The following is a 55,941-nucleotide window of genomic DNA, read 5'->3' on the forward strand; positions in this document are numbered from 1 at the left end:
CGCAAGGCGAGCGCGACGCAAGGCGAGCGCGACGCAAGGCGAGCGCGACGCAAGGCGAGCGCGACGCAAGGCGAGCGCGACGCAAGGCGAGCGCGACGCAAGGCGAGCGCGGCGCAAGGCCAACACGGTGAACGGCCGGCGTGATCAACGACCGGCGTGGTGCAAGGCCAACGCGGTGAAACGCCGGCGCGGTGAACGGCCGAGGTGAGGTTCCCGCCCGCCCTTCGGTCGCGGTGTCCGCCCGCGTCCCGGCCGCCTCCCCGCTCCCGGCTACTCGCCGCGCGACGCCAGATGCCGCTCGACCGTGTCCACCTTCGACGTCAGACCGTCCGTCACACCGGGCCGGATGTCCGCCTTGAGGACCAGGGACACGCGCGGCGCCCGCCGCTCGACGGCGGCGACGGCGCGCCGGACGACGTCCATGACCTCGTCCCACTCGCCCTCGATGGACGTGAACATGGCGTCGGTGCGGTTCGGCAGCCCGGACTCGCGGACCACGCGGACCGCGTCGGCGACGTACTCCCCCACGTCCTCGCCGACGCCGAGGGGGGTGACCGAGAAGGCGACGATCACGAGGCCTCCACCACGCCCTCACGCCGGGCACGGGAGGCGATGACCGCGTCCTCGGCCTCGCGGCGCAGCTTGCGGTCGGCGAAGAACCCGCCGGTCGGCAGGACCGACAGCACGAAGTAGAAGGCGGCGGTCTTCACGGACCACCTCGTGCGGTTCCAGGCGTCCGCCCAGAAGATCACGTACAGGATGAACAGCACGCCGTGGACCATGCCCATCACGGGCACCGCGTTGAAGTCCGTGGTCCGCTTCAGCACCGAGCAGACGAGCAGCAGCAGGAAGGAGATGGCCTCGGGGCCGGAGACCAGGCGGAGGCGGCGGAGGGCGGAGGCTGTCTTGAGGTCCACTGGTCACCTTCGGATGGGGGATACGTCGAGGATCCGGTCTTTGTGAACGCGCGCACAAGCGCTCGACCATTGTGGCAAACGGCGCGCGGGGACGGGCCAGGGGGTCCGGCGACGGCCGCCACAAGGGTGGGCGGACACCCCCTAGGGGTGTGATCAGGGGCGATCTCCACCCGTGGGCTCTGTTGGCGAGGCCGCCCGGAGGCTACCTTTCGCAGCGTGGCGATGTTCCGACTTCAAGGCAGCAAGGTGCTCGCCGTCGACATGACCGGGGACGCCGTGAAGGCGAAGAACGGCTCGATGGTCGCGTACGACGGTCAGATGGCGTTCAAGAAGCTCAGTGGCGGCGGTGAGGGGCTGCGCGGGATGGTGACGCGTCGGCTCACCGGCGAGCAGATGACCGTGATGGAGGTGAGGGGGCAGGGGACGTGCTGGTTCGCCGATCGCGCCTCGGAGATCAACCTCGTCGATCTTCAGGGGGACAAGCTGTACGTGGAGTCGAGCAACCTGCTCGCGACGGACGCGGGGCTGCGGACGGGGACGAGCTTCACGGGCCTGCGCGGCGCCTCCCAGGGCAACGGGCTGTTCACGACGACCGTCGAGGGCCACGGCCAGGCGGCGATCACCTCGGACGGACCGGCGGTGGTGCTCAGGGTCAGCCCGCAGTACCCGCTGACCGTCGACCCGGGGGCGTACATCGCGCACCGGGGCGACGTCCGGCAGTCCTTCCAGTCCGGTGTGACGTTCCGCACGTTCATGGGTGAGGGCGGCGGCGAGGCCTTCCAGATCCGGTTCGAGGGGGACGGCCTGGTGTACGTGCAGCCGAGCGAGCGGAACACGATCGCGGGGGACGTCTGACATGCCCTTCCGTGAGATCAACACCAAGATGGTCGAGGCGACCGTCCTGCCCGGCCAGCGGCTGTTCAGTCAGCGCGGCGCGATGCTCGCCTACAAGGGCGAGGTGTCCTTCACTCCGAACGCGCAGGGCGGCCAGGGCGGCGTCATGTCGATGATCGGCCGCCGGCTGGCCAACGAGGACACTCCCCTGATGACCGTCGAGGGCAGCGGCACGGTCCTCTTCGGGCACGGCGGCCACCACGTCCAGGTCATCCAGCTCACCGGCGACACGCTGTTCGTCGAGGCGGACCGCCTCCTCGCCTTCGAGGGCACGCTCCAGCAGGGCACGATGTTCATGGGCTCCCAGGGCGGCGTCATGGGCATGGTCCGGGGCCAGATCAGCGGCCAGGGCCTGTTCACCACCACGCTCAAGGGCCACGGCGCGGTGGCCGTGATGGCCCACGGCGGCGTCTTCCAGATCCCCATCACCCCCCAGCGCCCGGTCCACGTCGACCCGCAGGCCTACGTCGCCCACCACGGCGACGTCCGCAACAAGCTGTCGACGGCCCTCGGCTGGCGGGACATGGTGGGCCGCGGCTCCGGCGAGGCGTTCCAGCTGGAGCTCAGCGGCAGCGGAGCGGTGTACGTCCAGGCGTCGGAGGAGAAACTGTGACCACCCACCCGGGCACCGGCCCCACCGTCTTCGACCCCCTGACCCTGCCCGTCGACGACAACGTCGACTCGTACACCTTCTGCGTGGAGCTCAAGGGGAGCCAGTGGTTCCTGCAGAAGGGGAAGATGATCGCCTACTACGGCTCGATCGACTTCAACGGCATCGGGCACGGCCGGCTGGACCGTCTGGTGCGGACGTCGTTCCATTCGCCTCTGCACGCGAGCGACTGGGTCGTGGCCGAGGGCCAGGGCAAGATGCTCCTCGCCGACCGGGCCTTCGATGTGAATTCGTACGACCTGGACGACGGCAATCTGACCATTCGCTCGGGCAATCTGCTCGCTTTTCAGCCAAGTCTGTCGCTGAAGCAGTCGATCGTCCCGGGTTTTCTCACGCTGATCGGAACCGGAAAGTTCGTCGCCGCATCAAACGGTCCGGTGGTGTTCATGGAGCCGCCGATCCGGGTGGACCCGCAGGCGCTCGTCGGCTGGGCCGACTGCCCGTCCCCGTGCCACCACTACGACCACGGGTACATGACAGGCCTCATGGGCGGTCTACGTGCCCTGACAGGCCTGGGCGGGGCCTCCGGAGAGGAGCACCAGTTCGAGTTCGTCGGAGCCGGCACGGTGCTGCTCCAGTCGACCGAGACCCTGATGGCCGAGCAGGCCACGGGGATGGTTCCACACGAGCCGGGAGTGCCCGGTGGCGGCGGGGCGCCGGGCGGGCACGCTGGGCAGAATGGCACACCACGCCTTCCCGGACAGCTGGGAGACCTCCAGCGGCGCTTCGGGCTGTGAGCGGTAGTCTGCGGAGTGTGACGTCGAACGTGTGCGCACCGTCACCACGCCACCCCTCACTAGTTCGCCTTTCAACATTTTAGGTAGACTTCATTCATGGAGACCGAAACGGCCACGCGCTGGCTGACCGATGCGGAGCAGTGCGCCTGGCGCACCCACCTGGAGGTCAACAGGCTGTTGACGTACCAGCTCGAAAAGGACCTGCAGCCGTTCGGCCTGACAATGAACGACTACGAGATCCTGGTGAACCTCTCCGAGTCGGAGGACGTACGAATGCGGATGAGCGATCTCGCGTCCGCCACCCTCCAGTCGAAGAGCCGGCTCTCGCACCAGATCACCCGCATGGAGAACGCCCATCTGGTGCGCCGTGAGAACTGCGAGTCCGACCGTCGCGGCCTGTACGCGGTCCTCACCGAGCACGGCATGGAGACGATGAAGAAAGTCGCGCCCCACCATGTGGCCTCTGTGCGGCGGCACTTCATCGACCTCCTCTCCCCGGAGGCCCTGGCGGAACTCGACAAGGCCCTGAAGCCCATCGCGGAGCACCTCCGCGGACAGCGGGGACGCCCCTAGCCGGCGTCAGGCGGTTCCTGTGCGACCGGCAGGCGGAGCTCGAACAGGGCTCCGCCTGCCGCCGTTTCCCGGACCGTGAGCGTGCCGCCGTGCCGCACGGCCACGTCGCGGGCGATGGCCAGGCCCAGCCCCGCTCCGCCGTCGTCCCGGCTGCGCGCGTCGTCGAGCCGGACGAACCGCTCGAAGACGCGCTCCCGGTCCGCCTCCGGGACGCCGTCCCCGTCGTCGGCGACCTCGACGACGGCCCACCGCCCCTCCCGCCGTACGGCCACGGCGACCGCCGAGCGGGCGTGCCGCCGGGCGTTGTCGAGGAGATTGGCGAGCACCCGCCGCAGTTGCCCCCGCGATCCGGCCACTTCCACGGGCTCCGCGTCCACGGTGACCCCCACCCGGTGGGCCGTCTCCTCCCGGGCCAGCGCCGCCAGGTCCACCCGCGCCTCCGCGGGCCGCTCCCCCGCGTCCAGCCGGGCGAGCAGGAGCAGGTCGGCGGCGAGGTGCTGCAACCGTACGGTGTCCTCGACGGCGCCCGGCACGTCCAGCAGCTCGGGGTGCGCGGCGCCCACCTCCAGCTGGGTGCGCAGGGACGCGATGGGGCTGCGCAGCTCGTGGGAGGCGTCGGCGACGAAGCGGCGCTGCCGCTCCACGGCGGTCTCCAGCGCGGCCAGTGTCTCGTTGGTCGTCCGGGCGAGCCGGGCGACCTCGTCGTGGGCGTCCGGCTCGGGCACCCGCCGGGCCAGGTCCGTGGAGGCGGTGATCGCGGCCATCTCCCGCCGGATCCCCTCCACCGGCCGCAGCGCCCGCCGGGTGACCAGCCAGGTCACGCCGGCGACGACGGCGAGCAGCAGCGGGAACCCGATCAGCATGACGGTCAGGGCGGTGCGGACGGCGCTGCGCTCGCTGGACAGGGGCGCGCCGGCGTACACGGTGAGGGTGCCGCGGTCCTGCGTCTCGACCCGGACGGAGGCGAAGCGGTAGTCGGCGGTGTCGCCGTCGATGGTGGCGGAGCCGTCGCGGTAGGAGGTGTCCTCACCGATCTCGCCAGGCCGGAGGGCGGAGCCGGCCGCGCCATCCCCGTCGGCGCCGTCGTCCGAGTCGCCGTCACCACCGTCACCGTCGTCGCCATCGTCGTCCGAGGGGCCGGCGGGGGCCGTCGTGGCGGTGCTGGGCGCCGCCGTCGGCCGGACCGTCTCCGTCCCCGCGCCGCTGATCCGCCGGAGGTCCTCGGTGGCCGCGACCAGCGTCCCGTCCTCGGTCACGACCTGGACGGGGCGGTCGTCGTCGTCCAGGGACAGCCGGGCGTAGGGCTGCCCGGCGGCCAGTTGGACGGCGACCTCCCGCGCCGTGCGCTCCGCCTCCGCGCTCGCCTGACCGCTCAGGCTGGACCTGAGCGACAGCAGGACGGCCGCACCGGCGGCGACCAGCGCGACCGCGACGACGAGGGTGGCGCCGAGCGTGGCCCTGGCCCGCACGGAACCCAGCCGGTGCCTCATCGCCCCGCCTCCAGCCGGTACCCGGCGCCGCGCACCGTCCGGATGAGTCCGGCGCCCAGCTTGCGGCGCAGCGCGCTCACGTACACCTCGACGATGTTGGGATCGCCCTCATAGGCGAAGTCCCAGACGTGCTCCAGGATCTCGGCCTTGGACACCACCTCGCCGGCCCGTACCACGAGGTGCTCCAGGACGGCGAACTCCTTGGCGGTGAGCGCGGCCTCCTCGTCCCCCAGGAACACCCTGCGGGCGGCCGTGTCGACCCTCAGCCCGCCGAGGACGTGCACGGGTGAGGCGCCGGCCCCCCGCCCGCGCCGCCGCAGCAGCGCCTTCACGCGGGCGACGAGGACGACGTACGAGAACGGCTTGGTCAGGTAGTCGTCCGCGCCCGTGTCCAGGCCCTCGGCTTCGTCGTACTCGCCGTCCTTGGCGGTGAGCATGAGGATCGGGACGTCGTTCCCGGCGGCCCGCAGGGCGGAGCAGACCCGGTAGCCGTTCAGGCCGGGCAGCATGATGTCGAGGACGACCAGGTCGTACGGCGACTCGCTCGCCCGGTGCAGGCCCTCCAGGCCGTCGTGGACCACGTCCACGGCGTACCCCTCGGCGGTCAGGCCCTTGGCCAGGGACAGGGCGAGTCGCTTCTCGTCCTCGACGATCAACAGGCGCATGGACATCAGGGTCGCAAACCGAAGCTGAAGTGATCTTCAGGTGGCTTCAGGTTCCCCTCAGCGCCGGTCGGCGAGGGTGGTTCCCGTCGCAACGGAACGACGTGTCCACGAAGCGACGCCATCGACCGACCGGGAGGAACTCTCATGAAGCGCAAGCTCGTCATCGCCGCCGTCGCCGCGACCGCCGTGATCGGCGCAGGCGCGGCCGTCGCCTTCGCGGACGACGACGTGCGGGGCGCCGCGCGGGCCGAGGTGGGCGACACCCGGGCCCGGGCCGACGCCGCGAAGGCCCCGGCGAACGGCGCGAAGCTCACCGCGGCCCAGGCGATCGCCGCCGCCCTGGAGTCCCGTCCGGGCACGGCCGTCTCCGCCGACCTCGACGACGACGGCTCCGACCGCGGCTGGGAGGTCGACATCCTGGGCAAGGGCACCACCACCTACACCGTCCACGTGGACCGGGCCGACGGCCGGATCCTCGGCACGGAGACCGATCGCGACGACGACGCCGACGAGCGCGGTGCCCTGAAGGGCGCCGACGTCACCGCCGCACAGGCCGCCGGGGCCGCCGCCGCGAAGGGCGTCGTCACCTCGGTCGACCTGGACGAGGACGGCACCGGCGGCTGGGACGTGGAGACCACCGACTCCGCGGGCGGGGAGCACGACTGGACCGTCGGCCTGAACGACACCAAGGTCACCGCGGACCGCCACCACACCGACGACGACCACGGCACGGACGGCGCGGGCGACGACCGCGACGACGACTGACCGTCCACCGCCCGGCGGGGCGTGAGCGACCACGCCGCGAGGACGCGGAGCCGCATCGCCGTGCGGCTCCGCCGCAGGTCCGCGACGGCCGCCGCGCCCGGCCGTACGACGCGCACGAGCGAACCCACGGCCACCGGCCGGACGCCGTCCCGGGGCCGGAGACCCCAACCGCGCCGGCCGCGGGCGAAGCGCCGCCGACACCGACGCCCCTCGGGATTCCCCCCCGGGGGGTCAGCCCTCGGAATTCACCCTCCGGGATTCACCCCTCGGTGAGCCCCGTCACCAGTTCGTCCGCCGCCCGGTACGGGTCCAGCTCACCGGCGACGATCTTCTCGGCCAGGGTGCTGAGCCGCCGGTCGCCGTGCAGGTCGCCGATCCGTTCCCGCAGGGCCGTGACGGCGATCGTCTCGACCTCGCGGGCGGCGCGGGCCCGGCGGCGCTCGGCGAGGACGCCGTGCTCCTCCATCCACGCCCGGTGCTTCTCCAGCGCCTCGACGACCTCGTCGACGCCCTCGGCGCGGGCCGCGACCGTCTTGACGATCGGCGGCCGCCAGTCGCCGGGGCCGCGGGCCTCGCCGAGGCCGAGCATGTGGTTCAGCTCGCGGGCGGTGGCGTCGGCGCCGTCGCGGTCGGCCTTGTTGACGACGTACACGTCGCCGATCTCCAGGATTCCGGCCTTGGCGGCCTGGATGCCGTCACCCATGCCGGGGGCCAGCAGGACCACGCTCGTGTCGGCCTGGGAGGCGATCTCGACCTCCGACTGGCCGACGCCGACCGTCTCGACCAGGATCACGTCGCAGCCGGCCGCGTCCAGCACGCGGATCGCCTGCGGGGCGGCCCAGGCGAGGCCGCCGAGGTGACCGCGCGTCGCCATCGAGCGGATGTAGACGCCCGGGTCGGAGGCGTGCTCCGACATCCGGACCCGGTCGCCGAGCAGGGCGCCGCCGGAGAACGGCGACGACGGGTCGACGGCCAGGACGCCGACCCGCCTGCCCTGCTTGCGGTAGGCCGTCACCAGGGCCGAGGTGGACGTCGACTTGCCCACGCCCGGCGAACCGGTCAGACCCACCACGTAGGCGTTGCCGGTCAGCGGGGCCAGAGCCGCCATGACCTCCCTGAGCTGCGGGGACGCCCCCTCCACCAGGGAGATCAGCCGGGCCACGGCCCGGGGCCGGCCTTCCCTGGCCTGGGCGACCAGCGAGGAGACGTCCTGCATCACAGCTCCGTTCACGAGTTCACGAGAAGAGGTCGAGCGGGGGTCTCAGGCCTTGGGTACCCGCACGATCAGCGCGTCACCCTGGCCGCCGCCGCCGCACAGCGCGGCCGCGCCGACCCCGCCGCCCCGCCGCTTCAGCTCCAGGGCCAGGTGCAGCACCAGCCGGGCGCCGGACATGCCGATCGGGTGGCCCAGGGCGATCGCCCCGCCGTTGACGTTCACCTTTTCCGTGGACACCCCGAGGTCCTTCATTGACTGGACCGCGACGGCGGCGAAGGCCTCGTTGATCTCGATGAGGTCGAGGTCGGAGACCTCCAGGCCCTCCTTCTTCAGGGCGTGCAGGATGGCGTTGGAGGGCTGGGACTGGAGCGAGTTGTCCGGGCCCGCCACATTGCCGTGGGCGCCGATCTCGGCGATCCACTCCAGGCCCAGCTCCTGCGCCTTGGCCTTGCTCATCACGACCACGGCCGCCGCGCCGTCGGAGATCTGCGAGGCCGAGCCCGCGGTGATCGTGCCGTCCTTGGCGAAGGCCGGACGCAGCTTGCCGAGCGACTCGGCGGTGGTCTCCGGACGGATGCCCTCGTCCTTGCTGAAGACGACCGGCTCGCCCTTGCGCTGCGGGATCTCGACCGGGGTGATCTCGGCCTCGAACAGCCCGTTCTTCTGCGCGGCGGCGGCCCGCTGGTGGGACAGGGCGGCGAACTCGTCCTGCTCGGGACGGGCGATGCCGAGGCGCGTGTTGTGCTTCTCCGTCGACTCGCCCATGGCGACGCCCTCGAAGGAGTCGGTCAGACCGTCGTACGCCATGGCGTCGAGCATCTCGACCGCGCCGTACTTGAAGCCCTCACGGGACTTCGGCAGCAGGTGCGGGGCGTTGGTCATGGACTCCTGGCCACCCGCGACGACCACGTCGAACTCACCCGCGCGGATCAACTGGTCGGCCAGCGCGATCGCGTCGAGGCCCGACAGACACACCTTGTTGACGGTGAGCGCCGGGACGTTCATCGGGATGCCGGCCTTGACGGCGGCCTGGCGGGCCGGGATCTGGCCGGCGCCCGCCTGGAGCACCTGCCCCATGATGACGTACTGCACCTGGTCGCCACCGATCCCCGCACGGTCGAGGGCGGCCTTGATGGCGAAGCCGCCGAGGTCGGCTCCGGAGAAGGACTTCAGCGAGCCGAGCAACCGTCCCATGGGCGTCCGAGCGCCCGCGACGATCACCGACGTCGTGCTGTTCGTTCCAGACATGAGCTGCGATCCCCTTACCGGCCTGCACGGGCCGAGGAGTGAACGAGGGTTTACTTCGAATGTACTGAGCGGTACTCCGCCCCGTCACCGGGCGGTCGGTGTGATCGCGCGCACGTTGCGTAACCACCTCCGGAGCGCTGCACTGAATCCATGCTGACGCGAATCGACCACATCGGGATCGCCTGCCACGACCTCGACGCCACCGTCGAGTTCTACCGCTCCACGTACGGCTTCGAGGTGTTCCACACCGAGGTCAACGAGGAACAGGGCGTGCGCGAGGCCATGCTCAAGATCAACGATACGTCCGACGGCGGCGCCTCGTACCTCCAGTTGCTGGAACCGACCCGGGAGGACTCCACCGTCGCGAAGTGGCTCGCGAAGAACGGCGAGGGCGTCCACCACATCGCTTTCGGTACGGCGGACGTGGACGGGGAGGCCGCGGAGATCCGCTCCAAGGGCGTACGCGTGCTGTACGAAGAGCCGCGACGTGGCTCCATGGGGTCACGAATCACCTTCCTGCACCCGAAGGATTGCCATGGCGTACTGACAGAACTGGTCACATCGGCGCCTGTTGAGTCACCTGAGCACTGACCCTCGTACATAGGGGCCGGTAGGGTTGGGGGCGGTCGCCGCTCGTGACGGGCGACCGACGTCCTGCCGTCTCGGCGGCAGGACCAGCCGGGGTCCGGGTTTCGGGGGACGAGCGTCGGGGCAGCAGCCCGTGCTCCGCCGTTGATCTGACACCATTCCCCGGGGGCCCCGTTCGGCGGATGGACGGAGCTCGTTGGAGAAGCTTGCGACCAGGGGACGGATGGGACCGCGCAGTGCGGGGCTACGAGAGCCAGGAGCGGGAGCCGGCGGCTGACGTCGACCACCTCACTCGGTTCGAAGCCGAGATGAAGCGGCTGAAGACCGAGCGGGAAAAGGCGATCCAGCACGCCGAGGACCTCGGCTACCAGGTCGAGGTGCTGCGCGCCAAGTTGCACGAGGCGCGGCGCACCATCATGTCCCGGCCCGCCTTCGACGGCGGTGACATCGGCTACCAGGCGGAGCAGCTGCTGCGCACCGCGCAGGTGCAGGCGGACCAGATCCGCGCCGACGCCGAGCGCGAGCTGAGCCAGGCGCGGGCGCAGACCCAGCGCATCCTCCAGGAGCACGCCGAGCAGGCGGCCCGCCTCCAGGCGGAGCTGCACGCGGAGGCGGTGGCCCGCCGGCAGCAGCTGGACCAGGAGCTGGCGGAGCGCCGGCAGACCGTCGAGTCGCACGTCAACGAGAACGTGGCGTGGGCCGAGCAGCTGCGCGCCCGGACCGAGTCCCAGGCCCGCCGCCTCCTCGAGGAGTCGCGTGCCGAGGCCGAGCAGGCCCTGGCGGCCGCGCGCGCCGAGGCGGAGCGGCTGGCCACGGAGGCCCGGCAGCGGCTGCAGAGCGAGGCCGAGGCGGCCCGCGCGGAGGCCGAGCAGCTCCTGCGCCGTGCCCGCACGGACGCCGAGCGCCTGCTGAACGCCGCCTCCACCCAGGCCCAGGAGGCCACCGACCACGCCGAGCAGCTGCGGACCTCCACGGCGTCCGAGTCGGACGCGGCCCGCCGGCAGGCGCAGGAACTGAGCCGGACCGCCGAGCAGCGCATCGCGGAGGCCGACGCGGCACTGCGCGAGGCCCGCACCGAGGCGGAGAAGCTCGTCGCCGAGGCCAAGGCGGCCGCCGAGAAGGCGCTGCAGAGCGCCGAGTCGGCCAACGAGCAGCGCACCCGTACGGCGAAGGAGCAGGTCGCCCGGCTGGTCAGCGAGGCCACCAAGGAGGCCGAAGCCACCAAGGCGGACGCCGAGCAGCTCGTCGCGGACGCCCGCGCCGAGGCGGAGAAGCTCCTCGCCGAGGCCGCCGAGAAGGCCCGCACGCTCACCGCCGAGGAGAGCGCGACCCAGCTGTCGAAGGCGGCCAAGACCGCCGAGGACGTCCTCAACAAGGCGCAGGAGGACGCGCAGCGCACCACCCGGGCCGCCGCCGAGGAGGCCGAGCGCATCCGCCGGGAGGCCGAGGCCGAGGCGGACCGGCTGCGCGCCGAGGCGCACGACATCGCCGAACAGCTCAAGGGCGCGGCGAAGGACGACACCAAGGAGTACCGCGCCAAGACGGTCGAGCTGCAGGAGGAGGCCCGTCGGCTGCGCGGCGACGCCGAACAGCTGCGTGCCGACGCGGTCGCCGAGGGCGAGAAGATCCGCGCGGAGGCCCGCAGGGAGGCCGTCCAGCAGATCGAGGAGGCGGCCAAGACCGCCGAGGAGCTGCTGTCCAAGGCCAAGGCCGACGCGGACGAGCTGCGCCAGAAGGCCACCGCGGACAGCGAGAAGGTCCGCACGGAGGCCATCGAGCGGGCCACCACGCTGCGCCGGCAGGCCGAGGAGACGCTGGAGCGCACCCGCAAGGAGGCCGAGCGCCACCGGGACGAGGTCGTCGAGCAGGCCGAGACGATCCGGACCGACGCCGAGCGGGCCGCGCTCGCACTGCGCGAGGAGACCGAGCGGGCGGTCGAGGCCCGGCAGGCGGAGGCCGCCGGGGAACTGACCCGGCTGCACACGGAGGCGGAGGGGCGGCTCGCCGCCGCCGAGCAGGCGCTGACCGACGCCCGGGAGGAGGCCGCGCGGATCCGTCGCGAGGCCGCCGAGGAGACCGAGCGGCTGCGCGCGGAGTCCGCGGAGCGGATCCGTTCGCTCCAGCAGCAGGCCGAGGCGGAGGCCGAGCGGCTGCGCACCGAGGCCGCCGCCGACGCGTCCGCCTCGCGGGCCGAGGGCGAGGCCGTCGCCGTACGGCTGCGCTCGGAGGCCGCGGCCGAGGCGGAGCGGCTGAAGTCGGAGGCCCAGGACACCGCGGACCGGGTGCGCGCGGAGGCGCAGGCCGCCGCCGAGCGGCTGGCGACCGAGGCGACCGAGACGCTGGCCGCCGCCCAGGAGGAGGCCGCCCGGCGCCGCCGCGAGGCCGAGGAACTGCTCGGCGCGGCCCGTCAGGAGGCCGACCAGGAGCGGGAGCGGGCCCGCGAGCAGAGCGAGGAGCTGCTGGCGTCGGCGCGCAGGCGCGTGGAGGACGCGCAGGCCGAGGCCGTACGTCTGGTGGAGGAGGCCGACCGGCGCGCCACCGAGATGGTGTCGGCGGCCGAGCTCCACGCCCAGCAGGTGCGGGACTCCGTGGCCGGGCTGCACGAGCAGGCCCAGGAGGAGATCACCGGGCTGCGCAGTGCCGCCGAGCACGCGGCGGACCGTACGCGGCGGGAGGCCGAGGAGGAGGCGGACCGGGTCCGCGCCGACGCCTACGCCGAGCGGGAGCGGGCCGCCGAGGACGCGAGCCGGCTGCGGCGCGAGGCGAGCGAGGAGTCGGAGGCCGCGCGGGCGCTGGCCGAGCGGACCGTCGGCGACGCGATCGCGGAGGCGGAGCAGCTGCGCTCCGAGTCGGCCGCGCACGCCCAGCGGGTGCGGACCGAGGCGTCCGACGCCCTCGCGGAGGCCGACCAGGCGGCGGCACGCACCCGGGCGGACGCCCGTGACGACGCCAACCGCATCCGGTCGGACGCGGCGACGCAGGCGGACACCCTCATCACGGAGGCGCGTGCCGAGGCGGAGCGCCTGCAGACGGAGACCATCGCCGAGGCCGAGCGCCTGCAGTCCGAGACGGTCGCGGAGGCCGAGCGGGTGCGCACCGAGGCGATCGAGGAGGCCGAGCGGCTGCGGACCGAGTCGGTCGCCAAGGCCGAGAAGCTGATCACGGACGCCAGTGGCGACGCGGAGCGGCTGCGGGCCGAGGCCGCCGAGACGGTCGGTTCGGCACGGCAACACGCCGAGCGCATCCGGGTCGAGGCCGAACGGGTCAAGGCGGAGGCGGCGGCGGAGGCCGACCGGATGATGAGCGTCGCCCGCGAGGAGGCCGACCGGACGCTGGACGAGGCCCGCAAGGAGGCCAACAAGCGGCGCTCGGAGGCGGCCGAACAGGTCGACACGCTCATCACGGAGACCACCGCCGAGGCGGACAAGCTGCTCACCGAGGCGCAGCAGCAGGCGCTGAAGGCCACCGCGGAGGCGGAGGCGCAGGCCGACACGATGGTCGGCGCGGCCCGCAAGGAGGCCGAGCGGCTCGTCGCCGAGGCGACCGTCGAGGGCAACACGCGGGTGGAGAAGGCCCGTACGGACGCGGACGAACTGCTCGTCGGCGCCCGCCGGGACGCGACCGCCATCAGGGAGCGGGCGGAGGAGCTGCGCGACCGCATCACCTCCGAGATCGAGGAGTTGCACGAGCGGGCGCGCCGCGAGGCCGCCGAGACGATGAAGTCGACCGGGGACCGCTGCGACGCGCTCATCAAGGCCGCCGAGGAGCAGCTCGCCAAGGCGCAGGCCAAGGCCAAGGAGCTGGTCTCGGAGGCCAACTCGGAGGCGGGCAAGGTCCGGATCGCCGCCGTGAAGAAGGCCGAGGGGCTGCTCAAGGAGGCCGAGCAGAAGAAGTCCGCGCTGATCAAGGAGGCCGAGGAGCTCAAGGCCGAGGCGATCCGCGAGGCCCGGCGCACGGTCGAGGAGGGCAAACGCGAACTGGAGGTGCTGGTCCGCCGCCGCGAGGACATCAACGCGGAGATCTCCCGGGTCCAGGACGTGCTGGAGGCATTGGAGTCCTTCGAGGCGCCGTCGTCCGGGAAGGACGGGGGCGTCAAGGCGGGCGCGACGGTGGGAGCCCCTCGTACGGGTGGCAAGTCCTCGGAGGGCTAGCTCATCGGCCGGTTTCCGTTGTTGTCTGGGGCCTTTGACCAAGTTTTTGGCAAGTCGCCCACGGGTTAGCCACCCAAAAGGGGTGTCAATCTCCAGATCAAACACGTATCCGCTCGATGACACACCGCTTCGGCCCCTAGGATTCCCCTATCACCTCACCGGTCTCATTCGACAGGAACCCCATGAGCGACACTTCCCCCTACGGCTTCGAGCTTGTGCGGCGTGGATACGACCGCGCTCAGGTGGACGAACGAATCTCCAAGCTCGTCTCCGACCGTGACAGCGCTCTCGCCCGCATCACCGCTCTGGAAAAGCGCATCGAGGAGCTCCACCTCGAGACGCAGAACGCCCAGGCCGCCGTCAGCGACGCCGAGCCGTCGTACGCCGGTCTCGGCGCGCGTGTCGAGAAGATCCTCCGCCTCGCCGAGGAAGAGGCCAAGGATCTGCGCGAGGAGGCCCGTCGCGCGGCCGAGCAGCACCGTGAGCTCGCCGAGTCGGCGGCGCAGCAGGTGCGCAACGACGCGGAATCGTTCGCCGCGGAGCGCAAGGCCAAGGCGGAGGACGAGGGCGTCCGGATCGTCGAGAAGGCCAAGAGTGACGCCTCGCAGCTGCGCGCCGAGGCCCAGAAGGACGCGCAGTCCAAGCGCGAGGAGGCCGACGCCCTCTTCGAGGAGACCCGCGCCAAGGCCGCGCAGGCCGCCGCCGACTTCGAGACGAACCTCGCCAAGCGCCGCGAGCAGTCCGAGCGCGACCTGGCGTCCCGTCAGGCCAAGGCGGAGAAGCGGCTCGCGGAGATCGAGCACCGCGCGGAGCAGCTGCGCCTGGAGGCGGAGAAGCTGCGCACGGACGCCGAGCGCCGCGCCCGCCAGACCGTCGAGACGGCGCAGCGCCAGGCCGAGGACATCGTGGCCGACGCCAACGCCAAGGCCGACCGCATCCGTTCGGAATCCGAGCGCGAGCTCGCGGCCCTCACCAACCGCCGCGACTCGATCAACGCCCAGCTGACGAACGTCCGCGAGATGCTCGCCACGCTCACGGGTGCCGCGGTGGCCGCCGCCGGCTCCCCGGCCGACGACGAGCCGATCTCCCGGGGCGTCCCGGCCCAGCAGGCCCGGTAACACCGGGTCGTACAGCGGCTGAAAACCTGCGGAGCCCTCTGCCACTGAGGTGGCAGAGGGCTTTCCCACGTCCTAGCGTGGGCCGCATGATCGAGCTCGAGGGGCTGACCAAGCGGTACGGCGAGAAGGTGGCGGTGAACAACCTGACCTTCACCGTCAGACCGGGCATCGTCACGGGCTTCCTCGGTCCCAACGGCGCCGGCAAGTCCACCACCATGCGGATGATCCTCGGTCTGGACCGGCCTTCCGCCGGGGACGTACGGATCGACGGCAAGCACTACGACCAGCTCAAGGACCCGCTGACGTACATCGGCGCCCTGCTGGAGGCCAAGGGCGTGCACCCGGGCCGCAGCGCCTACCACCACCTGCTGTGCCTGGCGCAGAGCAACGGCATCCCGCGGCAGCGGGTGCACGAGGTGCTGGACACGGTGGGACTGACGGCCGTGGCGAAGAAGAAGGCCAAGGGCTTCTCGCTCGGCATGGGGCAGCGGCTCGGCATCGCCGCCGCGCTCCTCGGCGACCCGCGGATCCTGATGTTCGACGAGCCGGTCAACGGCCTCGACCCCGAGGGCATCCACTGGATCCGCACCCTGATGAAGTCGCTGGCGGCGCAGGGGCGGACCGTGTTCGTCTCCTCGCACCTCATGAGCGAGATGGCGCTGACCGCCGACCATCTCGTCGTCATCGGCCAGGGGCGGCTCCTCGCCGACACCTCCATGGCCGACTTCATCGCCCGCAACTCGCGCGCGTACGTCCGGATCCGCACGCCGCAGCGCGAGCGGCTGCTCGATGTGCTGCGCGGCGCCGGCATCACCGTCGTGGAGAGCGGCAACGGCACCCTCGAGGTCGACGGGGACAAGTCGGAGGCCATCGGGGAGCTGGCCGCCCGGCACCAGCTCGTGCTGCACGAGCTGAGCCCCCAGCAGGCCTCGCTGGAGGAGGCGTTCATGCAGCTGACCGCGGAGTCGGTCGAGTACCACGCGCACACCGGGCCGGCCCCCGCGCAGCAGTGGGGCGACGGCCGGGGGAAGGGCTGAGCATGGCGGCGACCCAGGTCATCCGTTCCGAGTGGACGAAGATCCGCTCCGTCGCGTCCACCGTGTGGACGCTCTCCCTCGCCGTGGTGGTCACCATCGCCCTCGGCATGCTGATCTCGGCGCTGTCGAGGAACGAGTTCGACACGATGAGCCGTGACGACCGGCTCTCCTTCGACCCGACGTTCATCAGCTTCGCCGGGATGAGCCTCGGCCAGCTGGCGATGATCGTGTTCGGGGTGCTGGTCGTCTCGAACGAGTACAGCACCGGCATGATCCGCACCTCGCTGGCGGCCGTACCGCAGCGCGGCACGTTCCTGTTCAGCAAGATCGCGGTGGCCACCGGGCTCGCCCTGGTCGTCTCGATGGCCACCGGCTTCGTCGCCTTTTTCCTGGGCCAGGCGATGCTCGGCTCCCACAGGGCGTCGATCGGCGACCCGGGCGTGCTGCGGGCGGTGATCGGCGGCGGCCTCTACATGACGCTCATCGCGGTGTTCTCCATGGGCGTGGCCGCGATGCTGCGCTCGCCGATGCTGTCGCTGGGCATCCTGATGCCGTTCTTCTTCCTGATCTCCAACATCCTGGGCAACGTCGACGCGACGAAGAAGGTGGGCCGGTACCTGCCCGACCAGGCCGGCAGCAAGATCATGCAGGTGGTCACCCCGATCGACGACGACACACCGTACGGGCCCTGGGGCGGGCTGGCGATCATGGTGGTGTGGGTGGTGGTGGCTCTGGCCGGCGGATACCTGCTGCTGAAGAAACGCGACGCGTGAAGCTTTGGTCTTTACTTTGTCTTGAGCGGAACCGTCAGCGGATCGATATCCTCCTAACCCTTACGGGGGGCATGTGCCCCGCTGTCCTGAACCTGTCGATGGGTGCGGAGCATGATCGAAGCAGTCGGCCTGACCAAGCGCTACGGCGACAAGACCGCTGTGTACAACCTTTCCTTCCAGGTACGACCCGGTGCCGTCACGGGCTTCCTCGGGCCGAACGGCTCGGGCAAGTCGACGACCATGCGGATGATCCTCGGCCTGGACAACCCGACCTCGGGGACGGTGACGATCGGCGGCTACCCGTACCGCAGGCTGCCGAACGCGCCCCGCCAGGTCGGCGCCCTGCTGGACGCCAAGGCCGTGCACGGCGGCCGGCACGCCCGCAACCACCTGCTGTGCCTGGCCCAGCTCTCGGGCATCCCGGCCCGGCGGGTGGACGAGGTCCTCGGCGTGGTCGGCCTCCAGGACGTGGCGAGGAAGCGGTCCAAGGGCTTCTCGCTCGGCATGGGGCAGCGGCTCGGCATCGCCGCCGCGCTCCTCGGCGACCCCCAGGTGCTGCTGTTCGACGAGCCGGTCAACGGCCTCGACCCCGAGGGAATCCTCTGGGTGCGCAACCTGATGAAGTCTCTCGCGGCGGAGGGGCGAACCGTTTTCGTCTCCTCGCACCTCATGAGCGAGATGGCGCTGACCGCCGACCACCTGATCGTCATCGGGCGCGGACAGCTCCTCGCCGACATGAGCGTGACCGACTTCATCTCGGCCAACTCCGCGGACTTCGCGCGCGTGCGCACCCCGAGCACCGAGCCGCAGCTGCGCGAGAAGCTGGCCGCCGCGCTCACCGAGGCGGGCGGTCATGTGCTGCCCGAGCAGGACGGCGCCCTGCGCGTCACCGGCCTGCCCCTCCCCCGCATCAGCGACATCGCCCACGACACCGACGTACGCCTGTGGGAGCTGTCGCCGCACCAGGCCTCACTGGAGGAGGCGTACATGCGGATGACGCAGGGGGCCGTCGACTACCGGTCGACCATCGACCAGAAGGCCGGGCTCCAGCAGCCGCTGCCGCCCGGCGCGCTGCCGCCCATGCCGGTACCGGGCCAGGGCCAGCCGGGCTGGTACGCCCCGCCGCCCCCGCAGCAGCAGGGCTACGCGCCGCCGCAGCCCGCCCAGGGCGCCGCTCCGGGGCCGTACGGCGCTCCCGCCGGGCCCGGCGGCCTGGGCGCGGCCAACCCGTACGCACAGGCGCCGGCACAGGCGCCCGCACCGGTGCAGCCGGCCGCCCCGGCGCCGCAGGCCCCGGCCGCCGCCGCGCCGCAGGAGCAGGCGCAGTCCGCCGCCCCCGCCCCGACCAAGACCGAGGACGCCCGATGAGCACGCCGCAGCCCCCGTCTCCGCAGGCCGCGCCCGCCTGGCAGGCGGCGCCCGGGTCCGCGTACCCCACCTACACCTCGCCGATCCCCGTCGTGCGCACGCACCTCGGTCACGCCCTCGCCTCGGAGTGGACCAAGATCCGGTCGGTGCGCTCCACGATGTGGACGCTGGGCGTGTTCGTCCTGCTCGTCGTCGGCATCGGCCTGCTGACCGCCGCGATCGTCGCCGCCAACACCACCGAGGGCGACCTGTCCGGCGAGAACCCGCTGTCCTTCGGCTTCTTCGGACTGCTCCTGGGCAGCATGTGCGTCATCACGCTCGGCGTGCTGACCACCGCCTCGGAGTACGGCACCGGCATGATCCGGACCACGATGGTGGCCTGCCCGTCGCGCGGCCGGGTGCTCGCGGCGAAGGCGGTCGTCTTCTTCCTGGTCGCGTTCGTGGTGACGCTGGTGTCGGCGGTCCTCGTCGCGATGGTGGACGTGGCCCTGCTGCCGGACGCCCGCGAACCCTCCGGCGGTGAGTGGGTCAAGGGCACGCTCGGCGTCTCCCTCTACATCGCGCTGCTCGGGCTGCTGTCGCTGGCCGTCGGCTCGGTCATCCGGCACTCGGCGGGCGCCATCACCCTCATGATCGGCCTCGTGCTGGCCCCGCTGGTGATCGCGCTGTTCATGTTCTCGTCGTCCCTGGAGGACCTGCGCCAGGCGCTGTTCGAGTACTCGATCCCCAACCAGCTCAGCGTCTTCTACTCCACCTCGCTGACCGACAGCGGTCCGTCCGGCTGGGACCCGCTGTGGATCGCGCTGGGCGTGACCGCTGCCGCCTTCGCCGCCGCCTTCGCGCTGCTGCAGAAGCGGGACGTGTGACCCCCTAGAACCTCGGCACGTCACGGGACCGCCGTACCCCAGGGGTGCGGCGGTCCCGTGCGTTCCAGCACGCCTTGTGCCAGTGGCGGCGGTCGTCCACGCCCGCGTGCTCGGGCCAGGCGACGACGTGCGGCACACCGTCGGGGATCATCTGTTCGCAACCGGGGCAGCGGTACGCCTTGCCCTGCGCGCTCGCGCCGGCCACATGCCGTACGCTCCAGTCCTCCCCCTGCCAGCTCGCGCTGGACTGCCAGCCGCCGTACCGGCTCGCGCGGTCGTCCTCGGCGCTCCGGCCGGACGAGCCACCATCCTTGGGTCGGTTGCGACGCGGGGACACGGGACACCTCACGGGGCTATACAGGGAGCAGGATGCGTATCCAGCCTACGCGGCGCCCGTGGGGGTACCCGTAGGGAACCAATCCCCACAAGTCTCCCTCCGGGGCGCCCGATTCTGCAGACAATCCGCAAATCTCCCCACCGGACCGTGTCCTCGGCACGTGTCAGACGGTTATGCCGGGTGGGGGAGCTCCGTGTCGGAGCCAAGGAAGCAGGAAAGTCCCATGCGTGTTGGAAGTTTCGTGTTGGCGGCCCAGTTCCCGGGGCAGGGCCAAGGGGAGGCGCTGCATCGAGCGGTCCGCTCCGCCGAGGTCGCCGAGGAGGCGGGGCTGGACTCGGTCTGGCTGGCCGAGCACCATTTCGTGCCGTACGGCACCTGCCCGTCCGCGGTCACCCTGGCCGCCCTGCTGCTGGGCCGCACCCGGCGCATCCGGGTCGGTACGGCGGTCAGCGTGCTGCCCACCGTCCACCCCGTCGCCCTCGGCGAACAGACCGCGCTGCTGCACCTGACGAGCGGCGGCCGGTTCACCCTGGGCGTGGGCCGCGGTGGTCCGTGGGTCGACCTCGAGGTGTTCGGGTCGGGTCTGGACGCGTACGAGAAGGGGTTCCCGGAATCACTCGATCTGCTGGTGCGCTGGCTGCGCGAACCGTCCGTCGGCGCCGACGGCGAGCGCTTCCGCTTCCGCGAAGTCCCCGTCGTACCGCGGCCGTCGGAGGCCGTGACGGAGATGGAGGGCCCGGAAGTGGTCGTCGCCTGCACCTCCCCGGCGAGCGTACGGCTGGCCGCGGAGCGCGGGCTGCCCATGCTGCTCGGGATGCACGTGGGGGACGAGGAGAAGGCCGAGATGGTCGCCCTGTGGCGACAGCACGCGCGGGCGGCCGGGCGGGGCGCGGACGAGATCCGGGCCGCGGGTCATGTCTCGGCGGGCGTCTGCCAGATCGCGGACCGGCGCACGGACGCGGTGGAGACGCTGGTGAAGGCGATGCCCGGCTGGTTGAAGCAGGGCCTCGACGCGCATGTGACGGTGGACGGCCGCACCCGCGGTATGCGGGACCCGGTGGCGTACACCGAACTGCTCTGCGGGCTGCACCCGGTGGGCCCTCCTCGACTGTGCGTCGACCGCCTCGCGGCGACCAGCGAGCGGACCGGCATCTCGCGCTTCGCCCTGCTCGTCGAGGGTTCCGGCGATCTGGCGGCCACCGAGGAGAACGTACGGCGGCTGGGCGCGGAGGTCCTCCCCCACCTCCGGTGAACGGCCCCGTCGGCCGAGAAGCTTGCCGCTCCGGTACTTGATGGCACCTCCCGCGTCAGGGAGCGGCAAGCAGGGCTCGCACTGCCTCAGCAGTCCCGGAACTCCGGAGACTGGTTGAGCACCTGACTGCGGACCGAGGTGAAACGGGCCATCGTCTCGTCGACCGATGTGTCCAACGGGAACACCGCCACCCGATGGCAGTTCTGGAAGGCCAGCCGCACACCGAAGTGCCGTTGCAGGGCGCCGCGAATCGCGTCACTCGCTAGGGCTCGCAGCAACTGCCCGCGTGCCTGCTCGTCCGGCGGGGGCGTCTGGTTGTCGGCGAACTGGCCGCCGTCCACCTTCAGCTGGGCCACCAGGGAGCTGATCATCTCCCATGCGTAGGGCAGGGAGGTCCGGACGCAGTCGACGAATTCCGCTTCGTCGACCTCGCCTCGCTCGGCCTGTTCGAGTAGGGCCGGTGAGACGTCGAGCGACATGGGTTCTCCTCTCGCACCCCCGAAACGCAGGGGTTGCCGGACAGAAAGAGGGAGTCCGCCATGCGGCAAACACCGAGCACGCTGGGTACACGCACCGCGACCTCCCGTTCTCTACGGTAGGCAACCGACCGTGACCGCACCAGGAGAATGGGCACATAGGGCAGGGGGGTTGGGCGCACTATCGGCCACCCTGGAAGGCGTGTTTTCCCGAGCAAAAGGTGCGGCCCCCGGGGCCCCGGTCGACGGTGGCGGCGGGAGACAGGCGGGCGAATCGCGTGGCCCCCGTGATGTCGAGTAGCGTTGCCGACCATGCGTCTCGTCATTGCCCGGTGCTCCGTGGACTACGCGGGCCGGCTCACCGCCCACCTCCCCTCCGCCCCCCGTCTCATCCTGGTGAAGGCGGACGGCAGCGTCTCCATCCACGCGGACGACCGGGCCTACAAGCCCCTGAACTGGATGTCGCCGCCCTGCACGCTGAAGGAGGGCACCGGCGAGGAGGAAGGCGTCTGGACCGTCGTCAACAAGGCGGGCGAGAAACTGATCATCACCATGGAGGAAGTCCTCCACGACTCCTCGCACGAACTCGGCGTCGACCCGGGCCTGATCAAGGACGGCGTGGAAGCGCACCTCCAGGAACTGCTCGCCGACCGCATCGAGACGCTCGGCGAGGGCTACACGTTGATCCGCCGTGAGTACATGACGGCCATCGGACCGGTCGACATCCTCTGCCGGGACGCCGAGGGCCGGACCGTCGCGGTCGAGATCAAGCGGCGCGGCGAGATCGACGGCGTGGAGCAGCTCACCCGCTATCTGGAGCTGCTGAACCGCGATCCCCATCTGGCGCCGGTGCGCGGCATCTTCGCCGCCCAGGAGATCAAGCCGCAGGCCCGCGTCCTGGCCACGGACCGCGGCATCGGCTGCCAGGTCCTCGACTACGACGCCCTGCGCGGCATCGAGGACGACAAGCTGCGGTTGTTCTGAGCAGACGGCGGGCTGCGGTTGCTCCGAGGACAGGACGGACTGCGGTCGATCCGTGAGGACGGCAGGCCGCGGCTGATCCGGGCGGTCGGAAGTCCTCGGTCACGACGGTGAGGGCCGGGGTCCGTGACGGACCCCGGCCCTCGTGCGCGTCGAGGCTCAGATCACCGGCTCGGAGGCGGCCGAGGACTCCGAGCTGCTCGGGGAGACCGCGCTGCTGCTCTGCGACGCGTCGGCCGAGCCCACGGGGGCGGAGGACACCGAGTTGCCGTCGGTGGAGGTCTCGCTCTCGCTCGGGGTGCCGGACGGGTCCGAGGAGGACTCGCTCGGCGACGGCGAGCTCGACGGACTCGACGACTGCGAGGAACTCGGCGACGGTGATGCGGGTGGCCGGGGAGTGTGGCTCGCGGACGGGGATCTGGTCGGCGAAGGAGACGTTCCGCCGTTCCCCGATCCCTGGGAACTGCTCGGGTCGTCCGAGGGCCGGGCCTCGTCCGTCGGCGTCGGGTCGTCCGACGTCCCCATCGTCCCGTCCGGCCCCGGGTCCGCGGGCCTGCTGGTCGCCTCCCCGGTGTCCCCCGAGCCGGTGTCGCCGCCGGGGGTGTCCGTGCCGGGGTCGCCGTCGTCCACGCCCGTGCCGGCGGAGGGGTTGACGCCGCCCCGGTCGGAGGGGTCGGTGGCGTCGTTGTTGGAGGTCGCGCCCAGGGTGACCACCGTGCCGAGCACGGCCACGAGCAGGGCGCCCGCGCCGGCCGCCACGAGGTTGCGCTTGGCCAGGCCCCGGATGCCGGCCCGGCCACGGTGCGCCGGGTGCGGGACGGGCGGCCGGCTGGTGACGACGGTGGGACCGGTGGGCGGCGCCGACGGGAGAGCCGCGGGAATGCCGCGCGGGGGCGAGGCCGGCTCCTCTCGGCGGGTGTCCGGCACCTCCTCGCCGGCCGTCACCGCCTCCAGGCCCGGCACGTCACCGGAGCGGTCGGCGACCAGGGCGAGGGCGCGGCGGCCGGCGACGGTGCCCCGCTTGTCGGTGAGGGCGCCGCGCAGGCCGAGGGAGGCCTCCAGTTCGGAGCGGGCCCGGTCGAGTTGTCCGGCGCAGAGCGCGAGGACGCCCAGTTCGTGGTGGAAGTAGGCCCGGTCGGCGGACTGCCCGGCGAGGCGCGCGGCCTCGGCGCCCTCGTGCAGGGCCTGCTCCCAGGCGCTCCAGTGCAGTCCGGCGGCGAACGCGGGCGCCGCGGTGCGGGCCAGCTCGACCGCGGTGGCCTGTTCGCCCTCGGCGGGCCGCTCGGTGGCCGAGGCGGTCACGGCGAGGGCGGCGAGGATCGCGTCGGCCTCCGCGCAGACCCGCTCGGGCGTGACCGAGGGGTGTCCGGCCCACCAGGCGTAGTGCTGGGCGGCGGTGTCGGCGCGGGCGGCGACGTCGTCGGCGTATCCGGCGGCCTCCAGCTGGGTCCGGACGCCGGCGGCGAGCCGGTAGCGGGCGCCGGCCGGGGAGACGAGCCCGCAGGCGACGAGTTCACCGAGGGCGGCGTCGGCGTGGGTGTCGCCGACCAGGGCGGGCAGGTGCGCCTGGTGCGGGACCTCGCCGCCGAGGGCGACGGCGAAGCGCAGGGTGGCGCGGGCCGAGGCGCTGAGGCGGGCGGCGAGCAGCGGGGCGGGCCCGGCGGCCTCGCCCAGCGAGGGCAGGGGTATCTCCTCGGGCTCGCGGGTGCCGGCGCCGGTGTCGGGGGACGCGTCGAACGGGCGGGCGTCCTCGAAGACGCCGAACTCGTCGACGGCGCCCGCGGTGGCGCGCAGCCGGTCGCGCTGGAGCAGCAGGGCGCCGGCCTGGACGAACCGCAGCGGCAGGCCCTCGGACTCGAACCAGAGGTCGCCGGCCCAGTTGGCCTCCTCCTCGGTGAGGACGCGGCCGACGGCCCGCTCGATCACCTCGACGCCGCCCGAGCGGTCGAGGCCGCTCAGGGCGACCTCCTCGACGGCGGAGTCGACGGAGGGTGCCGGGACGTCGGGGGTGGCGCCGAGCAGGAAGGCGCACTCGGGGGTGGCGTCCAGCAGGTCGTCGAGGGCGGCGCCGCCGAACTCCAGGTCGTCGACCACCACGACGGCGCCGATGTCGCCGACGAGGGCGCGCAGTTCGTCGTCCTCGGGGCGGTACAGGGGGGCGTCGTAGACGGTGTGGAACAGGTCGTGCAGCAGGTCGGCCGCGGTGCGGCGGTAGCCGCTGAGGCGGACGACGCCGTCGGGGGCGAGGTCCGCGCAGTCGTCGGCGACGAGGTCCAGCAGGCTGGTGCGGCCGGAGCCGGCGGGGCCGGTGAGGCGGACGGAGCGGCCGCGGGCGAGCAGCCGCACCAGGTGTTCGCGCTCGTCCTGGCGGCCCAGGAGCGGCTGCGCGGGCTGGGCGGGCCCGGCCGGAACGGGAGGCCTGACCGCGCGTTCGGCCTCGGCGCGTGCCTCGGGTGTGCGCTTGGCGGGCCGCTCGGGGCGCTCCGTGGGCGGGCACAGCTCGATCTCGCTGCCGTCGACGGGGTTGACCGTGAGGAGGTGGTCCCCGGAGACGAGACGCACGGTGCGGGCGAGGGCGGGCGCGTGCTGGCTGAAGTCGGGCGTCAAGGGGTCCCGGGAGGGACGGGGGCGCGGTGCGTGGCCGTCGCCGTCATGGCCGTACTCCTCGGGTCCCCGGTTCATCGGGTCCATGGGTTCAAGCCCCCAAAAGCGTCGTGTGGCGGTAGCCCCTCCCGGCCTTGCTGCACACTGCGCTGTCGCTTCTGGTCCGGTGCCCGCTCGAGGGCTGCGGGCGGCGGGCAGACGAACCGTAAACCTTCGCACAGTATCTACGACAGTCCGGGGTGCCGTGCCGCCCGAGACGTCACGGTCTCGTGAGGATTGCGTGCGGCTTCCCGTCGCTCGGCGGGTCCGTCGCGTGGGGCTGCGCCTCGCGTCGCGGGTCCGGGTCTCACACCCGGGGCAGTGACTCCACTCCGATACCGCCCTCGATGGCGAGGATCCGGTGCAGGCGGGTGGCCACCAGCAGGCGCTGCATCTGGGGTGGTACGCCGCGCAGGACCAGGCGGCGTCCGCAGCGGCCGGCCCGGCGGTGGACGCCCATGATGACGCCGAGTCCGGTGGCGTCCCAGGAGTCCAGCTCGGACAGGTCGAGCACCAGGTCGCCGGCGCCGTCGTCCACCGCCGTGTGCAGGACCGTACGGGCGTCCGCCGCGCTGCGGACGTCGAGGCGGCCCCCGACGACCAGCTCGGCGTGGTCGCCCCTGATGTACATAGCGCTCCCCTAAGCGTGCGTCTCGTGCTCCGCGGTGTGATGTCCGGTGTTGCCTCCTCTGACTGCGTAAAGCGGTCGGAGGTTGCCGTCTGTGAGCGAACCGATACCGAATTCACCCGCAGGGGTGAGGCCTCTGGGGCCCGTGCGGTTGTGGTGCTTACAGAAGCCCTGCCCGCTCGCACGTCCGATCTCACCGGTGTCAGCCATCCGGCGCATCGGTCGCCCTGCCCTTCGCTCTCGGCCGGACACTAGCGGGCGTGAGGGGCTGTGTGATCGGTTAGTAACGCGTTTCACGTCTCAGGGCGTGAGACGCCGGTCACGTCGTCAATTCCTGTCGGATTCGCACCGATTGACCCCGTAGCGGCCGGCCGTGACGAAGGGAACGGAACGGATCCGGAGGGACGGTCTAGATTGGCCGCATGGTCAATCTGACGCGCATCTACACCAGGACCGGCGACCAGGGCACCACGGCCCTCGGCGACATGAGCCGGGTGGCCAAGACCGACCTGCGGATCGCCGCGTACGCGGACGCGAACGAGGCGAACGCGGTGATCGGTACGGCGATCGCACTGGGCGGTCTCGACGAGGAGATCGTCAAGGTCCTCACCCGTGTGCAGAACGACCTGTTCGACGTGGGCGCGGACCTGTCGACGCCGGTGGTGGAGAACCCGGAGTTCCCGCCGCTGCGAGTGGAGCAGTTCTACATCGACAAGCTGGAGGCCGACTGCGACCGCTTCAACGCCGAGCTGGAGAAGCTGCGGTCCTTCATCCTGCCCGGCGGTACACCCGGCGCGGCCCTGCTGCACCAGGCGTGCACGGTCGTCCGCCGCGCCGAGCGCTCGACGTGGGCCGCGCTGGAGGTGCACGGCGAGGTGATGAACCCACTGACGGCGACCTACCTCAACCGGCTGTCGGACCTGCTGTTCATCCTGGCGCGGACGGCGAACAAGGCCGTGGGCGACGTCCTGTGGGTCCCGGGCGGGGAGCGCTAGCGTCCGCGGGCGCCGGGCAGGGTGCGCGCCGCCCGGTACAGGCCCATGGCGGCGAGCACGCCTCCGACGCACATCATCACCACGCCGGCCTTCGTGAGGGTGACGACCGGCACCTCGACGTCCCCGGCGAACAGCCACAGCACCAGGCCGACGGCGAAGGTGGCGGCGCCCTCCAGCAGGTCCCTCGTCGCCCGGCTCATCGCCGGGCCCCTTCCTTCTCCTTCGGGGCCACGGCCCCCTCCGCCTCGGCGGCCGCCGGCGCCCTGCGGGGCCAGACCGTGTACGACAGGGCGATCAGGCCGTAGAGGCCGACCGTGCGCACGGCCACCCACTGGAAGGCGCGCAGCGAGCTGACGTCGCCGGAGTCGCCGACGTACCAGACGGCGAGCTGGAGCAGGGCCAGGGCGACGGCTGCGCCGCACACGGCCCGCAGCCACAACTTCGCCTCGTGGCGGGCGCGGGCGCGGCCGTGGCGCGGGGGCTTGGGCGGGGGCGGGGCACCGCCCAGACGGTGGGCGGCGTGGCCGTCGAGCCAGCGGATCGTGTAGTGGCCGAAGGCCACGGTGTAGCCGATGTACAGCGCGGCCAGGCCGTGTTCCCAGCCGGGCTCGGCGCCGTTCTTGAGATCGACGGCCGTCGCCACGAACAGGACCAGCTCCAGCATCGGCTCGCACAGCAGCAGCACGACACTCGTACGGCGCCACTTCAGCAGGTAGCGGACGGCCAGGCCCAACGCCAGCAGCACCCAGAAGCCGACCTCACAGGCGGCGATCAACCAGACGACCACGGTTCGCTCCTCTCGCTCACCCTTCCAGGCTCGCGGCGGGAGGGCGGGCCCGCGTCGTCGGCGGTGAGGAGCCCGCGGTACATCGAAAGATGCAGTGGGGAACCGTTCCCCGGCATCAGGCGGTGGGCGCGCCCGCCCTGTTGGATGGAGACATGGTCGTACGACTGCCCCGACCGCACCGCTTCGACGTGTGCGTCGCACTGGCCGGGCTGCTGGGCGGACTGCTCCTGTGGGGCGCCGGTCTGGGCACCCGCCCGGCCGACGAGCCGATCGTGCTCCTCGACGGCCGCTGGCCGATCCTGCTGCCGCTCGCGGTGACGGCCGGCTGCGAGGCGCTGCGCCGCACCCGGCCGCGTACGGCCCTGCTCGTGGGGACCGGTGCGCTGACCGCGGACACCCTCACCCAGGGCAACCTGGTCACCGTCGTGATGTTCACCGACCTGGTGTACGCGGCCGTGGTGTACGGGCCGCCCGCCACCGCCCGCCGCGTCCCCTGGATCACCGGGCTGCTCACGGTGGCCGGCACGGTGGTGCCCGTCGTGGTCTGGCGGGTGCCGGAGGCCCTGCTGATCGGTGTGGTCGTCGGCCTGATCGCGCTCATGCCGGCGGCCACCGGCTGGATCGTCCGCAACCACCGCGAGGTGGCCGAGGCCGCCCGGCTGCGCGCCGAACAGACCGCGCTGCTCGCCGAGATGGACCGCACGCAGGCGGTCGTCGCCGAACGCGCGCGCATGGCCAGGGAGTTGCACGACATGGTCGCCAACCACCTGTCGGCGATCGCGATCCACTCCACGGCGGCGCTCTCCCTCGACGACCCGGACACCTCGCGGCAGGCCCTGTCGGTCATCCGGGAGAACAGCGTGGAGGGGCTGGCCGAGATGCGGCGGCTGATCGGGATCCTGCGGGACGGCAGTGGAGACCGCGAACCGGCCGCCGCCCCCACCCTCGACGGCCTGGCAGCCCTGGTCGAGGGTGCCCGCGCCAACGGCCTCGACGTCACCCTGCGCACCGACCACGGCGAGGTGCCCGCCCCGGTCGAGCTGGCCGCGTACCGGATCGTCCAGGAATCGCTGACCAACGCCCTCAAGCACGCCTCACCCGGCCGGGTCACCGTCACCCTCGCCCAGCGCGACGAGATGCTGGACGTCCGGGTGACCAGCCCCTGCGGGCACCGCGACGGCCCGCGCGCTCCCGGCTCCGGCGCCGGACTCGCCGGGATGCGGGAGCGGACCACGCTGCTGGGCGGTGTGTTCGCCGCCGGGCCGCGGGGCGCCCGGTGGACCGTGCACGCCTGCCTGCCGACCACCGAGACCGCCCGAGGAGACTCCGCATGATCCGCGTCCTGGTCGCCGAGGACCAGTCCGCCGTCCGCGCCGGGCTGGTCCTCATCCTGCGCAGCGCGCCCGACGTCGAGGTGGTGGGCGAGGCGGCGGACGGGGAGCAGGCGGTGGCGCTGGCCCGGGAGCTGAGGCCGGACCTGGTGCTGATGGACGTTCAGATGCCGCTTCTGGACGGGGTGTCGGCGACCCGGAAGGTCGTCGGGGAGGGCCTCGCGGACGTCCTCGTCCTGACCACCTTCGACCTCGACGAGTACGTGTTCGGGGCGCTGCGGGCGGGGGCGGCCGGGTTCCTGCTGAAGAGCGCCGAGGCCAGGGACCTCCTCACGGCGGTGCGGACCGTGGCGCGGGGGGAGGGCGTCGTCGCGCCGGCCGTCACCCGCCGTCTCATCGCCGAGTTCGCGGCACTGCCGGTACGGGGGGCGAAGGCCGACCCGGCGGTGCTGGAGTCGCTGACCCGGCGCGAGCGCGAGGTCCTGTCGTGTCTGGGCGAGGGCCTGTCCAACGCGGGGATCGCCGAGCGTCTGGACATGGCCGAGGCGACGGTGAAGACGCACGTCAGCCGTCTGCTGGGCAAGCTGGAGCTGCGCAGCCGGGTCCAAGCGGCCGTCCTGGCGCAGGAGTTGGGGATCTAGCACCGACGTACCAGAGTGGTCCAGACCTATTGACCGGTGGTCCAGACCTTTCTATTCTCGCGGCACCGTGGGCGTGAAGGCTCAGTCACGCCCCCCACCCCCGCTCCCTGACAGAGGAGGCGCAGCATGCGCTTCAGACACAGAGCCGCGGCAGGGCTCGCGACCCTGTTGCTCCCCTTCGCCGGCCTGGTCGGCCTCGCGAGCCCGGCCCAGGCCGCGACCTCCGCCACGGCCACCTACGCCAAGCCCCAGGACTGGGGCACCGGCTTCGAGGGCAGGTGGACGGTGAAGAACACCGGCACCACCACCCTCACCTCCTGGACCGTCGAGTGGGACTTCCCCTCCGGTACGTCCGTCTCCTCCGCCTGGGACGCCGACGTCACCTCCTCCGGCACCCACTGGACCGCGAAGAACAAGTCCTGGAACGGCACCCTCGCCCCCGGCGCCTCCGTCTCCTTCGGCTTCAACGGCACCGGCTCCGGCTCCCCGTCCAACTGCAAGCTCAACGGCGGCAGCTGCGACGGCACCTCCGTCCCCGGCGACGCGGCCCCCTCCGCCCCGGGCACCCCCACCGCCTCCGGCATCACCGACACCTCGGTGAAGCTGGCCTGGAGCGCCGCCACCGACGACAAGGGCGTCAAGAACTACGACGTCCTGCGCGACGGCGCCAGGGTCGCCACCGTGACCACCACCTCGTACACGGACACCGGCCTGACCGCCGGGACCGACTACTCGTACACCGTCCAGGCCCGTGACACCGCCGACCAGACCGGCCCGGTCAGCGGGGCGCGCGCCGTGCGCACCACCGGCGGGACCACCGAGCCCCCGCCCACCGGCTCCAAGGTCAAGCTCGGCTACTTCACCGAGTGGGGCGTCTACGGCCGCAACTACCACGTCAAGAACCTGGTGACCTCCGGCTCGGCCGCGAAGATCACGCACATCAACTACGCGTTCGGCAACGTCAAGAACGGCCAGTGCACCGTCGACGACACCTACGCCGCCTACGACAAGGCCTACACCGCCGACCAGTCCGTCAGCGGCACCGCCGACACCTGGGACCAGCCGCTGCGCGGCAACTTCAACCAGCTGCGCCAGCTGAAGGCCAAGTACCCGCACATCAAGGTGCTGTACTCCTTCGGCGGCTGGACCTACTCGGGCGGCTTCGGCCAGGCCGCGGCCAACGCCGCCGCCTTCGCCAAGTCCTGCAAGGCCGTCGTCGAGGACCCGCGCTGGGCCGACGTCTTCGACGGCATCGACATCGACTGGGAGTACCCGAACGCCTGCGGCCTGACCTGCGACACCTCCGGCCCGGCGGCGTTCAGGAACCTCATGCAGGCCCTGCGCGCCGAGTTCGGCTCGAACTACCTGGTCACCGCGGCCATCACCGCCGACGGCTCCTCCGGCGGCAAGATCGACGCGGCCGACTACGGCGGCGCCGCCCAGTACCTCGACTGGTACAACGTGATGACGTACGACTACTTCGGCGCCTTCGACAAGGACGGCCCGACCGCCCCGCACTCCCCGCTCACCTCGTACCCCGGGATCCCGGCCGCCGGCTTCAACTCCGCCGACGCCATCGCCAAGCTGAAGGCGAAGGGCGTGCCCGCCGCCAAGCTGCTGCTCGGCATCGGCTTCTACGGCCGCGGCTGGACCGGCGTCACCCAGTCCGCCCCCGGCGGCACGGCGACCGGCGCCGCGCCCGGCACGTACGAGGCGGGCATCGAGGACTACAAGGTCCTGAAGAACTCCTGCCCCGTCACCGGCACCATCGCCGGCACCGCGTACGCCCACTGCGGCACCAACTGGTGGTCCTACGACACCCCGTCGACGATCGCCGGGAAGATGACCTGGGCCAGGAACCAGGGCCTGGGCGGCGCCTTCTTCTGGGAGTTCAGCGGGGACACCGCGAACGGCGAGCTGGTGAGCGCCATCAACAGCGGACTGTCGTAACCCTTTTCGAACGCTCGGGCGACGTCCACGCTCCCCCGGACTTCGACCGGGGGGACCCCACGCAGCGAGTGAATGCGGCTACGCCACGTTCACTCGCTGTCCGGGCGGGGCTGCCTCCAGCCACGCGAGGAAACCGGTCAGCGCGTCTTCGCTCATGGCGAGTTCCAGGCGCGTGCCCCGGTGCAGACAGACGAGGATCACCGCGTCGGAGAGCAGCGCCAGCTCCTCCTCGCCCTCGGGGAGGCGGCGGCCGGCCACCTCGATCGAGGCGCGCTCCAGGATGCGGCGCGGGCGGTAGGCGTAGGAGAAGACGCGGTACCACTCGATGCGGTCGCCGTTGTAACGGGCGACACCGTAACTCCAGCCCTTGCCGCTGGTGTCCGGCTTCTCGGAGACGTCCCAGCGCAGGGAGCAGTCGAAGGTGCCGCCGGAGCGCTGGATGAGTCTGCGGCGCAGGCCGAAGACGAACAGCCCCAGCACCACCAGGGCCACGACGATTCCGCACACAGTCAGAGCGAGGACCATCGACACCGACCTCCTCGTCTCCTAGGTACCTTCAATTCAGGTAACGGAACGGAAAAAACATCCAGATCTGCCTCAGCCGCGGCCGGCTCCGGATCGCTCCGGTGCCGGCCGCGGCTGAGTGACGTCATCGCACCAAGCGTGCGTCAGCGGGCGGCCGCCGCACGCAGTCGTACGTCGGCGCGGCGCTCGGCGAAGGCGTCGCCCTCCGCCTTCGCACGCTCCAGCTCGCGCTCCGCGCGCTGGACGTCGATCTCGTCCGACAGCTCGGCGATCTCGGCCAGCAGCGACAGCTTGTTGTCCGCGAACGAGATGAAACCGCCGTGCACCGCGGCGACGACCGTCCCACCATCACTCGTACGGATGGTCACCGGGCCCGACTCCAGCACACCGAGCAGCGGCTGGTGACCGGGCATGACGCCGATGTCGCCGGACGTGGTGCGCGCGACGACCAGGGTGGCCTCGCCGGACCAGACCTCTCGGTCGGCCGCGACCAGCGCGACGTGCAGCTCAGCAGCCAAGGTGGCTCCTCGGGTCACCACCCGGCGGGTCTGCCGGGTGTTGGTTACAAGTCTAGTAGGCGTGAGAGAGGGGGCGGGACGAGCCCGCCCCCTCACGACTCAGGCAGCTGCCCGGGTCAGGAGACGCCCAGCTCCTTCGCGTTCTTCTTCAGGTCCTCGAGACCACCGCACATGAAGAACGCCTGCTCCGGGAAGTGGTCGTACTCGCCGTCGCAGATCGCGTTGAAGGCCGCGATCGACTCGTCCAGCGGGACGTCCGACCCGTCGACGCCGGTGAACTGCTTGGCGACGTGGGTGTTCTGGGACAGGAAGCGCTCCACGCGACGGGCACGGTGGACGACGAGCTTGTCCTCCTCGCCGAGCTCGTCGATACCGAGGATCGCGATGATGTCCTGGAGGTCCTTGTACTTCTGCAGGATCGTCTTGACGCGCATGGCGGCGTCGTAGTGCTCCTGCGCGATGTAGCGCGGGTCCAGGATGCGGGACGTGGAGTCCAGCGGGTCCACGGCCGGGTAGATGCCCTTCTCGGAGATCGGACGGGAGAGAACCGTCGTCGCGTCGAGGTGGGCGAACGTGGTGGCCGGGGCCGGGTCGGTCAGGTCGTCCGCGGGGACGTAGATCGCCTGCATCGAGGTGATCGAGTGACCGCGGGTCGAGGTGATGCGCTCCTGGAGGAGACCCATCTCGTCGGCCAGGTTCGGCTGGTAGCCCACCGCGGAGGGCATACGGCCGAGCAGGGTCGACACCTCGGAACCGGCCTGCGTGAAGCGGAAGATGTTGTCGATGAAGAACAGCACGTCCTGCTTCTGGACGTCACGGAAGTACTCGGCCATGGTGAGGCCGGCCAGCGCGACGCGCAGACGGGTGCCCGGGGGCTCGTCCATCTGACCGAAGACCAGGGCGGTCTTGTCGATGACGCCCGAGTCCGACATCTCCTCGATGAGGTCGTTGCCCTCACGGGTGCGCTCACCGACACCGGCGAACACGGAGACACCGTCGTGGTTGTTGGCGACGCGGTAGATCATCTCCTGGATGAGCACCGTCTTGCCGACGCCGGCACCACCGAACAGACCGATCTTGCCGCCCTTGACGTACGGGGTCAGCAGGTCGATGACCTTGACGCCGGTCTCGAACATCTCGGTCTTCGACTCGAGCTCGTCGAAGTTCGGCGCCTTGCGGTGGATGGTCCAGCGCTCACCGTCGTAGGACTCGTCGACGTTCAGCACCTCACCGAGGGTGTTGAACACCTTGCCCTTGGTGAAGTCGCCGACCGGGACGGTGATGCCCGTGCCCGTGTCGGTGACGGCGGCCTGGCGGACCAGACCGTCGGTGGGCTGCATGGAGATGGTGCGGACCAGGCCGTCACCCAGGTGCTGGGCGACCTCCAGGGTCAGGATCTTCTTCTCGCCCGCGTTCGCCGGGTCGGCGACCTCGACGTGGAGGGCGTTGTAGATCTCCGGCATCGCGTCGACGGGGAACTCCACGTCGACGACCGGGCCGATGACCCGGGCGACGCGGCCCGTAGCCGTCGCGGTCTCAACAGTGGTGGTCATTAGCGGTCACTCCCCGCGGTCGCGTCGGCCAGGGCGCTCGCGCCACCGACGATCTCGCTGATTTCCTGGGTGATTTCGGCCTGGCGGGCCGCGTTGGCAAGCCGGGACAGCGTCTCGATGAGCTCTCCGGCGTTGTCGGTGGCCGACTTCATCGCGCGCCGCGTGGCGGCGTGCTTGGAGGCGGCCGACTGGAGGAGCGCGTTGTAGACGCGGCTCTCCACGTAGCGGGGCAGCAGGGCGTCGAGGACGTCCTCCGCCGACGGCTCGAAGTCGTACAGCGGAAGGATCTCGCCCTTCGGTGCAGACTCCTTCGCCACCTCGTCGAGGCTGAGCGGCAGCAGACGGTCGTCGAGCGCCGTCTGCGTCATCATCGAGACGAACTCGGTGAAGACGATGTGGATCTCGTCCACGCCGCCCTGCGCCGTGTCCTTCTCGATGGCCTCGATCAGGGGGGCCGCGACCTTCTTGGCGTCCGCGTACGACGGCTCGTCGGTGAAGCCCGTCCACGACTCCGCGACCTTGCGCTCACGGAAGTTGTAGTGGGCGACCCCGCGCCGGCCGACGATGTACGTGTCGACCTGCTTGCCCTCGCGTTCGAGGCGCGCCGTCAGCTGCTCGGCGGCCTTGATGGCGTTGGAGTTGAAGGCACCGGCGAGACCACGGTCGCTCGTCAGGAGCAGCACCGCGGACCGCGTGACCGTCTCGGCCTGCGTGGTCAGCGGGTGCTTGGTGTTCGAACCGGTACCGACCGCCGTGACCGCGCGGGTGAGCTCGGTCGCGTACGGCGTGGAGGCCGCCACCTTGCGCTGCGCCTTGACGACGCGCGAGGCGGCGATCATCTCCATCGCCTTCGTGATCTTCTTGGTCGCGGTGACGGATCGGATGCGACGCTTGTAGACCCGGAGCTGGGCTCCCATGAGTCAGGTCCCTTCCTTACGTCACTTGGCGGCGGACGTGGCGTCCTCGCCGAGCAGCTTGCCGTCCGAGGTCTCGAACTGCTTCTTGAACTCGGCAACGGCGTCGTCGATCGCCTGGATGGTGTCGTCCGACATCTTCGCGCCCTCCCGGATGGAGGTCATGAGGCCCTGCTCCTTGCGGTGCAGGTACTCCAGGAGCTCCCTCTCGAAGCGGCGGACGTCGGCGACCGGGACCTCGTCCATCTTGCCGTTGGTGCCGGCCCAGATGGAGACGACCTGGTCCTCGGTGGCCATCGGCTGGTACTGGGCCTGCTTCAGCAGCTCGACCATGCGCGAACCACGCTCCAGCTGCGCCTTCGACGCGGCGTCCAGGTCGGAACCGAAGGCGGCGAACGCCTCCAGCTCACGGAACTGGGCGAGGTCGACGCGGAGACGGCCGGAGACCTGGCGCATCGCCTTGTGCTGCGCGGAACCACCGACTCGGGAGACGGAGATACCGACGTTCAGCGCGGGGCGCTGACCGGCGTTGAACAGGTCCGACTCCAGGAAGCACTGGCCGTCGGTGATGGAGATGACGTTGGTCGGGATGAACGCCGAGACGTCGTTGGCCTTGGTCTCGACGATCGGCAGACCGGTCATCGAGCCGGCACCCATGTCGTCGGAGAGCTTCGCGCAGCGCTCCAGCAGACGGGAGTGCAGGTAGAAGACGTCACCCGGGTAGGCCTCGCGGCCCGGCGGGCGGCGCAGCAGCAGCGACACGGCGCGGTAGGCGTCGGCCTGCTTCGACAGGTCGTCGAAGATGATCAGGACGTGCTTGCCCTCGTACATCCACTGCTGACCGATGGCCGAGCCGGTGTACGGCGCCAGGTACTTGAAGCCGGCCGGGTCGGACGCCGGGGCGGCGACGATGGTCGTGTACTCCAGCGCGCCGTTCTCCTCCAGCGCGCGGCGGACCGACGCGATGGTCGAGCCCTTCTGGCCGATGGCGACGTAGATGCAGCGGACCTGCTTCTTCGGGTCGCCCGAGCGCCAGTTGTCGCGCTGGTTGATGATCGTGTCGACGGCCAGGGCGGTCTTGCCGGTCTGGCGGTCACCGATGATCAGCTGACGCTGACCACGGCCGATCGGGGTCATCGCGTCGACGGCCTTGTAGCCGGTCTCCATCGGCTCGTGCACCGACTTGCGCTGCATGACCGTGGGGGCCTGCAGCTCGAGGGCGCGGCGGCCGGACGTCTCGATCTCGCCGAGGCCGTCGATCGGGTTGCCGAGCGGGTCGACGACGCGGCCGAGGTAGCCCTCGCCCACCGCGACGGAGAGGACCTCACCGGTGCGGGTGACCGGCTGACCCTCCTCGATGCCGCTGAACTCACCGAGGATGACGCAGCCGATCTCGCGCTCCTCGAGGTTGAGGGCGAGACCGAGGGTGCCGTCCTCGAACTTCAGCAGTTCGTTGGCCATGGCCGAGGGCAGGCCCTCGACCTTCGCGATGCCGTCGCCGGCAAGGGTGACCGTACCGACCTCCTCGCGCGAGGCCGCGTCCGGCTTGTACGACTGGACGAAGGTCTCCAGTGCGTCCCGGATCTCCTCCGGCCGGATCGTGAGCTCCGCCATCTGGGTTCCCTGCTCTCCTTGTTGGGCCCGAAGTTTCTTTGGGGGTCTGGGGGCGACCCCCAGGAATCCTCTGCACGGCCCAACCAGGGCCGTAAGCACTACTGCGTGTTGAGTTGCTGTTAGCTCGCCATGCGGCGGGCGGCGTCCTCGATGCGGTCCGCGAGGGAGCCGTTGATCACCTCGTCGCCGACCTGCACCCGGATCCCGCCGAGGACCTCGGGGTCCACGTCGAGGTTGAGGTGCATCTGACGGCCGTAGAGCTTCGCGAGGGCGGCGCCCAGGCGCTGCTTCTGCGCGTCGCTCAGCGGTACCGCGGACGTGACGACGGCCACGACGCGGTCCCGGCGCTCGGCGGCGAGCTTGGACAGGGACTCGAGTCCCGACTCCAGGCTACGTCCCCGCGGCGCGGTCACAAGGCGCGTCACCAGACGCTCGGTGGCCGCGTCGGCCCGGCCGCCGAGCAGGCTGCGCAGCAGCTCGCCCTTGGCCGAGGCGGTGGCCTTCCGGTCGGTCAGTGCGGCGCGCAGCCCGGTGCTCGAGGAGACGATCCGCCCGAAGCGGAACAGCTCGTCCTCGACGTCGTCGAGCGTGCCGGCCTTCTGCGCGGCGGTCAGGTCGGCGGTGTCCGCCAGTTCCTCCAGCGCGTCCACCAGGTCGCGCGACTGCGACCAGCGGGAGCGCACCAGGCCGGACACCAGGTCGGCGGTGGTGCCGCTGACCTGGTTGCCGAGCAGGCGCTGGACCAGCTCGGCCTTGGCCTCACCGGCCTGCGCCGGGTCGGTGAGGACCCGACGCAGCGACACCTCGCGGTCGAGCAGCGCGGTGACGGCCGCCAGCTCGGCGGCGAGCTGCGTCGCGTCCACGGACGTGGAGTCCGTCAGCGCGTCGAGACGCTCGCGTGCGGCTGCCAGGGCCTCGCGGCTCGCTCCGTTCATCGCGCGGCCTCGGCCTTCTCCTCGAGCTCGTCGAGGAAGCGGTCGATGACGCGGCTCTGCCGGGCGTGGTCCTCGAGGGACTCGCCGACGAGCTTGCCGGCCAGTTCGGTGGCGAGCTTGCCGACGTCCTGACGCAGCGCGGACGCGGCGGCCTTGCGGTCGGCCTCGATCTGGGTGTGACCGGCGGCGACGATCTCCTCGCGCTGCCGCTGGCCTTCCGCACGCATCTCGGCGATGAGCGCGGCGCCCTGCTCCTGCGCCTCCTGGCGCAGACGCGCGGCCTCGTGGCGGGCCTCGGCGAGCTGAGCCTTGTACTGCTCAAGAACGCTCTGGGCCTCGGTCTGCGCGGCCTCGGCCTTCTCGATACCGCCCTCGATGGCCTCGCGACGCTCTTCCAGAACCTTGTTGATGTTCGGGAGGAGCTTCTTGGCGAGGAAGCCGAAGACGATGACGAAGGCGATCAGGCCGATCACGAGCTCCGGAATCGGCGGGATGAGGGGGTTCTCGGCCTCCTCAGCCGCCAGCTGAACCAGGGGGCTCATATCAGTGCCTTTCGTCGAAAGGGGCGGTCCGACGGTTCAGGTCAGGCGCTCGGGTAAACGAACGGCATGACCAGACCGATCAGGGCCAGCGCCTCACAGAAGGCGAAGCCCAGGATCTGGTTGGCGCGGATCAGGCCGGCCGCCTCGGGCTGGCGGGCGAGCGCCTGGGTGCCGTTACCGAAGATGATGCCGACGCCGACGCCCGGGCCGATCGCGGCGAGGCCGTAACCGATCGAGCCGAGGTTGCCCTTGATCTCGACGCCGGCGGCAAGGGTCTGGAGAGCGGACATGCCGGTTCTTCCTTCTCTTTCAATGACCGGTGGGGGTTGGCCACCGGATGTCTGGGTGGGTGTGCGGGGGCTCAGTGGTGCTCGGCGAGCGCGCCCTGGATGAAGCTGCAGGTCAGCAGGACGAAGACGTAGGCCTGGACCGCCTGGATGAAGAGCTCGAAGGCCGTCATCACGATGACCATCACGAACGAGACGGCCGAGTAGGCGATGCCGATGCCGTTCAGCATGTACCAGCTGGCGATCGTGAAGAGCAGCAGCAGGGTGTGACCGGCGAACATGTTCGCGAAGAGTCGGACGGCGTGGGTGAAGGGCCGCACGAGGAGGTTCGAGAACAGCTCGATCGTCATGGACAGCGGGAGCACCGCGCCCAGCGACTTGTCGTAGCCGGTGAAGTTCTTGAAGGCGCCGACGAAGCCGTGCCGCTTGAAGGTCAGACCGACCCACAGGAAGTAGACGATGGCGGCCAGGACGGCGGGGTACGAGATGATCGCGGTGACCGGGAACTGGGCGATCGGGATGATCGACCACAGGTTCATGATCCAGACGAAGAAGAAGAGGGCGACGACGAGCGGGACGTACTTCTCGCCTTCCTTCTTGCCGATGGTCTCGTAGACGACACCGCGCCGGACGAAGTCGTATCCGGCCTCGGCGACCATCTGGAGCTTGCCGGGGACGACCTTCGGCTTGGCGAAGGCGGCCCAGAAGAAGCCCACGATGACGATCGAGCCGAGCAGCGCCAGCAGCATCGTCTTGTTGAAGTACAGGTTGCTGTCGGCGTCGCCCCAGAGCGGCTCGAACAGGAACGAGTGCAGGCCCGGAGCCGGGAAGCCACAACCGTCGAACAGGTGGCAGTCGGTCTCGAAGGCGAGCACCTGCGTCGGGTCAGCACTCACCGCGGGCTCCTTCATCGTGGCGCATAGGTACGGCAACCTCGTTGTGTCGGCGCGGCGCACGGCCGCGATTCGGCACGGGACTGGTGTTACGGATGTGGGGGCGGCGTGGGGGCATCTCGCCTCGCGTATGAGCAGGCGTCAGCTCGGATGCCCGCGCCCGCGATGCCGCAGTTGGCACCGGACGATAGCAGGATCTCTCAGGCGTCTTTATCCCGGCCCTACCCCTCACGACGAGTGCCCCGTCTTTTCGGGCTTGTCGCCCGTGGCGGAGCTGGTCGAGTCGGGTTCGACGTAGAGGACCTTGGCCTTCATGTGGGCTCGCGTCTGCGCGGCGATCCACGCGAGGGTGCCGGCGACGAGCGAGACGGCGAAGGCCCGGGGGTTGAACAGCGTGGTGTTCTTGAACGCGGCCATGAAGATGAACAGCAGCAGGATCTGCGCCGCGTAGAGCATCAGGCCCATGGCCTGGAAAAGCTGCGGAAGCGATTTGGCGGTGCGCTGCAGGACGTAGAGACCGAGCCCCATGAACAGGATGACCACCACGGTCGCGACGACGGCTCCGATCGCTCCCTTGCCGCCCGCGACCACTGCGCTGACGACGGCGGCAATCGCGCCGACGGCAGCCGTGGGCACGGCGGCCTGGGCCAGGATCCGGACGTCGTTGGACGGCATGGCGGCAACTCCGCTTTCAATGGGGGCAGGGGTGTCGTCATGGACGAGCGTAGTCCCGGTCCGAGGGGGGTGAAGACCTCACACCAATGGACCGTCGCACTGCGGTCCTTCGGCTCTATCCGGGGTTCTCGTGAACCGTATCACAAACTATTTGATGAGGTCTTTACCTGGTGGGTGTGCTTGCTGTCACACATGAGAGTGACACTGCGCGTCTGTGCAGAAACAGCGCCCACTTGTCTGGTATTGGGCGCTTTGCCGTCCCGGCGCTTCCCCACGACTTGGCAATGCTCTCGTCGGATTCTTACCTTGCCGTGCCCGAGGTCGGCCGGGAGGCCGGACGCGAAGCCGTACGCGAACGAGCGCCCACGGCGGTCGCCCCGTTGACACCGGAGACGCCGACGGCGACCGGGGTGCGGGACTCCGGCTGCTCCTGCTCCTGCTCCGGGCACTCCTGCGCGGACACGACGCCCGCCGCCTCCGGCAGCACCTTGCGGCGCCGGTAGCGCGGCGGCACGAAGGCCTCGGCCCAGCGCGGGGCGCGCGGCGTGAAGCGCGGCAGCAGGAGCAGCACGAGCCCGATCGCGCTGAGGATCACGACGCCGAGGACGATCCACATGGACGCCGAGTTGACCGAGTAGGTCAGCGCGCCGAACGCGATCAGCGCCGACCAGAAGTACATGATCAGCACCGCCCGGCTGTGCGAGTGGCCGATTTCGAGCAGCCGGTGGTGCAGGTGGCCGCGGTCCGCGGCGAACGGCGACTGGCCCCGCCAGGTGCGGCGCACGATCGCCAGGATCAGGTCGGCGGCCGGGATCGCGATGATGGTCAGCGGCAGCAGCAGCGGAATGTAGACGGGCACCGTCTGGTGCACGGTGTTGCGCTCCGAACCGGAGAACAGGTTCATCACGTCCGGGTCGACCTGGCCGGTGATGGAGATCGCCCCCGCCGCCAGCACCAGCCCGATCAGCATCGAGCCGGAGTCGCCCATGAAGATCCGCGCCGGGTGCATGTTGTGCGGCAGGAAGCCCAGGCACATGCCCATCAGGATCGCCGCGAACAGGGTCGCCGGGGCGGCGGCCTCGATGCCGTACGAGTACCAGATGCGGTAGGCGTACATGAAGAACGCGGCCGAGGCGATGCACACCATGCCGGCGGCGAGGCCGTCGAGGCCGTCGACGAAGTTGACCGCGTTGATGGTGATGACGACCAGCGCCACCGTCAGCAGGGTGCCCTGCCACTGGGTCAGCGCCACCGTGCCGACGCCCGGGATCGGCAGCCACAGGATCGTCAGACCCTGCATGACCATCACGCCGGCCGCGATCATCTGGGCGCCCAGCTTGATCAGGGCGTCGATCTCGAACTTGTCGTCGAGGACGCCGATCAGCCAGATCAGCGCGGCCCCGGAGAGCAGGGCGCGCGGCTCGTTCGACTTCTCGAAGACCTCGTTGAGGTTGGTGAGGTGGTCGGCGACCAGCAGGCCCGCGCACAGGCCGAAGAACATGGCGATCCCGCCGAGCCGTGGAGTGGGTTCCCGGTGCACGTCACGGGCCCTGATCTGCGGCATCGCTCCGGCCACGATCGCGAACTTCCGTACCGGCCCTGTCAGCAGATACGTCACCGCGGCCGTGATGCAGAGCGTCAGCAGGTATTCACGCACAGGCTTCCCCACAGGTCTCGCTGGCCATCTCAGCCCCACACCCTAGCGACGGCCGCATATGGTTGGGGACTTCCGGGTAGCCACGATGGTTGCACGTGTGGCTGTGTACGGGCCGCGCCTACCCCGGTTCAGCCGGGATACGGCGGAAATCCCCGGGCCAGCTCCCGGACTTCTTCACGCGCCGTCCTGCCCTCGACCTCGTCCCGCAGGACGCCCGCCATCAGCTTGGCGATCCGCGTCATCTCCCCCTCGCCCATGCCCTGCGTGGTCACCGCGGCCGTGCCCAGGCGCAGGCCGCGGGCGTCGGCGTGCGGCAGCGCGCAGCAGTCCAGCACCATCCCGGCGGCCGCGAGCCGGCCGCGCGCGGTGCGCCCGTCCACGCCGAGGGGCGCCGGGTCGGCGGTGATGAGGTGCGTGTCGGTCCCGCCCGTGGTGACGGCGAACCCCTCCGTCTCCAGGCCGGCCGCGAGAACCCTCGCATTGGCGACCACCTGATGGGCGTACGCGGCGAACGCCGGTGTAGCCGCCTCGCCGAACGCGACCGCCTTCGCGGCGATGGTGTGCATCTGGGCCCCGCCCTGGGTGAAGGGGTAGACGGCCCGGTCCACCCGCTCCGCCAGCTCCGACCCGCAGAGGATCATCCCGCCGCGCGGCCCGCGCAGCACCTTGTGCGTGGTGGCGCAGACGATGTCGGCGTACGGCACCGGGGAGGGCGCCGCTCCCCCGGCGACCAGCCCGATGGGGTGGGCGGCGTCGGCGATGAGGTAGGCGCCGACCTCGTCGGCCACCTCCCGGAAGAAGGCGTAGTCGATGTGGCGCGGATAGGCGATGGACCCGCACACGATCGCCTTCGGCCGGTGGCTGCGGGCCAGCGTGCGCATCTGCTCGTGGTCGATGAGACCGGTCTCGGCGTCCACCCCGTAGGGCACGAAGTCGAACCAGCGGCCGGAGAAGTTGGCGGGCGAGCCGTGCGTGAGGTGGCCGCCGTCGGGCAGCCCGAGGGCGAGCACGGTGTCACCGGGCCGCAGCAGGGCCGCGTACGCGGCGAGCACGGCCGACGATCCCGAATGCGCCTGCACATTGGCGTGCTCGGCCCGGAACAGCGCCTTGGCGCGCTCCACGGCGAGACGCTCGGCCACGTCGACGATCTCGCAGCCGCCGTGGTGACGGGCCCCCGGATAGCCCTCCGCGTACTTGTTGGCGAGCGGCGAGCCGAGCGCGGCCAGCACGGCCGGCGAGGTGAAGTTCTCGGCGGCGATCAGCTGCAGCGCCGACGCCTGCCGCTCCCGTTCCCCGAGCAGGATCTCGGCCAGCTCGGGGTCCTGCCGGCGCAGGACGTCGGCCTCGGTGGCATGGGTGACCGGCATGGTGGACTCCGGGCGTCGACGGTGACGTAGGTCCAATGTAGGCCCGGGACGCCCGGGACGCCCGGTGTCGGCAGGGCCGGAAGTGACGGATCTACATCCGCGCGGGCACACCCGTGAGCGCCGTGACGACGGGATCCAGCGCCTGGTGTATCTCGTCCCCGATCGACCGGAAGAACGGCAGCGGCGCCCCGTAGGGGTCGTACACCTCGTCCGCCTCCGCCGTCGGCGCCAGCAGCCACCCGCGCAGCGCCGCCGCCGCGCGGACCAGGGCGCGGGCGCGCATCACCACGCCGTCCTCCAGCGGGGGCAGCGTGGCCGGGTCGATGGCGTTGACCAGGCGGGTGAACTCCTTGAGGGTGAAGGTGCGCAGGCCCGCCGAGTGGCCCATGGAGATGACCTGGGCGCGGTGGTCACGGGTGGCCGTCAGCACCAGGTCGGCCCGGATGACGTGCTCGTCGAGGAGCTCGCGGCCGGTGAAGCCGGAGGCGTCCGCGCCGAAGTCGGCCAGCACGGTCTCCGCGTTGGCCTCCATGGGCGCGCCCTCGTGGCCCCAGGTGCCCGCGCTCTCCACGATCAGCCCGCCGCCCAGCACCCCGAGCCGCTGCGACACGAAATGCCGGGTCAGCCGCTCGGTGATCGGCGAGCGGCAGACGTTGCCGGTGCTGACGTGGAGGATGCGGAAGGTGTCGCGCGGAAACCCGAACGTCGTCGTCTCCTCCGCGCTGCGCTCCCCGTTGCCTATGCCACGCCCCGCGTCAGGGGCTGTCAATTCGCCACCTCGAGGTCGGGTACGACCTTCCGCAGCTCGTCCGCCGTGATCGCGCCCGCGCGCAGCAGCAGGGGCACGTCACCGCTGACGTCGACGATCGAGGACGGGACGTTGCCGGGGGTGGGCCCGCCGTCCAGGTAGACGGAGACGGAGTCGCCGAGCATCTCCTGGGCGGAGTCGCAGTTCTCCGGCGCGGGGTGGCCCGTCAGGTTCGCCGAGGAGACGGCCATGGGGCCGACCTCGGTCAGCAGCTCGATGGCGACCGGGTGCAGCGGCATGCGCACCGCCACCGTGCCGCGGGTGTCGCCCAGGTCCCACTGGAGGGACGGCTGGTGCTTGGCGACGAGCGTGAGCGCGCCCGGCCAGAAGGCGTCGACCAGCTCCCAGGCCAGCTCGGAGAAGTCCGTGACGAGGCCGTGCAGGGTGTTCGGGGAGCCGATGAGGACGGGGGTGGGCATGTTGCGGCCTCGGCCCTTGGCCTCGAGCAGGTCGCCGACGGCCTCCTTGGAGAACGCGTCGGCGCCGATGCCGTACACCGTGTCGGTGGGGAGGACCACCAGCTCGCCGCGGCGGACGGCGGACGCGGCTTCGCGCAGACCCGTCACGCGGTCGGTCGCGTCGTTGGTGTCGTATCGCCGTGCCATGTCTAGCGGGCCTCCTCGTGCACGTACTGCTGGGGGTGGGTCGGGGTGGCGCTCACGGCATCGCCCTGCGGGCGGTCGCGAAGCGCGGGCGGTTGTTGAGGTCGGGGTGGTCGGCCGCGTCGGCCCAGCCCCGCTCCTCGGTGAAGATCCACGGCACCTGGCCGCCCTGGGTGTCGGCGTGCTCGATCACGACGACGCCGCCGGGGCGCAGGAGCCGGTGCGCGGTCCGTTCCAGACCGCGGATGAGGTCGAGGCCGTCCTCGCCGGAGAACAGGGCCATGTCGGGGTCGTAGTCCCGCGCCTCGGGAGCGACGTACTCCCACTCGGTGAGCGGGATGTACGGCGGATTCGAGATGACCAGGTCGACCTGGCCGTCGAGGTCCGGGAAGGCGGTCAGGGCGTTGCCCTGGCGCAGGTCGACCCTGGACCCCTGCACGTTCTTGCGCGTCCACACCAGGGCGTCCTCGGACAGCTCCACGGCGTGCACGCGGGAGCGCGGGACCTCCTGGGCGAGGGCGAGCGCGATGGCGCCGGAGCCGGTGCACAGGTCGACGATGCACGGCTCGACGACGTCCATGGCCCGTACCGCGTCTATGGCCCAGCCGACCACGGACTCGGTCTCGGGCCGCGGGACGAAGACGCCCGGACCGACCTGGAGCTCCAGGTAGCGGAAGTAGGCCCGGCCGGTGATGTGCTGGAGCGGCTCGCGCTGCTCGCGCCGGGCGATGACCTCCCAGTACCGGGCGTCGAAGTCGGAGTCCTTGACGGAGTGGAGCTCGCCGCGCTTCACACCGTGCACGAACGCGGCGAGTTCCTCCGCGTCGTTGCGCGGCGAGGGCACGCCGGCGTCGGCCAGCCGCTGGGTGGCCTGCGCTACCTCAGCGAGCAGCAGGCTGCGAGGGCTTGGGGGTCGCCCCCCAAAGGATTGCTGCACGCGTGTCCTCCGTGTCGTACTCGTCCGTGCGTACTGCCTTACGCCGTCGGTGCGTGGGTACTGCCTTACGCCGCTGCCAGCTTCGCCGCCGAGTCCGCGTCGACGCAGGCCTGGATCACCGCGGCGAGGTCGCCGTCCAGGACCTGGTCCAGGTTGTAGGCCTTGAAGCCGACGCGGTGGTCCGAGATGCGGTTCTCCGGGAAGTTGTACGTACGGATCTTCTCGGAGCGGTCGACGGTGCGGACCTGGCTGCGGCGGGCGTCGGCGGCGTTCCGCTCCGCCTCCTCCTGCGCCGCGGCGAGCAGCCTGGAGCGCAGGATACGCAGTGCCTGCTCCTTGTTCTGCAGCTGGCTCTTCTCGTTCTGGCAGGAGGCGACGACTCCGGTGGGCAGGTGCGTGATGCGCACGGCGGAGTCGGTGGTGTTGACGGACTGCCCGCCGGGGCCGGAGGACCGGTAGACGTCGATGCGCAGGTCGTTCGGGTTGATCTCGACGTCGACCTCCTCGGCCTCCGGCGTGACGAGGACACCGGCCGCGGAGGTGTGGATGCGGCCCTGGGACTCCGTCGCCGGCACGCGCTGGACGCGGTGCACACCGCCCTCGTACTTCAGTCGCGCCCAGACGCCCTGACCGGGCTCGGTCTGGCCCTTGGCCTTCACCGCGACCTGGACGTCCTTGTAGCCGCCCAGCTCGGACTCGGTGGCGTCGATGATCTCGGTCTTCCAGCCGACGCGCTCCGCGTAGCGCAGGTACATCCGCAGCAGGTCGCCGGCGAACAGCGCGGACTCGTCGCCGCCCGCGCCCGCCTTGATCTCGAGGATGACGTCCTTGTCGTCGCTCGGGTCACGCGGGACAAGCAGGAGGCGCAGCTTCTCGGTCAGTGCCTCGCGCTGCTTCTCCAGGTCCTTGACCTCGGCGGCGAAGTCCGGGTCGTCGGCGGCGAGTTCGCGGGCGGTCTCGATGTCGTCGCCGGTCTGCTTCCAGGAGCGGTACGTGGCGACGATCGGGGTGAGCTCGGCGTAGCGCTTGTTCAGCTTGCGCGCGTTGGCCTGGTCGGCGTGGACCGACGGGTCGGCGAGCTTCTTCTCCAGATCGGCGTGCTCACCGATGAGTTCCTCGACGGCCTCGAACATCTCTGGCTCCTGTACTGCGTGGGAAAGGGAAGGCGGGCGACCAAAAACGCCGGTCCCGGCGCGCCCGGGCGGGGCGCGTCCGTGGACCGGCGAAATGGGGCTCGCTACTTCTTGGAGCCGGCGGCCTTGCCGAAGCGGGCCTCGAAGCGGGCCACACGGCCACCGGTGTCGAGGATCTTCTGCTTGCCCGTGTAGAACGGGTGGCACTCGGAGCAGACGTCGGCGCGGATGGTGCCGGCCTCGATCGTGCTACGGGTGGTGAACGACGCGCCGCAGGTGCAGCTGACCTGCGTCTCGACGTACGCGGGGTGGATGTCGCGCTTCAAGGTGTCTCCTAGGTTTCGGGAGGGCGCCGGGTCGCAGCCGCGGGATGCGGAGGCGTGAACCGGAGCCGACGTACCAGTCTGCCAGGACTGGCGCCATCCCCCAAAACCGGGGGGCGGGGCCGTCTATTCCCCGGGGGACGGAGCGTCCGCTCCCGGGGGCGGGGAGGTGGGTTCGCGCCTGCCGGGGGCGGCTCACGACGACGTCACGACCCCGGCCGCCTCACCGGTCGCGGTGCCCTCCGTGGCCGTCTTCGGGATGGGCTGGTCGTTCTTGAGGGCCGTCCAGACCTGCTGGGCCTTCTTCTCCTGGACGAGGACGCGGTTGGGGTTGGCCGGGTCGTACCGGACCGGCATGGTGACCATGGTCATGTCGGACGGGCTGATGCTCTTGAGGCCGTTGGCGAAGGACATCAGGGAGTTCAGGGAGCCGAGGTCGGAGTCGGTGGTGACGGCCTTGGTGGCGGTGTCGGCGAGGTCGTACAGCTTGGTGCCGCCGGTGAACAGGCCGACCTTCTTGACCTGCTGGACCAGGGCCTTGACGAAGGCCTGCTGGAGCTGGATGCGGCCGAGGTCGGAGCCGTCGCCGACGCCGTGGCGGGTGCGGACCAGGGCGAGGGCCTGTTCGCCGTCGAGCTGGTGGGTGCCGGCCTTCAGGTTCAGGTGGCTGTCGGGGTCCTTGATGTCCTTGGTGGTGGTGACCTCCACCCCGCCCAGCTCGTCGATGAGCTGCTGGAAGCCGGAGAAGTCGACCTCCAGGTAGTGGTCCATGCGCACCCCGGTGACCGACTCGACGGTCTTCACCGCGCAGGCCGCGCCGCCCGTGGTGTACGCCGAGTTGAACATGACCTCGGTCGCGGCGTCGTGGGTGACGCCCTGGGCGTCGGTGCACTCGGGGCGGTCGATGAGGGTGTCGCGCGGGATGGAGACCACGCTGGCCTTCTTGTGGCCCTCGTACACGTGGATGATCATCGCCGTGTCGGAGCGGGCACTGCCGTCGTCGGTGCCGCCGCCGAGCTTCTTGTTGTCGCCGGAGCGGGTGTCCGAGCCGAGGACGAGGATGTTCTCCGAGCCGTTGTCGACCTTCGTGGGCCGGTCGGTGCCCAGGGCCTGGTCGATGTCGACGCTCTTGATGTTGCCGTTCAGTTTGAAGTAGACGTAGCCCGCCCCCGTGCCGCCGAGGACGACGATGCCCGCCGCGGTCCACGCCGCGATCAGCAGGCCCTTGTTCCGTCCGCGCGGCTTGCGGCGGCGGCCCTTGGCGCGGTGGCGCGTGCCGGCGCCGCCGGCCTGGTCCGGTGTGCCGGCCTCTCCCGGTATGCCGGGCTCCGGCGTGCTCTCGGCGGACATGTGCTCCTCACGTCTCGTCGGTCGGTTACCCCCTGTGGTCAGGGTCAGGCCTGGTCGTCCCTCGATGCCTCGGATCGGCCCCTTCCGCACCATCGTCACTCCGCCCCGTCAGACGGCGAAACTCGGGAAAGGGTTGCACAACGGACTGTGCCCGGCCCGTGGAGGGCCGGGCACGGAACGTGACCGGGCGATACGTCGGCGTACCCCGTTCACCAGCGTTTTCAGCCAAAAATGTCGTACTGCTTGAACGACGTCCCGAGCGAGACCCGTGTGGCGAAGATCGCAGTGCTCGCCTTGCCGGTGCCCTTGTAGAGGTACAGGGTGCCGCCCGGGGTCCGGGCCAGGAAGTCGGCGATGCCGTCGCCGTTGACGTCACCGACGGCGTCGAAGGCGTTGTACGTCGTCGCGCTCCAGGTCGCGACCTCGATCCGCGCGGAGAACGCGGCCGTACCGGCCGTGCCGGTGCCCGGGTACAGGTACACCGCGCCGGTGCTGGAGTTGCGGGCCAACAGGTCGGTCTTCCCGTCGCCGGTGAAGTCGCCGTGGCCGCGCACGACGTTGTACTGGTTCCAGCCGCTGCCGACCTTCACGGGCGCGGCGAAGGTGCCGTTGCCCTTGCCCGGGTAGATCCACAGGATGCCGGAGGAGTCGACGGCGAGCATGTCGGGCAGGTAGTCGCCGGTGACGTCACCGGGGGTGACGATCGCCCGGCGGGTCTTCCAGTTGTCGCCGACCAGCTGGGTCGCCCAGGTCCCGTTGGAGGGCACGCGGTGCTTCCAGAAGACGTCCCCGTCGGAGGCCCGGCGCAGCAGCAGGTCCTGGTAGCCGTCCCGGTCGAGGTCGGCCTGCAGGACGATGTCGTAGCCGCTCCAGGTGCCCCAGGACTGGCGGGCGGCCAGCGAGGTGCCCTTGGAGCCGATCTCGTATCCGGTCTTGTCTGTCGCGTTGCGCACCCACAGGTCGGCCAGGTGGTCACCGCTGAGGTTGGTGTCGTCGACGCGCGGGTAGGCCGGACCGACGTACGTGGAGATCTTGCTGAAGACGCTGTACGCGCCGCTCTCGACGCAGTCCCTCACGCCCCAGGAGACGACGCCGACGATACGGTCGCCGACCACGAGCGGGCCGCCGGAGTCGCCGTTGCAGGCGGTGGTGGTCCCGGTGTCGCTGCCGGTCGCGGGCGTGCCCGCGCAGATCATGTGGCCCTTGACGTAGTCGGCGCCGTAGTAGCCCGAGCAGGTGGTGTTGGACTGGATCGGCAGCTCGGCCGCCTTCAGCGTGTCCGAGATGTCCTGCGAGGTGGAGCTGGTACGGCCCCAGCCGTAGACCGTGCCCTTGGTCCCGGCCGCGTACGACGTCGTGTCCAGGTTCGTCGTCATCCGGATCGGCGTGGCCTTGACCGGGTTCGGCAGCGTCAGGACGGCGATGTCGTTGTCGATCGTGGTCGAGTTGTACGACCAGTGGTTCCACTGGCGCCAGACGGGCATGGCGGTGCCGCCGTGCAGGTCCCCGTCGGCGCCCATCAACTGCGGGGTCCCGGTGACGACCCAGCCGTTGGCCTTCCAGTCGTAGCCCTTGACGCAGTGTGCGGCGGTGAGGATCTTCGTCGGGGCGACGACCGCGCCGCCGCAGAAGAAGCCGATGTCGTCGCTGGTGCCGGCGGTCCCCCGGTTGTCGGCGTACCAGAGCTGGGCCATCCACGGCGCGGTGGTGATGGTCGTCGTGGCGCCACCGATGATCTTCGGGTCGATGGTGGTGGCACCGCTGCTCGCGCTCAGGGTCGCCTTGGAGGTCTGTCCGGGGGTGTCGTCACCGGCGACGGCGATGGGGGCGCGCCTCTGGAGTTCCTCGGAGGTCAGCGGTGTACCGCGGTCGACCGACGGCGGCGCCTCGGACGCCTGCGCGGACGACATGAACAGCGCGCCGGCGACGGCTGCGGCCATACCGGCCGCGGCGACGGGCAGCGCGATCCGTACGCGGCGTCTGTGGCGGCTGCCCCCGGACGTGGGTGTACCCACTCAAGTCCCCCCCTCGGGATGTGGTGTTCGTGACAGTGCGCGGTCGAGAAGCCGAGCGGAGGGCGAGATCGCACCTCGCCCGTGAACAGCGGAAAGGGCCGCCCCACGAAGGGGCGGCCCTTTCGGAAGACTGCCGTCAGTCGCCGTTGCCGGGCGTCGGGGTCGTCTTCTGGATCTGCATCAGGAACTCGATGTTCGACTTCGTCTGCTTCATCTTGTCGAGCAGCAGCTCGATCGCCTGCTGCTGGTCGAGCGCGTGCAGCACCCTCCGCAGCTTCCAGACGATGTTGAGCTCCTCGGCGCCGAGCAGGATCTCTTCCTTACGGGTGCCGGACGCGTCCACGTCCACCGCCGGGAAGATGCGCTTGTCGGCGAGCTTCCGGTCGAGCTTGAGCTCCATGTTGCCGGTGCCCTTGAACTCCTCGAAGATCACCTCGTCCATGCGGGAGCCGGTGTCGACGAGGGCCGTCGCCAGGATGGTGAGCGAGCCACCGTCCTCGATGTTGCGCGCCGCACCGAAGAAGCGCTTCGGCGGGTACAGCGCGGTCGAGTCGACACCACCGGACAGGATGCGGCCGGAGGCGGGCGCGGCCAGGTTGTACGCACGGCCCAGACGCGTGATCGAGTCGAGCAGCACGACCACGTCGTGGCCCAGCTCCACCAGGCGCTTGGCGCGCTCGATGGCGAGTTCGGCGACCGTCGTGTGGTCCTCGGCCGGGCGGTCGAAGGTCGAGGAGATGACCTCGCCCTTCACCGACCGCTGCATGTCGGTGACCTCTTCCGGACGCTCGTCGACGAGGACGACCATCAGGTGGCACTCGGGGTTGTTGTGGGTGATCGCGTTGGCGATCGCCTGCATGATCATGGTCTTGCCGGTCTTCGGCGGGGCCACGATCAGACCGCGCTGGCCCTTACCGATCGGCGACACGAGGTCGATGATCCGGGTGGTGAGGACGCCGGGGTCCGTCTCCAGGCGGAGGCGGTCCTGCGGGTACAGCGGGGTGAGCTTGTTGAACTCCGGGCGGCCACGGCCGTGTTCGGGCGCCATGCCGTTGACGGAGTCCAGGCGCACCAGCGCGTTGAACTTCTCGCGCCGCTCGCCTTCCTTGGGCTGACGCACGGCACCGGTGATGTGGTCACCCTTGCGCAGGCCGTTCTTGCGGACCTGGGCGAGGGAGACGTACACGTCGTTCGGCCCCGGCAGGTAGCCCGAGGTACGGATGAAGGCGTAGTTGTCGAGGATGTCCAGGATGCCCGCGACGGGGATCAGGACGTCGTCCTCGGTGATCTGCGGCTCGGGGGCGCCCATCTCGTCGCGGCCACGGCGACCTCGGCGGTCCCGGTAGCGGCCGCGACGGCCACGGCGGCCGCCCTCGAAGTCGTCGTCGTCCTGCGGACCGGCGTTGCGGTCCTGGCGGCCGCCGCCCTGCTGCTGGTTCTGCTGCTGGCGCTGGCCGCCCTGGCCCTGCTGGTCGTCGCCCTTGCCGCGGCGGTCGCGGTCACGGCCGCGCTCACGGCGGTCGCGGCGGCGGCCCTCGCCACCGTCGGCGTCGGCCTTGGCGTCGCCCTGCGGCTGCTCGGTCTGCGCGGGAGCCGGGGTCTCGGCCTTGGGGGCGCTCTTCGCCTCGGCCGTGACGGTCTCGGGGCTGCCCGCGTCGGCGGTGGCGCGGCGACGGCGGCGCTCGGTGGGGGCGTCGTTCCCCCCAGCCGGCTGGCCGGGGATCTCGATCTGCTGCTGGGCCACGGCCTTCTCGGCGGGGGCCTCCGCGGGGGCCGCGTCCGCCTTCTTCTCGGCGGCGGCCTCGCCCGTACGCGCCTTGGAGGTGGCGCGGCGCTTCGGCTTGGTCTCGGTGGCGGCCTCGGCCTTCGCCGGGGCGGCGCCACCGCCGGCCTGCGCCTCCTTGATGACCTCGATCAGCTGGCTCTTGCGCATGCGCGCGGTGCCCCTGATGCCGAGGCCGGATGCGACCTGCTGCAGCTCGGCCAGCACCATGCCCTCGAGGCCGGTACCGCGGCGCCGCCGGGAGCCGGCACCGGTGGCAGGCGCGGAGGCGTCCGTGGCGGGCGCGGCAGCGGTCTCCTCGACACGTGCGCCCATCAGATCGGTGGTGTCGCTCACGAAGGGTCCTTCCCTGGAGCGGACGTCGGCCTGTCTGGCTCGGCGACCGGTTGTGCTGTCCGACTTCGGTCCTTGCTGTGGCGAAGCCGGGGCGGTGGTCCGCCAAAGCGGCGGAAGAGATTTCTGGTGATGGCGCTTCCTCGACGAGCCGTGGCACCCAGTGTCACGTGGCGTGGTCGCACCGATTCCGGAGCGTGCCCTGCAGACCGCTCAGCGTCGCTGCACGGCGTACTGCCCAGGTACGACGTACGGAACGCAGTGCGGCTTGGGGAGCTCCCGGAAGAATGTCTGTCCCGGAGGGGGACATGAAGCACCTCGCCATGGTGAGGTCGGGTGCAGACTTGAGGTTAACACTACCGGATCCAACAAACATTCCCCCTCTCGAAATCCGGCAACCGTCACGCTTTTCAGATGTCGCCGGAGGGTGCGAGCGGCAGCACGCTCGCTCCCCGCAGGTCCAGGGCCAGCCGGTTCGCGGCCCAGTCCGTACCGGCCAGGGCCTCGACCTTGTCGGCCGTGTCCGCGTCGGCCAGCGCCATCACGGTGGGTCCGGCGCCGGAGATCACCGCGGGGATGCCGTCGGCGCGCAGCCGCTCCACCAGTGCCGCGCTCTCCGGCATGGCCGGCGCCCGGTACTCCTGGTGGAGGCGGTCCTCGGTGGCGGGCAGCAGCAGCTCGGGGCGCCTGGTCAGGGCCTCGACGAGCAGGGCGGCACGGCCCGCGTTGGTGGCGGCGTCGACGTGCGGCACGGTGCGCGGGAGCAGACCGCGCGCGGTCTCGGTCAGTACCGGCTTTCCGGGCACGAAAACCACCGGAACGATGGAATCGGAGGGCTCCATTCTGATCGCCCGCGCGGCGCCCGCCTCCATCCAGGAGAGGGTGAAGCCGCCGAGCAGACAGGCCGCGACGTTGTCGGGGTGGCCCTCGATCTCGGTGGCGAGCTCGAGCAGGCCGACGTCGTCGAGCTTGCTCTCGCCGCCTATGGTCACGGCGCGGGCGGCGACGATGCCGGCGCAGATGGCGGCGGAGGAGGAGCCGAGGCCGCGGCCGTGCGGGATGCGGTTGGCGCAGACGATCTCCAGGCCGCGCGGCTGGCCGCCCAGGACGTCGAAGGCGGTGCGCAGGGAGCGGACGAGGAGGTGCTTCTCGTCACGTGGCAGCGTCTCGCTGCCCTCACCCGCGATGTCGATGTGCAGCCCGGAGTCGGCCACCCGGACGACGACGTCGTCGTACAGCCCCAGCGCGAGGCCCAGGGCGTCGAAGCCCGGACCGAGGTTGGCGCTGGTGGCGGGGACGCGCACCCGGACGGCGGCGGCGCGGAACGCTGGACCGGCCATCGCTCGTTGACTCTCCTTGAGCTGCGTGATGGTCGAATGACATTCGATGACGTACGAAGACCCACGGGCCGCTGAAGACGGCGCGGCCCCGTTGCCGGCCGCGCGATATGCGGAGGCATATGCGGTAGGCGGGTTCGGTACAGCCTATCGAAGGAAGGTTCTGTGACGACATAGGGCGCACAGGAGGCGCACGATGCGTGTCGTAAGCCCCCCGTGCACCCCTGAGCGGGTTACCCCTGCCCGGGACCTGCCGGAACCCGCGGGGCCCGGCCCGGGCCGACCGAGCCCGGCCGGCCCGGCGGCCTTCGTCAGGCGAGGCCGAGACGCGCGGCCGCGGTCACCGCGTCGACGGGGACGGTGACCGGCTGCGGAGCACCGGCGACGGCCCAGTCGGGGTCCTTCAGCCCGTTGCCGGTGACGGTGCACACGATCGTCTGCCCCGGGTCGACCTTGCCCTGCTCGGCGGCCTTGAGCAGACCGGCCACGGACGCGGCGGACGCGGGCTCCACGAACACACCCTCCTGCGCGGCCAACAGCCGGTAGGCGCGCAGGATCTCACGGTCCGTCACCTCGTCGATGAGACCGCCGGACTCGTCCCGCGCCGCCAGCGCGTACTGCCAGGAGGCGGGGTTGCCGATACGGATGGCGGTGGCGATGGTCGACGGGTCCTTGACCACCTCGCCGCGCACGATCGGTGCACTGCCGGACGCCTGGAAGCCCCACATCCGGGGGGTCTTCGCGGCGACACCGTCGGCGGCGTACTCGGTGTACCCCTTCCAGTACGCGGTGATGTTGCCCGCGTTGCCGACCGGCAGGACGTGGATGTCGGGGGCGTCCCCGAGCATGTCCACGATCTCGAACGCGGCCGTCTTCTGGCCTTCGATACGCACCGGGTTGACCGAATTGACCAGGGCCACGGGGTAGTTGTCGCTCAGGGCGCGGGCCAGGGTGAGGCAGTCGTCGAAGTTGCCGTCGACCTGGAGGATCTTCGCGCCGTGGACGAGGGCCTGCCCCATCTTGCCGAGCGCGATCTTGCCCTGCGGGACGAGAACGGCCGACACCATGCCCGCGCGCACGGCGTACGCGGCGGCGGAGGCGGACGTGTTGCCCGTGGAGGCGCAGATGACCGCCTTCGCGCCCTCCTCCTTGGCCCGCGTGATGGCCATGGTCATGCCGCGGTCCTTGAAGGACCCGGTGGGGTTGGCGCCCTCGACCTTGAGGTGGACCTCGCAGCCGGTGCGCTCGGAGAGCACCTGCGCGGGCACGAGGGGCGTGCCGCCCTCGCGGAGCGTCACGACGGGCGTGCTGTCGGATACCGGCAGCCGGTCCCGGTACTCCTCGATGATTCCGCGCCACTGGTGGGTCATTACTGGTTACTCTCCTTCAACCCGCATGATGCTGGCGACACCCCGCACGGTGTCGAGCTTGCGCAGCGCCTCGACGGTCCCGCTCAGCGAGGCGTCGGACGCGCGGTGGGTGACGACGACGAGGGAGGCCTCGCCGTCCTTGCCCTGCTGGCGAACCGTATCGATCGACACGCCGTGCTCGGCGAACACGGTCGCGACCTGGGCGAGAACACCCGGTTTGTCCGCGACGTCGAGGCTGATGTGGTAGCGGGTGACCACGTCACCCATCGGCGACACGGGCAGGGCGGCGTACGCCGACTCGCCGGGCCCCGTCGCCCCGCTGAGCCGGTTACGGCACACGGCGACGAGGTCGCCGAGGACGGCGGAGGCGGTGGGAGCACCGCCGGCGCCGGGACCGTAGAACATCAGCTGCCCCGACGCGTCCGACTCCACGAACACGGCGTTGTACGCGCCGCGCACGGAGGCGAGCGGGTGGGTCAGCGGAATCATGGCGGGGTGCACGCGCGCGGTGACCGAGCCTCCGTCCGCCGCCCGCTCGCAGATGGCGAGCAGTTTGATGGTGCAGCCCATCTCCTTGGCGGAGGCGAAGTCGGCCGCGGTGACCTCGGTCATGCCCTCGCGGTAGACGTCGTCGAGGCGCACGCGCGTGTGGAAGGCGATTCCGGCGAGGATGGCGGCCTTGGCGGCGGCGTCGAAGCCCTCGACGTCGGCGGTGGGGTCGGCCTCCGCGTATCCCAGGGCGGTGGCCTCGTCGAGGGCCTCCTGGTACCCGGCGCCGGTGGAGTCCATCTTGTCGAGGATGAAGTTGGTCGTCCCGTTGACGATCCCCATCACCCGGTTGATCTTGTCGCCGGCGAGGGACTCGCGCAGCGGCCGGATCAGCGGGATGGCGCCGGCGACGGCGGCCTCGTAGTAGAGGTCCTCGCCGTGCTCGTCGGCGGCGGCGTGCAGGGCGGCGCCGTCCTGGGCGAGCAGCGCCTTGTTGGCGGAGACGACGGAGGCGCCGTACTCGAAGGCGGTGGTGATGAGGGTGCGGGCGGGCTCGATACCGCCGATGACCTCGACCACGACGTCGATGTCGCCGCGTTTGACGAGGGCGGTGGCGTCGGTGGTGACGAGCGCGGGGTCGATGCCCTCACGGACCTTGGAGGGCCGCCGCACCGCGACACCTGCCAGCTCGACGGGGGCCCCGATCCTGGCCGCGAGGTCGTCGGCGTGCGTCGTCATGATGCGCGCCACCTCTGAGCCGACCACTCCACAGCCCAGCAGCGCCACCTTCAGCGGACGCGTACGCATCATCCGACCTCGTTTCCTCATACCGTCTAGGTTGGACCAGTCTCACCCACCGAACCGGAGTTTCTATCCCTGGTCCG

At 71.1% G+C, this 55,941-nt stretch carries 53 protein-coding genes; 18 read left to right on the forward strand and 35 right to left on the reverse strand.

Annotation, left to right across the window (positions count from 1 at the left end; genetic code table 11):
* Positions 1-270 precede the first annotated feature (270 nt).
* Both ACF1A1_RS35855 and ACF1A1_RS35860 read right to left on the reverse strand, forming a co-directional pair.
* Entirely contained in the window at positions 271-573 is a 303-nt protein-coding gene (locus tag ACF1A1_RS35855; protein WP_392005839.1) for an MTH1187 family thiamine-binding protein, read from the reverse strand.
* On the reverse strand, positions 570-917 hold the full coding sequence (locus ACF1A1_RS35860) for a DUF3817 domain-containing protein (RefSeq protein WP_392005841.1): 348 nt from the start codon (positions 915-917) through the stop codon (positions 570-572). The genes ACF1A1_RS35855 and ACF1A1_RS35860 overlap by 4 nt, the downstream gene beginning before the upstream one ends.
* Before the next feature lie 222 nt (positions 918-1,139).
* Between ACF1A1_RS35860 and ACF1A1_RS35865 the strand changes: the two genes are divergently transcribed.
* From ACF1A1_RS35865 to ACF1A1_RS35880, 4 genes are all read left to right on the forward strand, one after another.
* Complete coding sequence (locus tag ACF1A1_RS35865; RefSeq protein WP_392005965.1) at positions 1,140-1,772, forward strand: AIM24 family protein; 633 nt, start codon at positions 1,140-1,142, stop codon at positions 1,770-1,772.
* 1 nt (position 1,773) lies between these two features.
* Positions 1,774-2,424, forward strand: coding sequence for an AIM24 family protein (locus tag ACF1A1_RS35870; RefSeq protein ID WP_392005843.1), 651 nt, complete (start codon positions 1,774-1,776; stop codon positions 2,422-2,424).
* Positions 2,421-3,218 carry an AIM24 family protein gene (locus tag ACF1A1_RS35875; RefSeq protein WP_392005845.1) on the forward strand — a complete coding sequence of 266 codons (798 nt, stop codon included), beginning with the start codon at positions 2,421-2,423 and terminating at the stop codon, positions 3,216-3,218. The genes ACF1A1_RS35870 and ACF1A1_RS35875 overlap by 4 nt, the downstream gene beginning before the upstream one ends.
* Positions 3,219-3,314: 96 nt before the next feature.
* Entirely contained in the window at positions 3,315-3,791 is a 477-nt protein-coding gene (locus ACF1A1_RS35880) for a MarR family winged helix-turn-helix transcriptional regulator (RefSeq protein WP_392005847.1), read from the forward strand.
* Here ACF1A1_RS35880 and ACF1A1_RS35885 read toward each other — a convergent pair.
* Both ACF1A1_RS35885 and ACF1A1_RS35890 read right to left on the reverse strand, forming a co-directional pair.
* A complete protein-coding gene (locus tag ACF1A1_RS35885) occupies positions 3,788-5,281 on the reverse strand; it encodes a sensor histidine kinase (protein ID WP_392005849.1) in 1,494 nt (497 codons plus the stop codon). The two genes, ACF1A1_RS35880 and ACF1A1_RS35885, sit on opposite strands and share 4 nt — an antisense overlap.
* Complete coding sequence (locus tag ACF1A1_RS35890; protein ID WP_392005851.1) at positions 5,278-5,946, reverse strand: response regulator transcription factor; 669 nt, start codon at positions 5,944-5,946, stop codon at positions 5,278-5,280. Before ACF1A1_RS35890 ends, ACF1A1_RS35885 begins: the two co-directional genes overlap by 4 nt.
* 144 nt (positions 5,947-6,090) lie before the next feature.
* Here ACF1A1_RS35890 and ACF1A1_RS35895 point away from each other — a divergent pair, with 144 nt between their 5' ends.
* Entirely contained in the window at positions 6,091-6,711 is a 621-nt protein-coding gene (locus tag ACF1A1_RS35895; RefSeq protein ID WP_392005853.1) for a PepSY domain-containing protein, read from the forward strand.
* A 259-nt stretch (positions 6,712-6,970) separates the two neighbouring features.
* Here the strand turns inward: ACF1A1_RS35895 and meaB are convergent, their stop codons facing one another.
* Complete coding sequence (meaB, locus tag ACF1A1_RS35900; protein ID WP_392005967.1) at positions 6,971-7,927, reverse strand: methylmalonyl Co-A mutase-associated GTPase MeaB; 957 nt, start codon at positions 7,925-7,927, stop codon at positions 6,971-6,973.
* Positions 7,928-7,972: 45 nt separating this feature from the next.
* The gene (locus tag ACF1A1_RS35905; protein ID WP_392005855.1) at positions 7,973-9,175 is read right to left on the reverse strand and encodes an acetyl-CoA C-acetyltransferase; all 1,203 of its coding nucleotides are present in this window, start codon (positions 9,173-9,175) and stop codon (positions 7,973-7,975) included.
* Positions 9,176-9,325: 150 nt separating this feature from the next.
* On the opposite strand from ACF1A1_RS35905, the gene mce reads away from it, so the two are divergent.
* The 7 genes from mce to ACF1A1_RS35940 all read left to right on the forward strand — a co-directional run bounded on the left by mce (position 9,326) and on the right by ACF1A1_RS35940 (position 19,076).
* Complete coding sequence (mce, locus tag ACF1A1_RS35910) at positions 9,326-9,766, forward strand: methylmalonyl-CoA epimerase (RefSeq protein ID WP_392005857.1); 441 nt, start codon at positions 9,326-9,328, stop codon at positions 9,764-9,766.
* 233 nt (positions 9,767-9,999) lie between these two features.
* Entirely contained in the window at positions 10,000-13,914 is a 3,915-nt protein-coding gene (gene scy, locus ACF1A1_RS35915; protein WP_392005859.1) for a polarized growth protein Scy, read from the forward strand.
* A 182-nt stretch (positions 13,915-14,096) separates the two neighbouring features.
* Complete coding sequence (locus ACF1A1_RS35920) at positions 14,097-15,032, forward strand: cellulose-binding protein (protein WP_392005861.1); 936 nt, start codon at positions 14,097-14,099, stop codon at positions 15,030-15,032.
* Positions 15,033-15,118: 86 nt separating this feature from the next.
* Entirely contained in the window at positions 15,119-16,069 is a 951-nt protein-coding gene (locus ACF1A1_RS35925; protein ID WP_392005863.1) for an ABC transporter ATP-binding protein, read from the forward strand.
* Between the two features lie 2 nt (positions 16,070-16,071).
* On the forward strand, positions 16,072-16,842 hold the full coding sequence (locus ACF1A1_RS35930; protein ID WP_392005865.1) for an ABC transporter permease: 771 nt from the start codon (positions 16,072-16,074) through the stop codon (positions 16,840-16,842).
* Positions 16,843-16,953: 111 nt separating this feature from the next.
* Positions 16,954-18,210: an ABC transporter ATP-binding protein gene (locus ACF1A1_RS35935; protein ID WP_392005867.1), complete on the forward strand. Its 1,257-nt coding sequence runs from the start codon at positions 16,954-16,956 to the stop codon at positions 18,208-18,210.
* Positions 18,207-19,076 (forward strand): ABC transporter permease, encoded by an 870-nt coding sequence (locus ACF1A1_RS35940; RefSeq protein ID WP_392005869.1) that lies wholly within the window; start codon positions 18,207-18,209, stop codon positions 19,074-19,076. Before ACF1A1_RS35935 ends, ACF1A1_RS35940 begins: the two co-directional genes overlap by 4 nt.
* Before the next feature lie 4 nt (positions 19,077-19,080).
* Here the strand turns inward: ACF1A1_RS35940 and ACF1A1_RS35945 are convergent, their stop codons facing one another.
* Positions 19,081-19,413 carry an ATP/GTP-binding protein gene (locus ACF1A1_RS35945; protein ID WP_392005871.1) on the reverse strand — a complete coding sequence of 111 codons (333 nt, stop codon included), beginning with the start codon at positions 19,411-19,413 and terminating at the stop codon, positions 19,081-19,083.
* A gap of 223 nt (positions 19,414-19,636) precedes the next feature.
* Here ACF1A1_RS35945 and ACF1A1_RS35950 point away from each other — a divergent pair, with 223 nt between their 5' ends.
* A complete protein-coding gene (locus tag ACF1A1_RS35950; RefSeq protein WP_392005873.1) occupies positions 19,637-20,665 on the forward strand; it encodes an LLM class flavin-dependent oxidoreductase in 1,029 nt (342 codons plus the stop codon).
* 86 nt (positions 20,666-20,751) lie between these two features.
* Here the strand turns inward: ACF1A1_RS35950 and ACF1A1_RS35955 are convergent, their stop codons facing one another.
* Positions 20,752-21,144, reverse strand: coding sequence for an SCO5389 family protein (locus ACF1A1_RS35955; RefSeq protein WP_392005875.1), 393 nt, complete (start codon positions 21,142-21,144; stop codon positions 20,752-20,754).
* A 309-nt stretch (positions 21,145-21,453) separates the two neighbouring features.
* On the opposite strand from ACF1A1_RS35955, the gene nucS reads away from it, so the two are divergent.
* Positions 21,454-22,125: an endonuclease NucS gene (nucS, locus tag ACF1A1_RS35960; protein WP_026084867.1), complete on the forward strand. Its 672-nt coding sequence runs from the start codon at positions 21,454-21,456 to the stop codon at positions 22,123-22,125.
* 156 nt (positions 22,126-22,281) lie between these two features.
* Here nucS and ACF1A1_RS35965 read toward each other — a convergent pair whose 3' ends face one another.
* Both ACF1A1_RS35965 and ACF1A1_RS35970 read right to left on the reverse strand, forming a co-directional pair.
* Positions 22,282-24,813: an ATP-binding protein gene (locus ACF1A1_RS35965; protein WP_392005877.1), complete on the reverse strand. Its 2,532-nt coding sequence runs from the start codon at positions 24,811-24,813 to the stop codon at positions 22,282-22,284.
* A 259-nt stretch (positions 24,814-25,072) separates the two neighbouring features.
* Complete coding sequence (locus ACF1A1_RS35970) at positions 25,073-25,396, reverse strand: STAS domain-containing protein (RefSeq protein ID WP_392005879.1); 324 nt, start codon at positions 25,394-25,396, stop codon at positions 25,073-25,075.
* A gap of 419 nt (positions 25,397-25,815) precedes the next feature.
* On the opposite strand from ACF1A1_RS35970, the gene ACF1A1_RS35975 reads away from it, so the two are divergent.
* Positions 25,816-26,388, forward strand: coding sequence for a cob(I)yrinic acid a,c-diamide adenosyltransferase (locus tag ACF1A1_RS35975; RefSeq protein WP_392005881.1), 573 nt, complete (start codon positions 25,816-25,818; stop codon positions 26,386-26,388).
* Here ACF1A1_RS35975 and ACF1A1_RS35980 read toward each other — a convergent pair.
* Both ACF1A1_RS35980 and ACF1A1_RS35985 read right to left on the reverse strand, forming a co-directional pair.
* Positions 26,385-26,588 (reverse strand): DUF5708 family protein, encoded by a 204-nt coding sequence (locus tag ACF1A1_RS35980; RefSeq protein WP_392005883.1) that lies wholly within the window; start codon positions 26,586-26,588, stop codon positions 26,385-26,387. The genes ACF1A1_RS35975 and ACF1A1_RS35980 overlap by 4 nt on opposite strands.
* On the reverse strand, positions 26,585-27,175 hold the full coding sequence (locus ACF1A1_RS35985) for a hypothetical protein (protein WP_392005885.1): 591 nt from the start codon (positions 27,173-27,175) through the stop codon (positions 26,585-26,587). The genes ACF1A1_RS35980 and ACF1A1_RS35985 overlap by 4 nt, the downstream gene beginning before the upstream one ends.
* Before the next feature lie 152 nt (positions 27,176-27,327).
* On the opposite strand from ACF1A1_RS35985, the gene ACF1A1_RS35990 reads away from it, so the two are divergent.
* The 3 genes from ACF1A1_RS35990 (at position 27,328) to ACF1A1_RS36000 (ending at position 31,097) form a co-directional block, all read left to right on the forward strand.
* Positions 27,328-28,509 (forward strand): sensor histidine kinase, encoded by a 1,182-nt coding sequence (locus tag ACF1A1_RS35990; protein WP_392005969.1) that lies wholly within the window; start codon positions 27,328-27,330, stop codon positions 28,507-28,509.
* Positions 28,506-29,147, forward strand: coding sequence for a response regulator (locus ACF1A1_RS35995; RefSeq protein ID WP_392005887.1), 642 nt, complete (start codon positions 28,506-28,508; stop codon positions 29,145-29,147). The genes ACF1A1_RS35990 and ACF1A1_RS35995 overlap by 4 nt, the downstream gene beginning before the upstream one ends.
* A gap of 126 nt (positions 29,148-29,273) precedes the next feature.
* Positions 29,274-31,097: a glycosyl hydrolase family 18 protein gene (locus tag ACF1A1_RS36000; RefSeq protein WP_392005889.1), complete on the forward strand. Its 1,824-nt coding sequence runs from the start codon at positions 29,274-29,276 to the stop codon at positions 31,095-31,097.
* 78 nt (positions 31,098-31,175) lie between these two features.
* On the opposite strand, the gene ACF1A1_RS36005 is transcribed toward ACF1A1_RS36000, so the two are convergent.
* The 23 genes from ACF1A1_RS36005 to ACF1A1_RS36115 form a co-directional block, all read right to left on the reverse strand.
* Positions 31,176-31,622, reverse strand: coding sequence for a DUF2550 domain-containing protein (locus ACF1A1_RS36005; RefSeq protein WP_392005891.1), 447 nt, complete (start codon positions 31,620-31,622; stop codon positions 31,176-31,178).
* A 143-nt stretch (positions 31,623-31,765) separates the two neighbouring features.
* On the reverse strand, positions 31,766-32,140 hold the full coding sequence (locus ACF1A1_RS36010) for a F0F1 ATP synthase subunit epsilon (protein WP_095750282.1): 375 nt from the start codon (positions 32,138-32,140) through the stop codon (positions 31,766-31,768).
* 116 nt (positions 32,141-32,256) lie between these two features.
* Positions 32,257-33,693, reverse strand: coding sequence for a F0F1 ATP synthase subunit beta (atpD, locus tag ACF1A1_RS36015; RefSeq protein WP_392005893.1), 1,437 nt, complete (start codon positions 33,691-33,693; stop codon positions 32,257-32,259).
* Positions 33,693-34,610, reverse strand: coding sequence for a F0F1 ATP synthase subunit gamma (locus ACF1A1_RS36020; protein WP_392005895.1), 918 nt, complete (start codon positions 34,608-34,610; stop codon positions 33,693-33,695). The genes atpD and ACF1A1_RS36020 overlap by 1 nt, the downstream gene beginning before the upstream one ends.
* A gap of 21 nt (positions 34,611-34,631) precedes the next feature.
* Positions 34,632-36,221, reverse strand: coding sequence for a F0F1 ATP synthase subunit alpha (gene atpA / locus ACF1A1_RS36025; RefSeq protein ID WP_392005897.1), 1,590 nt, complete (start codon positions 36,219-36,221; stop codon positions 34,632-34,634).
* Positions 36,222-36,340: 119 nt separating this feature from the next.
* On the reverse strand, positions 36,341-37,156 hold the full coding sequence (locus ACF1A1_RS36030; RefSeq protein ID WP_392005899.1) for a F0F1 ATP synthase subunit delta: 816 nt from the start codon (positions 37,154-37,156) through the stop codon (positions 36,341-36,343).
* Entirely contained in the window at positions 37,153-37,698 is a 546-nt protein-coding gene (locus ACF1A1_RS36035) for a F0F1 ATP synthase subunit B (protein WP_189942655.1), read from the reverse strand. Before ACF1A1_RS36035 ends, ACF1A1_RS36030 begins: the two co-directional genes overlap by 4 nt.
* A gap of 41 nt (positions 37,699-37,739) precedes the next feature.
* Positions 37,740-37,988, reverse strand: coding sequence for an ATP synthase subunit C (locus ACF1A1_RS36040; RefSeq protein WP_010357477.1), 249 nt, complete (start codon positions 37,986-37,988; stop codon positions 37,740-37,742).
* Positions 37,989-38,059: 71 nt separating this feature from the next.
* On the reverse strand, positions 38,060-38,896 hold the full coding sequence (atpB, locus tag ACF1A1_RS36045; RefSeq protein ID WP_392005901.1) for a F0F1 ATP synthase subunit A: 837 nt from the start codon (positions 38,894-38,896) through the stop codon (positions 38,060-38,062).
* A 210-nt stretch (positions 38,897-39,106) separates the two neighbouring features.
* On the reverse strand, positions 39,107-39,553 hold the full coding sequence (locus ACF1A1_RS36050) for a hypothetical protein (RefSeq protein WP_392005903.1): 447 nt from the start codon (positions 39,551-39,553) through the stop codon (positions 39,107-39,109).
* A 301-nt stretch (positions 39,554-39,854) separates the two neighbouring features.
* Positions 39,855-41,210, reverse strand: coding sequence for an MraY family glycosyltransferase (locus tag ACF1A1_RS36055; protein ID WP_392005905.1), 1,356 nt, complete (start codon positions 41,208-41,210; stop codon positions 39,855-39,857).
* A gap of 128 nt (positions 41,211-41,338) precedes the next feature.
* Positions 41,339-42,577, reverse strand: a complete 1,239-nt coding sequence (gene glyA / locus ACF1A1_RS36060) for a serine hydroxymethyltransferase (protein WP_392005907.1) — start codon at positions 42,575-42,577, stop codon at positions 41,339-41,341.
* A gap of 91 nt (positions 42,578-42,668) precedes the next feature.
* Entirely contained in the window at positions 42,669-43,346 is a 678-nt protein-coding gene (locus tag ACF1A1_RS36065; protein ID WP_392005909.1) for a protein-tyrosine-phosphatase, read from the reverse strand.
* Entirely contained in the window at positions 43,343-43,990 is a 648-nt protein-coding gene (locus tag ACF1A1_RS36070) for an L-threonylcarbamoyladenylate synthase (protein WP_384650575.1), read from the reverse strand. Before ACF1A1_RS36070 ends, ACF1A1_RS36065 begins: the two co-directional genes overlap by 4 nt.
* A gap of 52 nt (positions 43,991-44,042) precedes the next feature.
* A complete protein-coding gene (prmC, locus tag ACF1A1_RS36075; protein WP_392005971.1) occupies positions 44,043-44,882 on the reverse strand; it encodes a peptide chain release factor N(5)-glutamine methyltransferase in 840 nt (279 codons plus the stop codon).
* A 107-nt stretch (positions 44,883-44,989) separates the two neighbouring features.
* Positions 44,990-46,057, reverse strand: a complete 1,068-nt coding sequence (gene prfA / locus ACF1A1_RS36080; RefSeq protein WP_392005911.1) for a peptide chain release factor 1 — start codon at positions 46,055-46,057, stop codon at positions 44,990-44,992.
* Positions 46,058-46,161: 104 nt separating this feature from the next.
* Positions 46,162-46,383, reverse strand: coding sequence for a 50S ribosomal protein L31 (rpmE, locus tag ACF1A1_RS36085; protein ID WP_189942647.1), 222 nt, complete (start codon positions 46,381-46,383; stop codon positions 46,162-46,164).
* Positions 46,384-46,575: 192 nt separating this feature from the next.
* Positions 46,576-47,730, reverse strand: coding sequence for an LCP family protein (locus ACF1A1_RS36090; RefSeq protein ID WP_392005913.1), 1,155 nt, complete (start codon positions 47,728-47,730; stop codon positions 46,576-46,578).
* 221 nt (positions 47,731-47,951) lie between these two features.
* Positions 47,952-49,670, reverse strand: coding sequence for a trypsin-like serine protease (locus ACF1A1_RS36095; protein ID WP_392005973.1), 1,719 nt, complete (start codon positions 49,668-49,670; stop codon positions 47,952-47,954).
* Between the two features lie 211 nt (positions 49,671-49,881).
* Positions 49,882-51,864: a transcription termination factor Rho gene (rho, locus tag ACF1A1_RS36100; RefSeq protein WP_392005914.1), complete on the reverse strand. Its 1,983-nt coding sequence runs from the start codon at positions 51,862-51,864 to the stop codon at positions 49,882-49,884.
* 407 nt (positions 51,865-52,271) lie between these two features.
* Positions 52,272-53,201, reverse strand: coding sequence for a homoserine kinase (thrB, locus tag ACF1A1_RS36105; protein WP_392005916.1), 930 nt, complete (start codon positions 53,199-53,201; stop codon positions 52,272-52,274).
* 308 nt (positions 53,202-53,509) lie between these two features.
* On the reverse strand, positions 53,510-54,568 hold the full coding sequence (gene thrC, locus ACF1A1_RS36110) for a threonine synthase (RefSeq protein ID WP_392005918.1): 1,059 nt from the start codon (positions 54,566-54,568) through the stop codon (positions 53,510-53,512).
* 6 nt (positions 54,569-54,574) lie between these two features.
* Positions 54,575-55,867, reverse strand: coding sequence for a homoserine dehydrogenase (locus ACF1A1_RS36115; RefSeq protein ID WP_392005920.1), 1,293 nt, complete (start codon positions 55,865-55,867; stop codon positions 54,575-54,577).
* Positions 55,868-55,941: the final 74 nt, after the last annotated feature.

Origin of the sequence: Streptomyces sp. NPDC014995 (assembly GCF_043080745.1) — a bacterium.
Lineage (GTDB): Bacteria > Actinomycetota > Actinomycetes > Streptomycetales > Streptomycetaceae > Streptomyces.

What these genes read in the sequence shown, in the direction of transcription:
- ACF1A1_RS35935 (WP_392005867.1), top strand. Translation starts at nt 16,954, where the DNA reads ATGATCGAAGCAGTCGGCCTGACCAAGCGCTACGGCGACAAGACCGCT.
- ACF1A1_RS35940 (WP_392005869.1), top strand. Translation starts at nt 18,207, where the DNA reads ATGAGCACGCCGCAGCCCCCGTCTCCGCAGGCCGCGCCCGCCTGGCAG.
- ACF1A1_RS36050 (WP_392005903.1), bottom strand. Translation starts at nt 39,553, where the DNA reads ATGCCGTCCAACGACGTCCGGATCCTGGCCCAGGCCGCCGTGCCCACG.
- ACF1A1_RS35895 (WP_392005853.1), top strand. Translation starts at nt 6,091, where the DNA reads ATGAAGCGCAAGCTCGTCATCGCCGCCGTCGCCGCGACCGCCGTGATC.
- ACF1A1_RS36095 (WP_392005973.1), bottom strand. Translation starts at nt 49,670, where the DNA reads ATGGCCGCAGCCGTCGCCGGCGCGCTGTTCATGTCGTCCGCGCAGGCG.
- ACF1A1_RS36030 (WP_392005899.1), bottom strand. Translation starts at nt 37,156, where the DNA reads ATGAACGGAGCGAGCCGCGAGGCCCTGGCAGCCGCACGCGAGCGTCTC.
- ACF1A1_RS35885 (WP_392005849.1), bottom strand. Translation starts at nt 5,281, where the DNA reads ATGAGGCACCGGCTGGGTTCCGTGCGGGCCAGGGCCACGCTCGGCGCC.
- ACF1A1_RS35965 (WP_392005877.1), bottom strand. Translation starts at nt 24,813, where the DNA reads ATGGACCCGATGAACCGGGGACCCGAGGAGTACGGCCATGACGGCGAC.
- ACF1A1_RS36000 (WP_392005889.1), top strand. Translation starts at nt 29,274, where the DNA reads ATGCGCTTCAGACACAGAGCCGCGGCAGGGCTCGCGACCCTGTTGCTC.
- thrB (WP_392005916.1), bottom strand. Translation starts at nt 53,201, where the DNA reads ATGGCCGGTCCAGCGTTCCGCGCCGCCGCCGTCCGGGTGCGCGTCCCC.
- ACF1A1_RS35950 (WP_392005873.1), top strand. Translation starts at nt 19,637, where the DNA reads ATGCGTGTTGGAAGTTTCGTGTTGGCGGCCCAGTTCCCGGGGCAGGGC.
- ACF1A1_RS35880 (WP_392005847.1), top strand. Translation starts at nt 3,315, where the DNA reads ATGGAGACCGAAACGGCCACGCGCTGGCTGACCGATGCGGAGCAGTGC.
- ACF1A1_RS35990 (WP_392005969.1), top strand. Translation starts at nt 27,328, where the DNA reads ATGGTCGTACGACTGCCCCGACCGCACCGCTTCGACGTGTGCGTCGCA.
- ACF1A1_RS35980 (WP_392005883.1), bottom strand. Translation starts at nt 26,588, where the DNA reads ATGAGCCGGGCGACGAGGGACCTGCTGGAGGGCGCCGCCACCTTCGCC.
- ACF1A1_RS35870 (WP_392005843.1), top strand. Translation starts at nt 1,774, where the DNA reads ATGCCCTTCCGTGAGATCAACACCAAGATGGTCGAGGCGACCGTCCTG.
- ACF1A1_RS35905 (WP_392005855.1), bottom strand. Translation starts at nt 9,175, where the DNA reads ATGTCTGGAACGAACAGCACGACGTCGGTGATCGTCGCGGGCGCTCGG.
- ACF1A1_RS35925 (WP_392005863.1), top strand. Translation starts at nt 15,119, where the DNA reads ATGATCGAGCTCGAGGGGCTGACCAAGCGGTACGGCGAGAAGGTGGCG.
- ACF1A1_RS36070 (WP_384650575.1), bottom strand. Translation starts at nt 43,990, where the DNA reads ATGGCACGGCGATACGACACCAACGACGCGACCGACCGCGTGACGGGT.
- glyA (WP_392005907.1), bottom strand. Translation starts at nt 42,577, where the DNA reads ATGCCGGTCACCCATGCCACCGAGGCCGACGTCCTGCGCCGGCAGGAC.
- ACF1A1_RS35865 (WP_392005965.1), top strand. Translation starts at nt 1,140, where the DNA reads ATGTTCCGACTTCAAGGCAGCAAGGTGCTCGCCGTCGACATGACCGGG.
- nucS (WP_026084867.1), top strand. Translation starts at nt 21,454, where the DNA reads ATGCGTCTCGTCATTGCCCGGTGCTCCGTGGACTACGCGGGCCGGCTC.
- meaB (WP_392005967.1), bottom strand. Translation starts at nt 7,927, where the DNA reads ATGCAGGACGTCTCCTCGCTGGTCGCCCAGGCCAGGGAAGGCCGGCCC.
- ACF1A1_RS36090 (WP_392005913.1), bottom strand. Translation starts at nt 47,730, where the DNA reads ATGTCCGCCGAGAGCACGCCGGAGCCCGGCATACCGGGAGAGGCCGGC.
- atpB (WP_392005901.1), bottom strand. Translation starts at nt 38,896, where the DNA reads ATGAAGGAGCCCGCGGTGAGTGCTGACCCGACGCAGGTGCTCGCCTTC.
- ACF1A1_RS35890 (WP_392005851.1), bottom strand. Translation starts at nt 5,946, where the DNA reads ATGCGCCTGTTGATCGTCGAGGACGAGAAGCGACTCGCCCTGTCCCTG.
- thrC (WP_392005918.1), bottom strand. Translation starts at nt 54,568, where the DNA reads ATGACCCACCAGTGGCGCGGAATCATCGAGGAGTACCGGGACCGGCTG.
- ACF1A1_RS36115 (WP_392005920.1), bottom strand. Translation starts at nt 55,867, where the DNA reads ATGATGCGTACGCGTCCGCTGAAGGTGGCGCTGCTGGGCTGTGGAGTG.
- atpA (WP_392005897.1), bottom strand. Translation starts at nt 36,221, where the DNA reads ATGGCGGAGCTCACGATCCGGCCGGAGGAGATCCGGGACGCACTGGAG.
- ACF1A1_RS36035 (WP_189942655.1), bottom strand. Translation starts at nt 37,698, where the DNA reads ATGAGCCCCCTGGTTCAGCTGGCGGCTGAGGAGGCCGAGAACCCCCTC.
- atpD (WP_392005893.1), bottom strand. Translation starts at nt 33,693, where the DNA reads ATGACCACCACTGTTGAGACCGCGACGGCTACGGGCCGCGTCGCCCGG.
- ACF1A1_RS36005 (WP_392005891.1), bottom strand. Translation starts at nt 31,622, where the DNA reads ATGGTCCTCGCTCTGACTGTGTGCGGAATCGTCGTGGCCCTGGTGGTG.
- ACF1A1_RS35995 (WP_392005887.1), top strand. Translation starts at nt 28,506, where the DNA reads ATGATCCGCGTCCTGGTCGCCGAGGACCAGTCCGCCGTCCGCGCCGGG.
- mce (WP_392005857.1), top strand. Translation starts at nt 9,326, where the DNA reads ATGCTGACGCGAATCGACCACATCGGGATCGCCTGCCACGACCTCGAC.
- ACF1A1_RS35955 (WP_392005875.1), bottom strand. Translation starts at nt 21,144, where the DNA reads ATGTCGCTCGACGTCTCACCGGCCCTACTCGAACAGGCCGAGCGAGGC.
- prfA (WP_392005911.1), bottom strand. Translation starts at nt 46,057, where the DNA reads ATGTTCGAGGCCGTCGAGGAACTCATCGGTGAGCACGCCGATCTGGAG.
- ACF1A1_RS36040 (WP_010357477.1), bottom strand. Translation starts at nt 37,988, where the DNA reads ATGTCCGCTCTCCAGACCCTTGCCGCCGGCGTCGAGATCAAGGGCAAC.
- ACF1A1_RS35970 (WP_392005879.1), bottom strand. Translation starts at nt 25,396, where the DNA reads ATGTACATCAGGGGCGACCACGCCGAGCTGGTCGTCGGGGGCCGCCTC.
- ACF1A1_RS36020 (WP_392005895.1), bottom strand. Translation starts at nt 34,610, where the DNA reads ATGGGAGCCCAGCTCCGGGTCTACAAGCGTCGCATCCGATCCGTCACC.
- ACF1A1_RS35920 (WP_392005861.1), top strand. Translation starts at nt 14,097, where the DNA reads ATGAGCGACACTTCCCCCTACGGCTTCGAGCTTGTGCGGCGTGGATAC.
- ACF1A1_RS35930 (WP_392005865.1), top strand. Translation starts at nt 16,072, where the DNA reads ATGGCGGCGACCCAGGTCATCCGTTCCGAGTGGACGAAGATCCGCTCC.
- ACF1A1_RS35975 (WP_392005881.1), top strand. Translation starts at nt 25,816, where the DNA reads ATGGTCAATCTGACGCGCATCTACACCAGGACCGGCGACCAGGGCACC.